This is a genomic window from Streptomyces sp. NPDC028289, from assembly GCF_055565975.1.
In genome coordinates this window covers 596,467-651,135 of the sequence record NZ_JBVHTI010000005.1, presented here as the reverse complement: position 1 = coordinate 651,135, position 54,669 = coordinate 596,467, and the positions used below count along the sequence as shown (strand labels likewise).

The 54,669-nt window shown below is 71.2% G+C and carries 58 protein-coding genes and 2 pseudogenes (2 of these 60 cut by a window edge); 24 read left to right on the top strand and 36 right to left on the bottom strand.

Features of this window, described 5'->3' with window-relative positions; all coding sequences use genetic code 11:
* The 3 genes from ACZ4UV_RS27775 to ACZ4UV_RS27765 all read right to left on the bottom strand — a co-directional run.
* Positions 1-101: the 5' end (the start) of a cupin domain-containing protein gene (locus ACZ4UV_RS27775; RefSeq protein WP_451020781.1), read on the bottom strand. Its footprint begins 241 nt before the window's first position; 101 of the gene's 342 nt are visible here — the first part of the coding sequence; it begins with the start codon at positions 99-101; its stop codon lies beyond the left edge, outside the window.
* Positions 102-213: 112 nt separating this feature from the next.
* Positions 214-2,880 (bottom strand): SpoIIE family protein phosphatase, encoded by a 2,667-nt coding sequence (locus ACZ4UV_RS27770; protein WP_467841481.1) that lies wholly within the window; start codon positions 2,878-2,880, stop codon positions 214-216.
* A 119-nt stretch (positions 2,881-2,999) separates the two neighbouring features.
* Positions 3,000-4,445 carry a helix-turn-helix domain-containing protein gene (locus ACZ4UV_RS27765; RefSeq protein ID WP_467841478.1) on the bottom strand — a complete coding sequence of 482 codons (1,446 nt, stop codon included), beginning with the start codon at positions 4,443-4,445 and terminating at the stop codon, positions 3,000-3,002.
* A 175-nt stretch (positions 4,446-4,620) separates the two neighbouring features.
* Between ACZ4UV_RS27765 and ACZ4UV_RS27760 the strand changes: the two genes are divergently transcribed.
* From ACZ4UV_RS27760 to ACZ4UV_RS27745, 4 genes are all read left to right on the top strand, one after another.
* Positions 4,621-5,340: a DUF4232 domain-containing protein gene (locus tag ACZ4UV_RS27760; RefSeq protein WP_467841475.1), complete on the top strand. Its 720-nt coding sequence runs from the start codon at positions 4,621-4,623 to the stop codon at positions 5,338-5,340.
* A gap of 62 nt (positions 5,341-5,402) precedes the next feature.
* Complete coding sequence (locus ACZ4UV_RS27755; RefSeq protein WP_351496371.1) at positions 5,403-5,525, top strand: hypothetical protein; 123 nt, start codon at positions 5,403-5,405, stop codon at positions 5,523-5,525.
* A 74-nt stretch (positions 5,526-5,599) separates the two neighbouring features.
* Positions 5,600-6,622 carry an FUSC family protein gene (locus ACZ4UV_RS27750; RefSeq protein WP_451020773.1) on the top strand — a complete coding sequence of 341 codons (1,023 nt, stop codon included), beginning with the start codon at positions 5,600-5,602 and terminating at the stop codon, positions 6,620-6,622.
* 106 nt (positions 6,623-6,728) lie between these two features.
* Positions 6,729-7,406, top strand: a complete 678-nt coding sequence (locus ACZ4UV_RS27745) for a GAP family protein (protein ID WP_390048716.1) — start codon at positions 6,729-6,731, stop codon at positions 7,404-7,406.
* Positions 7,407-7,433: 27 nt separating this feature from the next.
* On the opposite strand, the gene ACZ4UV_RS27740 is transcribed toward ACZ4UV_RS27745, so the two are convergent.
* From ACZ4UV_RS27740 to ACZ4UV_RS27720, 5 genes are read right to left on the bottom strand one after another with little or no spacing between them, the layout of a single operon-like run.
* Positions 7,434-7,589, bottom strand: a complete 156-nt coding sequence (locus tag ACZ4UV_RS27740; protein ID WP_451020772.1) for a DUF6131 family protein — start codon at positions 7,587-7,589, stop codon at positions 7,434-7,436.
* Between the two features lie 12 nt (positions 7,590-7,601).
* A complete protein-coding gene (vanX, locus tag ACZ4UV_RS27735) occupies positions 7,602-8,282 on the bottom strand; it encodes a D-Ala-D-Ala dipeptidase VanX (protein ID WP_451020771.1) in 681 nt (226 codons plus the stop codon).
* Positions 8,279-9,319, bottom strand: a complete 1,041-nt coding sequence (gene vanA-Sc, locus ACZ4UV_RS27730; protein WP_467841469.1) for a D-alanine--(R)-lactate ligase VanA-Sc — start codon at positions 9,317-9,319, stop codon at positions 8,279-8,281. Before vanA-Sc ends, vanX begins: the two co-directional genes overlap by 4 nt.
* Positions 9,312-10,295: a D-isomer specific 2-hydroxyacid dehydrogenase family protein gene (locus tag ACZ4UV_RS27725; RefSeq protein ID WP_451017646.1), complete on the bottom strand. Its 984-nt coding sequence runs from the start codon at positions 10,293-10,295 to the stop codon at positions 9,312-9,314. The genes vanA-Sc and ACZ4UV_RS27725 overlap by 8 nt, the downstream gene beginning before the upstream one ends.
* A complete protein-coding gene (locus ACZ4UV_RS27720; protein ID WP_451017627.1) occupies positions 10,292-11,491 on the bottom strand; it encodes a lipid II:glycine glycyltransferase FemX in 1,200 nt (399 codons plus the stop codon). The genes ACZ4UV_RS27725 and ACZ4UV_RS27720 overlap by 4 nt, the downstream gene beginning before the upstream one ends.
* 87 nt (positions 11,492-11,578) lie before the next feature.
* On the opposite strand from ACZ4UV_RS27720, the gene ACZ4UV_RS27715 reads away from it, so the two are divergent.
* Both ACZ4UV_RS27715 and ACZ4UV_RS27710 read left to right on the top strand, forming a co-directional pair.
* The gene (locus tag ACZ4UV_RS27715; RefSeq protein WP_451017628.1) at positions 11,579-12,265 is read left to right on the top strand and encodes a response regulator transcription factor; all 687 of its coding nucleotides are present in this window, start codon (positions 11,579-11,581) and stop codon (positions 12,263-12,265) included.
* Positions 12,266-12,331: 66 nt separating this feature from the next.
* Entirely contained in the window at positions 12,332-12,919 is a 588-nt protein-coding gene (locus tag ACZ4UV_RS27710; RefSeq protein ID WP_351496390.1) for a hypothetical protein, read from the top strand.
* Here ACZ4UV_RS27710 and ACZ4UV_RS27705 read toward each other — a convergent pair.
* From ACZ4UV_RS27705 to ACZ4UV_RS27690, 4 genes are all read right to left on the bottom strand, one after another.
* Positions 12,907-13,842 carry a TolB family protein gene (locus ACZ4UV_RS27705; protein WP_467841464.1) on the bottom strand — a complete coding sequence of 312 codons (936 nt, stop codon included), beginning with the start codon at positions 13,840-13,842 and terminating at the stop codon, positions 12,907-12,909. The genes ACZ4UV_RS27710 and ACZ4UV_RS27705 overlap by 13 nt on opposite strands.
* A gap of 103 nt (positions 13,843-13,945) precedes the next feature.
* Positions 13,946-15,166, bottom strand: a complete 1,221-nt coding sequence (locus tag ACZ4UV_RS27700; RefSeq protein WP_467841461.1) for a cytochrome P450 — start codon at positions 15,164-15,166, stop codon at positions 13,946-13,948.
* An 11-nt stretch (positions 15,167-15,177) separates the two neighbouring features.
* Positions 15,178-16,572 (bottom strand): NAD(P)/FAD-dependent oxidoreductase, encoded by a 1,395-nt coding sequence (locus tag ACZ4UV_RS27695; protein WP_467841458.1) that lies wholly within the window; start codon positions 16,570-16,572, stop codon positions 15,178-15,180.
* Positions 16,569-16,796, bottom strand: coding sequence for a ferredoxin (locus ACZ4UV_RS27690; RefSeq protein WP_390048736.1), 228 nt, complete (start codon positions 16,794-16,796; stop codon positions 16,569-16,571). The genes ACZ4UV_RS27695 and ACZ4UV_RS27690 overlap by 4 nt, the downstream gene beginning before the upstream one ends.
* Positions 16,797-17,158: 362 nt before the next feature.
* Between ACZ4UV_RS27690 and ACZ4UV_RS27685 the strand changes: the two genes are divergently transcribed.
* The 5 genes from ACZ4UV_RS27685 (at position 17,159) to ACZ4UV_RS27665 (ending at position 23,304) form a co-directional block, all read left to right on the top strand.
* Entirely contained in the window at positions 17,159-18,121 is a 963-nt protein-coding gene (locus ACZ4UV_RS27685) for a cyclase family protein (RefSeq protein ID WP_390048738.1), read from the top strand.
* Between the two features lie 102 nt (positions 18,122-18,223).
* Positions 18,224-19,813, top strand: coding sequence for a GMC oxidoreductase (locus ACZ4UV_RS27680; protein ID WP_451017632.1), 1,590 nt, complete (start codon positions 18,224-18,226; stop codon positions 19,811-19,813).
* Positions 19,814-19,978: 165 nt separating this feature from the next.
* Positions 19,979-20,818, top strand: coding sequence for an SDR family oxidoreductase (locus tag ACZ4UV_RS27675; RefSeq protein ID WP_390048741.1), 840 nt, complete (start codon positions 19,979-19,981; stop codon positions 20,816-20,818).
* Positions 20,819-20,890: 72 nt separating this feature from the next.
* Positions 20,891-22,276 carry a cytochrome ubiquinol oxidase subunit I gene (locus tag ACZ4UV_RS27670; protein ID WP_451017647.1) on the top strand — a complete coding sequence of 462 codons (1,386 nt, stop codon included), beginning with the start codon at positions 20,891-20,893 and terminating at the stop codon, positions 22,274-22,276.
* A complete protein-coding gene (locus ACZ4UV_RS27665; RefSeq protein WP_390048743.1) occupies positions 22,273-23,304 on the top strand; it encodes a cytochrome d ubiquinol oxidase subunit II in 1,032 nt (343 codons plus the stop codon). The genes ACZ4UV_RS27670 and ACZ4UV_RS27665 overlap by 4 nt, the downstream gene beginning before the upstream one ends.
* Before the next feature lie 188 nt (positions 23,305-23,492).
* Here the strand turns inward: ACZ4UV_RS27665 and ACZ4UV_RS27660 are convergent, their stop codons facing one another.
* Together ACZ4UV_RS27660 and ACZ4UV_RS27655 are read right to left on the bottom strand one after the other, a co-directional pair.
* Entirely contained in the window at positions 23,493-25,331 is a 1,839-nt protein-coding gene (locus ACZ4UV_RS27660; protein ID WP_451017633.1) for a glycoside hydrolase family 15 protein, read from the bottom strand.
* Positions 25,332-25,489: 158 nt separating this feature from the next.
* Positions 25,490-26,281 carry a bestrophin-like domain gene (locus ACZ4UV_RS27655; protein ID WP_390048747.1) on the bottom strand — a complete coding sequence of 264 codons (792 nt, stop codon included), beginning with the start codon at positions 26,279-26,281 and terminating at the stop codon, positions 25,490-25,492.
* Positions 26,282-26,845: 564 nt separating this feature from the next.
* Between ACZ4UV_RS27655 and ACZ4UV_RS27650 the strand changes: the two genes are divergently transcribed.
* Positions 26,846-27,682 carry an RNA polymerase sigma factor SigF gene (locus tag ACZ4UV_RS27650; RefSeq protein WP_451017634.1) on the top strand — a complete coding sequence of 279 codons (837 nt, stop codon included), beginning with the start codon at positions 26,846-26,848 and terminating at the stop codon, positions 27,680-27,682.
* Between the two features lie 11 nt (positions 27,683-27,693).
* Here ACZ4UV_RS27650 and ACZ4UV_RS27645 read toward each other — a convergent pair whose 3' ends face one another.
* Positions 27,694-28,152: an ATP-binding protein gene (locus ACZ4UV_RS27645; protein WP_451017635.1), complete on the bottom strand. Its 459-nt coding sequence runs from the start codon at positions 28,150-28,152 to the stop codon at positions 27,694-27,696.
* Between the two features lie 111 nt (positions 28,153-28,263).
* Positions 28,264-28,527, bottom strand: coding sequence for a hypothetical protein (locus ACZ4UV_RS27640; protein WP_451017636.1), 264 nt, complete (start codon positions 28,525-28,527; stop codon positions 28,264-28,266).
* 421 nt (positions 28,528-28,948) lie between these two features.
* On the opposite strand from ACZ4UV_RS27640, the gene ACZ4UV_RS27635 reads away from it, so the two are divergent.
* The 4 genes from ACZ4UV_RS27635 (at position 28,949) to ACZ4UV_RS27620 (ending at position 33,867) form a co-directional block, all read left to right on the top strand.
* Positions 28,949-29,497 carry a DUF4232 domain-containing protein gene (locus tag ACZ4UV_RS27635; protein WP_451017637.1) on the top strand — a complete coding sequence of 183 codons (549 nt, stop codon included), beginning with the start codon at positions 28,949-28,951 and terminating at the stop codon, positions 29,495-29,497.
* A gap of 124 nt (positions 29,498-29,621) precedes the next feature.
* Complete coding sequence (locus ACZ4UV_RS27630) at positions 29,622-30,458, top strand: alpha/beta fold hydrolase (protein ID WP_451017648.1); 837 nt, start codon at positions 29,622-29,624, stop codon at positions 30,456-30,458.
* Positions 30,451-31,014 carry a TetR/AcrR family transcriptional regulator gene (locus ACZ4UV_RS27625; protein ID WP_467841447.1) on the top strand — a complete coding sequence of 188 codons (564 nt, stop codon included), beginning with the start codon at positions 30,451-30,453 and terminating at the stop codon, positions 31,012-31,014. Before ACZ4UV_RS27630 ends, ACZ4UV_RS27625 begins: the two co-directional genes overlap by 8 nt.
* Positions 31,015-31,221: 207 nt before the next feature.
* Positions 31,222-33,867, top strand: coding sequence for a beta propeller repeat protein (locus tag ACZ4UV_RS27620; RefSeq protein WP_467841444.1), 2,646 nt, complete (start codon positions 31,222-31,224; stop codon positions 33,865-33,867).
* 61 nt (positions 33,868-33,928) lie between these two features.
* Here ACZ4UV_RS27620 and ACZ4UV_RS27615 read toward each other — a convergent pair whose 3' ends face one another.
* Positions 33,929-34,411: a hypothetical protein gene (locus tag ACZ4UV_RS27615; RefSeq protein WP_467841441.1), complete on the bottom strand. Its 483-nt coding sequence runs from the start codon at positions 34,409-34,411 to the stop codon at positions 33,929-33,931.
* 517 nt (positions 34,412-34,928) lie between these two features.
* Here ACZ4UV_RS27615 and snpA point away from each other — a divergent pair.
* Positions 34,929-35,558 (top strand): annotated as a pseudogene (gene snpA, locus ACZ4UV_RS27610) (snapalysin); the annotation flags it as partial.
* Positions 35,559-35,744: 186 nt separating this feature from the next.
* Here snpA and ACZ4UV_RS27605 read toward each other — a convergent pair.
* A complete protein-coding gene (locus ACZ4UV_RS27605; protein WP_451017641.1) occupies positions 35,745-36,344 on the bottom strand; it encodes a TetR/AcrR family transcriptional regulator in 600 nt (199 codons plus the stop codon).
* Positions 36,345-36,528: 184 nt separating this feature from the next.
* Here ACZ4UV_RS27605 and ACZ4UV_RS27600 point away from each other — a divergent pair, with 184 nt between their 5' ends.
* Positions 36,529-37,083, top strand: a complete 555-nt coding sequence (locus ACZ4UV_RS27600; protein WP_451017642.1) for an ATP-binding protein — start codon at positions 36,529-36,531, stop codon at positions 37,081-37,083.
* Between the two features lie 27 nt (positions 37,084-37,110).
* Here ACZ4UV_RS27600 and ACZ4UV_RS27595 read toward each other — a convergent pair whose 3' ends face one another.
* Both ACZ4UV_RS27595 and ACZ4UV_RS27590 read right to left on the bottom strand, forming a co-directional pair.
* Positions 37,111-37,686 (bottom strand): TIGR03086 family metal-binding protein, encoded by a 576-nt coding sequence (locus ACZ4UV_RS27595; protein ID WP_451017643.1) that lies wholly within the window; start codon positions 37,684-37,686, stop codon positions 37,111-37,113.
* Between the two features lie 163 nt (positions 37,687-37,849).
* Complete coding sequence (locus ACZ4UV_RS27590) at positions 37,850-37,990, bottom strand: hypothetical protein (protein ID WP_467841437.1); 141 nt, start codon at positions 37,988-37,990, stop codon at positions 37,850-37,852.
* 111 nt (positions 37,991-38,101) lie between these two features.
* On the opposite strand from ACZ4UV_RS27590, the gene ACZ4UV_RS27585 reads away from it, so the two are divergent.
* Entirely contained in the window at positions 38,102-38,428 is a 327-nt protein-coding gene (locus ACZ4UV_RS27585) for a hypothetical protein (protein ID WP_467841434.1), read from the top strand.
* Positions 38,429-38,531: 103 nt separating this feature from the next.
* Positions 38,532-38,765: a hypothetical protein gene (locus tag ACZ4UV_RS27580; RefSeq protein WP_451022874.1), complete on the top strand. Its 234-nt coding sequence runs from the start codon at positions 38,532-38,534 to the stop codon at positions 38,763-38,765.
* Positions 38,766-38,925: 160 nt separating this feature from the next.
* Here ACZ4UV_RS27580 and ACZ4UV_RS27575 read toward each other — a convergent pair whose 3' ends face one another.
* Positions 38,926-39,492: an EamA family transporter gene (locus ACZ4UV_RS27575; protein ID WP_451022873.1), complete on the bottom strand. Its 567-nt coding sequence runs from the start codon at positions 39,490-39,492 to the stop codon at positions 38,926-38,928.
* A 381-nt stretch (positions 39,493-39,873) separates the two neighbouring features.
* On the opposite strand from ACZ4UV_RS27575, the gene ACZ4UV_RS27570 reads away from it, so the two are divergent.
* Entirely contained in the window at positions 39,874-40,059 is a 186-nt protein-coding gene (locus tag ACZ4UV_RS27570) for a hypothetical protein (protein ID WP_451022872.1), read from the top strand.
* A gap of 188 nt (positions 40,060-40,247) precedes the next feature.
* On the opposite strand, the gene ACZ4UV_RS27565 is transcribed toward ACZ4UV_RS27570, so the two are convergent.
* From ACZ4UV_RS27565 to ACZ4UV_RS27540, 6 genes and pseudogenes are all read right to left on the bottom strand, one after another.
* A complete protein-coding gene (locus tag ACZ4UV_RS27565; protein ID WP_451022871.1) occupies positions 40,248-41,012 on the bottom strand; it encodes a calcium-binding protein in 765 nt (254 codons plus the stop codon).
* Positions 41,013-41,580: 568 nt separating this feature from the next.
* Positions 41,581-42,363: a thiamine pyrophosphate-dependent enzyme gene (locus ACZ4UV_RS27560; RefSeq protein WP_467841428.1), complete on the bottom strand. Its 783-nt coding sequence runs from the start codon at positions 42,361-42,363 to the stop codon at positions 41,581-41,583.
* A gap of 158 nt (positions 42,364-42,521) precedes the next feature.
* Entirely contained in the window at positions 42,522-43,043 is a 522-nt protein-coding gene (locus ACZ4UV_RS27555; protein ID WP_467841426.1) for a hypothetical protein, read from the bottom strand.
* Positions 43,031-43,618 (bottom strand): annotated as a pseudogene (locus ACZ4UV_RS27550) (RHS repeat-associated core domain-containing protein); the annotation flags it as partial. The pseudogene ACZ4UV_RS27550 and the gene ACZ4UV_RS27555, both read right to left, overlap by 13 nt.
* 244 nt (positions 43,619-43,862) lie before the next feature.
* The gene (locus ACZ4UV_RS27545; protein ID WP_467841423.1) at positions 43,863-44,159 is read right to left on the bottom strand and encodes a hypothetical protein; all 297 of its coding nucleotides are present in this window, start codon (positions 44,157-44,159) and stop codon (positions 43,863-43,865) included.
* A 239-nt stretch (positions 44,160-44,398) separates the two neighbouring features.
* The gene (locus ACZ4UV_RS27540) at positions 44,399-45,973 is read right to left on the bottom strand and encodes a hypothetical protein (RefSeq protein WP_467841420.1); all 1,575 of its coding nucleotides are present in this window, start codon (positions 45,971-45,973) and stop codon (positions 44,399-44,401) included.
* A gap of 109 nt (positions 45,974-46,082) precedes the next feature.
* Here ACZ4UV_RS27540 and ACZ4UV_RS27535 point away from each other — a divergent pair, with 109 nt between their 5' ends.
* Both ACZ4UV_RS27535 and ACZ4UV_RS27530 read left to right on the top strand, forming a co-directional pair.
* Positions 46,083-46,271: a hypothetical protein gene (locus ACZ4UV_RS27535; RefSeq protein ID WP_451023413.1), complete on the top strand. Its 189-nt coding sequence runs from the start codon at positions 46,083-46,085 to the stop codon at positions 46,269-46,271.
* On the top strand, positions 46,268-46,543 hold the full coding sequence (locus ACZ4UV_RS27530) for a hypothetical protein (protein WP_451023414.1): 276 nt from the start codon (positions 46,268-46,270) through the stop codon (positions 46,541-46,543). The genes ACZ4UV_RS27535 and ACZ4UV_RS27530 overlap by 4 nt, the downstream gene beginning before the upstream one ends.
* Before the next feature lie 268 nt (positions 46,544-46,811).
* On the opposite strand, the gene ACZ4UV_RS27525 is transcribed toward ACZ4UV_RS27530, so the two are convergent.
* Positions 46,812-47,834: a DNA-directed RNA polymerase subunit alpha gene (locus ACZ4UV_RS27525; protein ID WP_467841416.1), complete on the bottom strand. Its 1,023-nt coding sequence runs from the start codon at positions 47,832-47,834 to the stop codon at positions 46,812-46,814.
* A gap of 158 nt (positions 47,835-47,992) precedes the next feature.
* Here ACZ4UV_RS27525 and ACZ4UV_RS27520 point away from each other — a divergent pair, with 158 nt between their 5' ends.
* On the top strand, positions 47,993-48,214 hold the full coding sequence (locus ACZ4UV_RS27520; RefSeq protein WP_351496697.1) for a hypothetical protein: 222 nt from the start codon (positions 47,993-47,995) through the stop codon (positions 48,212-48,214).
* A gap of 1,510 nt (positions 48,215-49,724) precedes the next feature.
* Here the strand turns inward: ACZ4UV_RS27520 and ACZ4UV_RS27515 are convergent.
* The 8 genes from ACZ4UV_RS27515 to ACZ4UV_RS27480 form a co-directional block, all read right to left on the bottom strand.
* Positions 49,725-50,012: an SCO5918 family protein gene (locus ACZ4UV_RS27515; RefSeq protein WP_451022416.1), complete on the bottom strand. Its 288-nt coding sequence runs from the start codon at positions 50,010-50,012 to the stop codon at positions 49,725-49,727.
* A 65-nt stretch (positions 50,013-50,077) separates the two neighbouring features.
* A complete protein-coding gene (locus ACZ4UV_RS27510) occupies positions 50,078-50,506 on the bottom strand; it encodes a CBS domain-containing protein (RefSeq protein ID WP_390045924.1) in 429 nt (142 codons plus the stop codon).
* Between the two features lie 129 nt (positions 50,507-50,635).
* Positions 50,636-52,171, bottom strand: a complete 1,536-nt coding sequence (locus ACZ4UV_RS27505; protein ID WP_467841411.1) for a DEAD/DEAH box helicase — start codon at positions 52,169-52,171, stop codon at positions 50,636-50,638.
* A 298-nt stretch (positions 52,172-52,469) separates the two neighbouring features.
* The gene (locus tag ACZ4UV_RS27500; RefSeq protein ID WP_352356523.1) at positions 52,470-52,676 is read right to left on the bottom strand and encodes a cold-shock protein; all 207 of its coding nucleotides are present in this window, start codon (positions 52,674-52,676) and stop codon (positions 52,470-52,472) included.
* 229 nt (positions 52,677-52,905) lie between these two features.
* Positions 52,906-53,244 (bottom strand): helix-turn-helix domain-containing protein, encoded by a 339-nt coding sequence (locus ACZ4UV_RS27495; protein WP_451022414.1) that lies wholly within the window; start codon positions 53,242-53,244, stop codon positions 52,906-52,908.
* 205 nt (positions 53,245-53,449) lie between these two features.
* Positions 53,450-53,848, bottom strand: a complete 399-nt coding sequence (locus tag ACZ4UV_RS27490; protein WP_451022413.1) for an STAS domain-containing protein — start codon at positions 53,846-53,848, stop codon at positions 53,450-53,452.
* 64 nt (positions 53,849-53,912) lie between these two features.
* Entirely contained in the window at positions 53,913-54,407 is a 495-nt protein-coding gene (locus ACZ4UV_RS27485) for a DUF5994 family protein (RefSeq protein ID WP_467841406.1), read from the bottom strand.
* A gap of 180 nt (positions 54,408-54,587) precedes the next feature.
* Positions 54,588-54,669, bottom strand: the end of a protein-coding gene (locus tag ACZ4UV_RS27480; RefSeq protein WP_384559450.1) for a hypothetical protein. 206 nt of this gene lie beyond the right edge of the window; 82 of the gene's 288 nt are visible here — the last part of the coding sequence; its start codon lies off the right edge, out of view — the gene reads right to left on this strand; the stop codon is at positions 54,588-54,590.

The following is a 54,669-nucleotide window of genomic DNA, read 5'->3' as shown; positions in this document are numbered from 1 at the left end:
GGGTCCTCGGCCAGGACACGCTCCTCGACCCCCGGACCGGCGCCGGCCGGGGCCCGCCACGGTCCGTCGGGGACATGGAACTCCAGCTCGGGCTTGCTCACCGCGCCGCCTCCGGTCTCGATCACGGGACATCGACGCTGGGCATACTTCTTGCCTCCGGACCGCGTGCGCAACCTCCGTGCGGGACCGGTCCGCCGACGGCGCCGTGCCGGTTCACGGCCCGGTGCCGAGCCACTGCTCGGTCCAGATGACCTTTCCGTCGGGCGTGTAGCGCGTCCCCCAGCGGTCGGCGAACTGGGCCACCAGGAAGAGCCCGCGGCCGCCCTCGTCCAGGGTGGCGGCCCGACGCAGGTGCGGGGAGACGCTGCTGCCGTCGGAGACCTCGCAGATGAGGCAGCGGTCGTGGATCAGGCGTACCCCGACGGGGCCCGTCGCGTGCCGGATGGCGTTGGTGACCAGCTCGCTCAGGATCAGCTCCAGGGTGAACGCCTCCTCCTTCAGGCCCCAGTCCCGCAACAGCTCGGTGGCCGCGGCCCGGACCCCGGCGACCGCCGCGGGATCGGACGGCACGGTCCAGAACGCGGTGTGCTCGTCGTCCAGCGCCCGGGTGCGGGCGACGATCAGGGCCACGTCGTCCCGGGACGCCCCGGGCAGCATGGCGTCCATGGCCGCCTGGCACATCTGGTCCGGCGTGCGCCCCGCCACCGCCAGGGCCCGGCGCAGGCGCTCGATGCCCTCGTCGATGTCCTCGCGCCGGTCCTCGATCAGGCCGTCGGTGTAGAGCACGATGCCGCTGCCCTCGGGCAGCAGCACCTCGCCCGCCTCGTAGGGCAGGCCGCCCAGCCCCAGCGGCGGCCCCGCCGGTACGCCGGGCAGGCGGGCGTCGCCGTCCGGGAGCACGATGACGGGTTCCAGGTGGCCCGCCCTGGCCATGGTGCACACCCGGGAGACCGGGTCGTAGATCGCGTACAGGCAGGTGGCGCCCGTGAGGGTGCTGGTGCCGTGCTCGCCGTCCCGGTCCTGGTCGATGCGGGTGACCAACTCGTCGAGATGCCAGAGGAGTTCGTCGGGCGGCAGGTCGAGCGTCGAGAAGTTGAGCACGGCGGTGCGCAGTTGGCCCATGGTGGCGGCCGCGTGCAGTCCGTGCCCCACGACGTCGCCCACCACGACGGCGACGCGCGCCCCGGGCAGCGGTATCACGTCGAACCAGTCGCCTCCCACGCCGCCGAGCCCCGCCCCTGCCGGCAGGTAGCGGTACGCCACGTCGACCGCGTTCTGCTCCGGCAGGGCGTGCGGCAGGAGGCTGCGCTGCAGCGTGACCGCCATCGTGCGCTCCCGGGTGAAGCGGCGCGCGTTGTCGATGCTGGTGGCCGCGCGGGCCACCAGCTCCTCGGCGAGCGAGAGGTCCTCCCTGGTGAAGGGGGTCGGCTCCTTGGAACGCCAGAAGGTCGCCACGCCGAGGATCACGCCGCGGGCCCGCAGCGGAGCGGAAATCATGGAGTGGATGCCGTAGGCCACCAGTTGGCGTGCCCGGTCGGGGTCCTGGGCCTGCCAGCCGGAGAAGGCCGCCATGTCGGACTCCAGCACCATCCGCCCGGAACCGAAGCCCTCGCCCTGCGGAGAGAAGGGGGCGAAGTGGATGAGCGCGCCGGGCGGGCAGAGCGGCACCCCCTGCCGGATGCCGTGCAGGGCGACCCGGCGCAGCTCGGCCAGGCCCGCCTCGTCGGGTTCCTCGCCGCCCAGCACGGTGTCGGCCAGGTCGACGGTGACGTAGTCGGCGAACCCCGGCACGGCGAACTCCGCCAGCTCCTCGGCGGTGCGTGTCACGTCGAGGGTGGTGCCGATGCGCAGTCCGGCGTCGTACAGCAGCGTGAGCCGTTCCTGGACCAGCTCGATCCGGCCGGTCAGCGCGATGAGTTCGGTGGTGTCCCGCAGGGTGGCGACCGTGCCGCCCGGTCCGGACGCCACGTCCATGGGGCGCTGGCTGACGGCCAGCAGCCGGTCACCGACCTCGATCACCTCGTCCGTGGCAGCCCTGCCGGACGCGAGGAGCTCTTCGGCCCTGGGAGCGATCCCCAGCTCGGTGACGGGCCGGCCGTCCCCGTCGGCCGCGAGGCCCAGCAGGCGCCGCGCCTCGTCGTTGGCCAGCAGCAGCCGGCCCCGCGGGTCGATGATCAGGACGCCTTCGCGCACCGAGTGCAGGACGGCGTCGTGGTGCTCGTACATGCGCGTGATCTGTACCGGCCCCAGACCGCGCGTCTGGCGGCGCAGGCGCCTGCCGACGAGTGCCGTGCCGCCGGTGGCGGCCGCGAGCGCCAGCCCCGTGCCCCCCACGACGAGCGGCACCTGGCGGGCGGCCGCCAGGCTCACCCGGTGGACGGTGATGCCCGCGGAGACCAGTCCGACGACCTTGCCCGCGGTGGTGGTCACGGGCACGACGGTCCGGACAGAGGGGCCGAGCGTCCCCGTCGTCGTCTCGGTGACGGTGCCGCCGCGCTGTGCCGCCCCGATGCTGCCGATGTAGCGGTGGCCGATCTCGGCGGGGTTCGGATGGGTGTACCGGATGCCCTCGGGGCTCATCACGACGACGAAGTCCACATGTGCCCGCCGGCGGGTCTCCTCGGCCAACTGCTGGAGCACGGCGGCCGGATGGGCGCCGGTCAGTGCCTGCCGCACGGTGGGGTCCGCGGCGACGGAGGCGGCCACGGCCTGGGTGCGGTTGCGGGCCTCCCGCTCGGCGTCGGTCCGCGACTGCAGCAGGAGGGCGGTGACGGCCGTCGCCACGAGAACCAGGACGACCGCGACCTGCAGGAGGAACATCTGACCGGCAACGCTGCGTATCCCGTACCGGGACCGCACCTGCCGGAGCATATGGTGCATACGGCTCATATAACACCAAACTCATGCGGCTCCATCACCCCTGAGCCGCATCCGCCCCCGACGCCGACGCGCTCCGCGCCCGGGCGCGCACGACACGTGAGCGCCCGGCGCCGCGGCCGTCAGCCGCCCTCCCGCGGGATCCACTCGCTGCCGCCCAGCGGGTAGTCGTAGCCCGGGCGCCCGGCGTCGGCGCTGGTACGGAAGGAGGTACCGGCGTTGTCGACGTGGACGGTGCCGTGGCGGCTGCCGCTGGACCAGTCCAGGGTGAGGTCCCAGCGGACGTCGTGGGCCTTGGTCCGGGCGAAGACGTAGAAGACCTCCGGGTCGGACTCGCTGACCTTGTACGGGAAGTCGCGCTGACCGTTCTTGGCGGTGACCGTGGGGCTGCCGTTGTCGAGGTCGATGTCGAACGACTTGGTCCCGACGCCACCGCCGCAGCCGACGCCCATCGAGTAGTCGTTCCAGGCGAGCGGTGCACCCTTGCTGAGCACGCGCACGTGCAGCGCCTCCAGGACGACGGTCTCCGAGCCGGTGCCCTGGACGGTGAGGGCGACCTCCTGTTCGCCCGAGGACACCGCCCCGTACGCCGCGGCCCAGCGCGGGGCGTCCTGCTCGCTCGCCGGCGGGCCGACCTGCGCGGGTTCGCTGTCGACGAGGAAGTGCTGGCTGCACGGGTCGTCGTAGACATAGGGACGCGTGTTGACGGTGAGCGGGACCGCGGTGCCGGTGGTGCCGCCGTCGGTGCCCTGGGCCCCGCTGCCCTGCTTGCCGTTGTCGGCCGAACCACGGGACCCGGTCCCCGCGGACCCGGTGGGGGTGGCGGAGGGCGATACGGAGGGCTTGCGTCCGCTCGCGCTCGGGGACGGGGAGCGGGACGGCGTCCTCCCGGCGTCCGGCGCGCCGGTGACCGCGGCGGCGTCACCGGCCGCCTGCCCGTCGTCCGCGCCGCCCTTTCCGCCGCCCGGCGACGGACTCAGGGCGAACACGACGGCCCCCAGCACGGCGGCCACCGCGACGGAGGCGATCAGGGCGGTACGACGCCGGCGCGGCGCCACGGGCTCCCGCGACAGGTCGACCACGACCGGCTCACCGTCGTCGGCGCCGTTCGACGCGCCGGAGTCAGCTCCGTGCGAAGCGGCGGTGTCGGCGCCGTGCGATGCGCCGGAGTCAGCTCCGTGCGACGCGCCGGGGCCGGCGACGACCGGCTGCTCACCGCCGTCGTCGGCGCCGTGCGGCGCGCCGGTGCCTGCCTGCTGCGGCGCGGCCGTCGCCGTGGCCTGGTCCGCCCTGCTCCCCCGTGCCGCGTCCGCCAGGATCCAGCGCCGGTGCAGTTCCACCAGCTCCTGGGGGGTCGCCCGGCAGACCCGTGCGAGGCGCTCCACCGGCGCGTACTCGACGGGCACCGCCGTGCCGTTGCAGTACCGGTGCAGCGTCGACGTGCTCATGTGCAGCCGCTTGGCCAGCACGCCGTAGCTGAGTCCCGAGCGGTCCTTGAGCTCCCGCAGCAGCAGCGCGAACGCCTCCGTCGCGTCGGCCCCTGTTGCCCCTGACACCCGTTCCCCCATCCCCTCGCGTTCCAGTCCCGCGTTCCAGGGCGACGGTGTTCGCCCTGGTCGGAGCCCGTTTCCGCGTTCCAGTGTCCCCAACTGCCCGCCGTGCCTGGCGGTTGGGACAGATCGCCTCGCAGGCTTCGGTCATCCAATCACCACCGCCACCCGAAAACCGAAGGGGCACGTCCACATGTCCAGCCTCCGCACCTCCCGCACCCGTCTCGTCGGCGCCGCCACCACCGTCGTACTCGCCGCGCTGTCCCTGACGGCGTGCAGCGACGGCACGGGCGTGCACGCCGAGAGCGTCGCGGCCACCACCCCGACCGCGCACGCCTCCTCCCCCGCGCCGGCCTCCTCCCCCGCGCCGGCCTCCGGCCCCGCTTCCGCGACCGCCGCCTCCGCCCCGACGGCCAGGGCCGCCACCGGCACGCCGAAGTCCGCCGCGGACGCCGCCGCCTCGAAGGCCCCCGCCGCGGCCGGCAAGCCGGTCACCTGCGAGGGGTCCAACACCAGGACGGTCGCGGCCCCGCTGAACCGCCCGGTGAACCACATGCTGCTCACGGTGACCAACACCGGCAGCAGGACCTGCTACCTCTACTCCTACCCGGCCGTCCGCTTCGGCGAGGCCCAGTCCGTCCCCCCGGTGATCGAGGAGTCGCAGCCGCAGGCGGTCGTCACGCTCCAGCCCGGCGAGTCCGGCTACGCCTCGGTGAACCTGTCCGCCACCGACGGCAGCGGCACCGACGGCCACACCGTGAACTCCCTGGACGTCTACTTCCACGGCCGCTCCGGCAACGAGAGCGTCGGCACGGGCGCCCACCCGCCGCTGCCCGCGAAGGGCGTCTACGTCGACGACTCGCTCAAGGTCACGTACTGGCAGCAGTCGATGGACGACGCCGTCAACTGGTGACGCCCAGCCCCCGTTCGCAGCACCGGCCCTCGGACCACCCACGGCGGAAAGGTCACCCCACCATGCGCAGCACCCGCAGAATCGCCCGCTTCGTGACGGCCTACCTCGGCGCCGCCTTCCAGGTCCTCGTCCTGGGCGGCACCGGCCACCTGCCGGAGGCCGCGGCAGTCCGCCGACGCGGGTAGGCCGGAGACGCGGCCCCTCCCGACGGAGGGTCACCGCAGCGCGTCAGGGCGTGATGTGTGCCTAAGGTGGGCGGGTGACGGGCGTTTCCCCGGCCGCGCGGGCGGGCCGCAGGCTCCGGGCGCAGGGGCCGGCGGCGGCCCGGATCCTGGTGATCGCGGTGCTCTGCTGGCAGACCGCGCTGTGGGCCGGTGCCGACCAGCCACCGGTGTTCGCCGCCATCGTTCCGCTGCTGTGCCTGCGCGGTGATTCCGCCTCCTCCCTGGCGGCGCTGCTGCTGAGGATCCTGGGCGTGCTGGCGGGCGTGGCCCTGGGCGTCACCGTGGTCAGCCTCTTCCGGCCGAGCACGCTCGTCCTCGCCGTCGTGATCGGGCTGGCCCTGCTGTGCGGGACCGTCATCAGTTCCGGGACGACCCTGAACGTGCAGGTCGCGGTGACCTCGCTGCTGGTCTTCGCCAACCCCTCGCCGGAGTCGTACGGCTTCGCCCGGCTGTGGGAGAACGCGCTGGGAGGTGCCGTCACCGCCGTTCTCGCTCCGGTGCTCTGGCCGCGGAACCCCCGCAGCGAGATGGCGGCGCTGGCCCGGGAGTGCGCGGACGGTCTCAGGGAGGGCCTGGTGCGCACCACGCGCGCGATCGGGTCCCCGGACGCGGCGCGCGCGAACCGGATGTCCGCGCAGGCGACGGCGGACCGGCTGCGCGGCTACGGGGCACAGGCCCGGGAGGCGGAGAAGGCCCTGCGGTTCAATCCGCTGCGGCGCCGCCACCGCGACGAGGTGGCCGAACTGGGCGACCGGATCGACCTCGCCGTCCGTGCGGTGCCCCAGCTCCTCTCCCTGGCCGCCGAGGCCGAGTTCTTCAGCGTGCGCGACGGCCCCGCCCCGGCGCTCTCCCGGGCCCGGACCTTCCTCCTCCCGGTTGCCGAGGCCACCGGACGCGCCCTGGAGGCGGTCCTCGCGGGGCGGGATCCGCGCGCCGACACGGACGCCGCCCGCGCCGGACTGGCCCGGTACGCCGAGAACGACAGGGAGCCGCCGGCCGTGGTGCTCCGCAGGCCGTTCACCAGGATCCTCGGCCTCTGCGACGGCTCCCGGAGCTGACCTTCACGACGTACGGCCCGGGCGCGCGGCAGGCTCCCGAGGACAGATCGGGCCGGGGGCGTGAGGATGGAGAGGATGGGGAGCGCCGAGTACGTCGGAGGCAACCATGGGCGCAGTTCTCGGTGACGTACTGGGTTTCGCCGCCGCCGTCGCGGTCAGCCCCCTCCCGATCATCGCCGTCATCCTGATCCTCGCCACGCCCCGGGGGCGTCTCAACGGCGTCCTCTTCACCGTCGGCTGGATCCTGGGACTCGCGGTACTGGGCGCCGTGATGCTGGCCATCGCCTCCCCCGCGCACGCCTCCGCCCACAAACACCCGGCCACCTGGGTCGGAGCCCTCAAACTCGCCCTCGGCCTGTTCCTCGTCCTCTTCGGCGCCCGGATGTGGCACCGACGGCCGCGGGACCCCTCACAGGCCCGGCTCCCCAAATGGATGAGCGCGATCGACAGCCTCACCCCCCTCAAGATCTTCGCCCTGGGAGTGGGCCTGGCCGCGCTCAACGCCAAGAACGCCCCGCTGACCATCGCCGCGGGGGCCGCGATCGGCTCCGCCGGCCTGCCGGTGGGGCAGCAGATCGGGGCCCTGGCGATCTTCGTCGTGATCGCCACCCTCGGTCTGCTGGCCCCGCTGTGCGTCTTCCTGGTCGGCGGAGAGCGAGCCAGGACCACCCTCGGCAACTGGAAGGAGTGGGCGGCTCAGCACAACGTCGCCGTGATGGCCGTCCTGTTCTTCGTCCTTGGACTGAAACTCCTCGGCGACGGCATCTCCGTCCTCACCTCCTGACAGCGAGGTGGCGGAACGCTGTCACGTTCACCAATAGTGACGTCGACCGGCGACCGCGTGACCCATCGATCCCATGATCCAGAAGACGGCGCCGACGACGACCAGAATGATGCCCAGCGTCCACAGGATCGATATGCCCGTGAGGAATCCGACGATGAGCAGGATGATGCCCAGAGCGATCATGACCCGTACCTCCTAGCGCGTTCCACGGCCTCTGTCGGTTTGCCGGGTTCCCCGAAGCGGGGAGGTCATACCGGAGCCGTTCGACCAGGTGACGGGGAAATCGAAATAGGTGTCCGGATACGGCTCGCCCTTCAGCGTGTAGTGCCACCACTCGCACTCGTACGAGCCGAAACCGGAGGCCGCCATGACGTCGCGCAGATACTGCCGGTTCGCCGCCTCCGCCGGCGTGATCCCCTGCGCTCCGTGATGTGAGACGGCGTCCATCAGATCGTGGTCGCCGCCCATGGGAGCGAGTTCACCGGTGGCCAGGTGGTACAGCGTCAGGTCGACGGTGCTTCCCCGGCTGTGACCCGACCTGGCCGCGACGTATCCCATGTCGAACATCTGGGCCCGGTCGATGTTCGGATAGTGCCGCGGCTTGGTCCGGCCGTCCTCGGGCTGCTGTGCCCAGCGCAGGAAGCAGTCCACGGCGCGCTGCGGGCGGTAACCGTCCCAGAGCAGGAGCCCGAATCCGAGGGACGCGGCCTTCCCGCGCGCCTTTTCCAGGGCCGCGCACAGAGCCGTCGTACCGACGATGCGATTGGCCAGGTAGCCGTCCACCGGTCTGCCGGTGAAGTTGTCCCAGGTGGCGTACTTGGCATCCCAGCGTATTCCGGGGACCAGCTCGTCCACGAAGACGAAACCGTCCTTCACCGGCCGTTCCCCGTCAGCGCCAGCGCCACCGTCCGGTCGATCACGTCGGCGAGCGGCAGCCCCGCGGCCGCCATCATCCTCGGATAACGGCTGTACGAGGTCAGGCCGGGCAGCGTGTTGACCTCGTTGAGGACCACTTCCCCGTCCTGAGTGAGGAACATGTCCACCCGCGCGAGCCCCCTGCACCCCAGGGCGCGGTACACGGCCTTCGCCGTCTCCTGGACGCGGGCCCGGGCCGCCGCCGGGATGTCGGCGGGGACGACCGCCGTCGAGTTCTCGGAGCCGCTCTCCGGCTCGGTCTCCTGGTGGATCCTGAAGAAACCGTGCGAGAGGGCGATACGGTCCACCTCGCCCGTGACCAGGTCCCGGCCGTTCCCCAGGACGGCGCAGCCGATCTCGCTGCCGGCGACGGCGTCTTCGACCAGCACCTTGGAGTCGTACCGGCGTGCGGTCGCCACCGCATCCGGCAGGTCCTCCGCCCGGGACACCTTGCTGACACCGAAGGACGACCCGGAGCGGGCCGGCTTCACGAAGACGGGATAGGTGGGCCGGCCGGGATCGACGTCGTCGTCCGCCGTCACGGTCCGGAACTCCGGCGTGGCGATTCCCGCGCTCCGGGCGACGAGGTAGGCGAGGGACTTGTCCATGCACAGCGCGGAGCTCTGGACGTCGCAGCCCACGTAGGGGATGCCGGAGAGCTCCAGCAGGCCCTGGATCGCACCGTCCTCACCGAGTCTGCCGTGCAGCACGGGCAGCACGACGTCCAGGCGGACCGTCCCGTACCGCCCCTGCTCGAGAACGAGCAGTCCGCGGACGTCGCGGTCGGGAGAGAGCACCACCGGGCGGCCGCCGCCGTTCTCCCAGTCCGGTCCGGGGCCGTCGCAGAGCTTCCATGCCCCGTCCTTCGTGATCCCGACGTAGAACGGTTCGTACTTCCCGGTGTCGAGGTTCCGCGCGATCTCCCGCGCGGACTTGACGGAGACGGGGTGTTCCTCGGAGCGGCCCCCGAATATGACGCCGACCTTCAGCTTAGTCATGCTCATTCCGTTCGTTCCTGCTCTCGAATTCCAGACACTTGGCGAGGGAGTTCTCGACCGTGTCGATCAGGGCGTGGTCCGTGTAATAGGCGGTGTGCGGAGTGATGAGCACGTTCGGCATTTCCTGCAGCCGCACCAGCGGTTTGCTCTCGACGGGCCTGTTTCTGCGGTCGGCGTAGAAGATGCCTTCCTCCCCTTCGACCACATCCAGTGCCGCACCCCCCAGCCGGCCGCTTTCCAGTGCCGCGACCAGGGCCTCGGTGTCCACCAGCGGACCGCGTCCGGTGTTGACGACGAACGCGCCGGGTTTCATCCGCTCGATACGCCGACGGTCGAGGAGTCGGTGGGTGTCCGCGGTGAGCGGTGCGTGGAGCGTCACGACGTCGCTCAGCCGCAGCAGCTCGTCGAGCGGAACGTAGTCGGCAGCGGTCTTGGGGCGTCTGTCGTGGGCCAGCACCCGACAGCCGAAACCCCGCAGTCTGGCCACGACGGCGGTGCCGATGCGTCCCGTTCCGACCACCCCGACGGTCAGGTCACGCAGTTCCCTTCCGCGCACGTCGTGCAGCCGGTAGTCGTGCAGGTCCGCGCGGCGGAGCGTGGATTTCGCGTTCCGCAGCACCATCAGCATCAACATCAACGTGTAGTCGGCCACGCTGTCGGGCGAATAGGAGACGTTCTCGACGGTGATGCCAAGACCCGTCGCACAGTCCACGTCGATGTGGTTGCAGCCGATGCTCCGCGTGGAGATGTACGTGACGCCGGCCCGGCCGAGTGCGCGGAGGGTGGAGCCGGTGATCCGGGTCTTGTGACCCACGCTGATGCACCGGTTCCCGGCAGCCAGCCGGACATTGGCCTCGGACACCGCCGCCTCCGTGACGGTCGCCACCACGCCGAAGCGGGGAGCCAGCTCCCGGAAGAGGACGGCCTCGTCCTGCCCGCATCCGTAGACGGTGATCCCCGTGCCACGCCCCGTCATCGCCCGCGCCGCTTCATGTAGAGGTCGAAGGCCCGGTAGACCATCGGCCGCAGCGGCAGGTCCCATTCGCCGACGTACCGCACCGCCCGGCCGCCGGTACCGGCCTTGAACCGGACCAGCCCGGCGTGCGGGTCGCCGGCGTCCAGGGTGGGGGTGATGCCGCGCAGGTCGTAGACGTCGCAGCCGGCCGCCAGCGAGTCGCGGATCATCGCCCACTGGCAGGCGTTGGAGCCGCGCACCTCGCGCTTCTCGGTGGCGGAGGCGCCGTAGGAGTAGCAGGCGTGGGCGCCGACGCGGACCAGGACGGCGGCGGCGACCAGGTCGCCCCGGTGACGGGCCAGGTAGAGCCGGATCCGCCCGGGATCCTCGGCGGCCAGCGCCGCGAACATGGTCTCGAAGTAGTGCAGCGGCCGGGGCGTGAAACGGTCGCGCCCGGCGGTGTGGACGTAGAGGTCGTGGAACGCCTTCAGGTCCGTGCCGACCGTGACCTCCACGCCCTCCCTGGCCGCCTTCCCGATGTTGCGGCGCCAGAGCTGGTTCATGCCCTTGAACAGGTCGTCCTCGGTCCGGCCGGTCAGCGGGAGCTCGTACTTGAACTGCGGATGCCCGACCCCGAAGCCGTCCTCGGGGCTCCGCGGCAGCCAGCCGGCGGCCCGGAGCCCGCCGGTCACCTGGGCGCCGACCGGGTCGGCGGGCCCGCCGGACAGGTCGGTGAGCCGCCCGGTGCCCGGGTCGGCGATGCCCTCCTTGACCTGTTCGGCGCTCCAGGTGTGCGTGCGCACCGGCGGCCCGAGCCGAATCGCGAACGCGCCGTGGGCCCTGAGCCGGGCCGCCAGCGGGTCGAGCCACGCGCCGAGCTCGCCGGTCCAGTCGATGACCGGGCCCTCGGGCAGGTAGGCCAGCGTGTAGCGCTCCAGCCGCGGCACCGGGCGGTGCAGGACGAGCCCGGCACCGACCAGCCGCCGGCCGTCGTACCAGCCGAGGGACTCGCTGCGCCACTCGGTCTTGACCCGGCCCCACGCCGGGGTCTGCAGGAAGCTGACCGACCGCTGTGCCCGCACGAACGCCAGGTGCTCGGCGGCGCTGATCGGCCGGACGCTCAGCGGCCGGTCCGCGGCCCCTCGGTGGTGCGCGGTCCGGCCCACCGGTCCGACGGCCGCGCCGCCCGCTGTTCGTGCTGGTTCGCTGTAGGACATGCCTCCAGCCAAGGCGGTGCGGTGTTGCCCGCGCGTATGCGGATTTCGATACGCCGGCCATAGGTGCCGGCTCGTAGCCTCGATGACATGCGTGTGCTGATCGTCGAGGACGAGCCCTATCTGGCGGAGGCCATCCGCGACGGCCTGCGCCTGGAGGCGATCGCCGCCGACATCGCGGGGGACGGCGGTACGGCCCTGGAGCTGCTGGGCGTCAACAGCTACGACATCGCCGTCCTCGACCGCGACATCCCCGGACCGTCGGGGGACGAGATCGCCCGGCGCATCGTCGCCTCCGGCAGCGGTATGCCGATCCTCATGCTCACCGCGGCCGACCGCCTCGACGACAAGGCGTCCGGCTTCGAGCTCGGCGCCGACGACTACCTCACGAAACCCTTCGAGCTCCAGGAACTCGCCCTCCGGCTCCGGGCACTCGACCGCAGACGCGCCCACAGCAGGCCTCCCGTACGGGAGATCGCGGGGCTGCGGCTGGACCCGTTCCGCAGGGAGGTCTACCGGGACGGGCAGTATGTCGCGCTGACCAGGAAGCAGTTCGCCGTGCTGGAGGTACTCGTCGGCGCCGAAGGCGGTGTCGTCAGCGCCGAGGAACTCCTGGAACGCGCGTGGGACGCGAACGCCGACCCGTTCACCAACGCCGTGCGCATCACCGTCTCGGCGCTGCGCAAGCGGCTCGGCGAGCCCTGGATCATCGCCACGGTCCCCGGCGCCGGGTACCGCATCGACACGCAACCGGGCACCGGGCCCGGGGGAAAGTGAGGGAAGCCGGTCGCAGCGGCGGGACCGTCTGGTTCACCATGGGGTGTGCGATTCGATTCCGTTCCCATGCCGGCGACCGTCGAGGCCAGGCCTCGGGACAGCCGTGGCTATCCGGTGCCCGCCATCACGCCGTGGGAGGGCGACGAGCCGCAGTTCGCGCTCACCGACTACGGGCGCAGCGCCGAGTGCGCGCGACAGCGGCTGTGTTCGGTCTGCAACACGCTGATGCCCAGGGGCCCGGTGTGGCGGGTGGTCGGGGCCGCGGAGAGCGCCGCCATCCGCGAGGCGCTCGCCGCCGGGCGTCCGTACCGCAACATGGCGGCGACCCTGGAGGGTCCGGGGCACCGCGCGTGCATGCTCTACGCCTCGATGGTCTGCCCGTACCTGGCGCGCCCCAACGCGCGGCGGGGGCTGACGGCACAGAGCCCGGACGACATGACCGCGCATGTCGTCCGGGGCGCCGTCCGTGGGGAGATGGGTGCCGTGGTGGGGTACGGCGACTACGAGTTCGCCGTCACCAGCACCAAGGTCCTGTTCCGCTTCCTCGACGTGGTCGAGTACCTGCCGCACGACACGGCCGACCAGCACCTGCCGGAGCTGGAGGCCGAACTCGCCCGTTCCGGCGGCAGGTTGGGCGGCGGTCAGCCGCGGTAGGCGGGCAGGCCGGTGTGCGTGGAGACCTTGACGGGCTTGCCGAAGCCGTGGGCGGTCTTCGTGAGGGTGTACGTCCCGGTCGGGGCGCGGAAGGCGATCGTCTTGCCGTTCGGCGACCAGGTGGGCTCGGTGTAGTCGGTGGTGGCGTTGGGGGTGACGTCCTTGACGACGTTGGTGGAGCCGCCGAAGTCCTCGACGAAGAGGTGGTCGTGCCCGTGGACGGAGCGGACGAAGACGACTTCCTCGTCGTCGGGGGAGAGGGCGGGCTCGGAACCCTTGGTCAGCGCGCCGCCCTGCTGCCGCAGGTAGTCGTCGCGGATGTAGACCTCGCCGGTGCGGGTGTTCTCGTAGACGGCCGAGCCGTAGTCCCCGCCGACGTTGGGCCAGGTGTTGTCGGTCTGGGGGACGGCGCCGTCGCCCGGGTCGCCGTTGAGGCTGATCTTCGCCGGCTTGCCGTGGTTGCTGGTGGCCTTGACGCCCTCCAGGACGGTGTGGCCGTGGATCTTGGCCGAGAAGATGAGGTTGTTCTTCGCGGGGATGTGGTTCGCCCGGTCGGCGGCGGTCACCTGCCAGGTGGGGTGGGACCAGGTCTGCCCGCCCGGGTTGACGGCGACGGTGACGCGGTGGCTGCCGTCGGGGTCGGAGACGACGAGGTTTCCGTGCCCGTCGACGAAGGCGGCCTTGCTGCCGCTGGGGTTCCAGGCCAGGTCGCGGACGATGGTGCCGAAGTCGATCGACTTGCCGCCGACCACGACGTACCGGGTGCCGTTGCTGATGCTGAGCCCCCGGGGCACGGTGACCGAGGCGGCACTGCCGGAGGACGGAACGGCCGTCGCGGTGGCGGCCGCGGCGCACAGGGTGAGCAGTGCGGCGGCACTGGCGGTGGTGACGGCGGCGGTGCTCCGACGGTGACGAGCGGACATCGAGGTTCCCCCAGGCATGTGAACGACGCTGCGATGAGAGAAGTCTTCCGCCGGGGGGTGACGGAGCTGTGCGCCCGCCGTCACAGCTGTGCAATAGCCCGCGCTAACCGCCGTTCTGTTCGACCTGCAGATGGATCGGCCCGCGCAGCACGGGGCTGCGCCGGTACGGGGGCGGGTCGGCGACCAGGGTGGGGCCGTCGAGGCGGCGTACCAGCTCGGTGAGCGCGATCTGGGCCTCGCGGCGGGCCAGCGGGCCGCCGAAGCAGAGGTGGATGCCGCTGCCGAAGCCGAGGTGCTGGTTGTCGCTCCGGTCCGGGTCGAAGCGGTCGGGATCGTGGAAGCGGTCCGGATCGCGGCTGCCCGAGGCCAGCATCAGCATGATCTGCGAGCCCTGCGGGATGACGGTGTCTCCGACGGTGATCTCGCTGTACGCCGCCCGCCAGGGAATGATGTGCACGGGCGGCTCGTAGCGCAGCAGTTCCTCGACCAGGGGTACGGCCAGATCCGGTTCGTCGCGCAGCCGTTGCAGCACCTGCGGGTGGCGCAGCAGCGTCAGCATGCCGTTGGTGATGAGGTTGACGGTGGTCTCGTGGCCGGCGATCAGCAGCAGGTTGGCGGTACTGATGATCTCCTCGTCGGTCATCTGCCCGTCCGGCCCGTCGTCGTTGGCCAGCCGTGACAACAGGTCCTCGCCGGGGTGGCCGTGGCGCTGTTCCACCAGCCCGCCGAGGTACCCGCGCAGGTCCTTGCGGGCCTGCACACCGTTGTCGAGTTTCTCCTTCGGGTCGGTCCTGGGGTCGTAGTCGATCGAGTTGATGATGTCGTTCACCCACAGGCGGAACCTCGGCTCGTCCTCGCGCGGCACGCCGAGCAGGTGACAGATCACCGTGACGGGGAACGGGTAGGCGAGGTCGTCGACGATGTCGATCCGCTCCTTGCCCGCGAAGTCGTCGATCAGGCCGCTGACGGTGGCGGACAGGTCGGGTTCCAGGCCGGTCACCAGCCCCGGGGTGTGCGGGGGCCCGAAGTGGCGCATCGCCATGCGTCGCAGGCGGTCGTGTTCGGGCGGGTCCATGTTGATGAACGCCGGCGTGTCCCCTCCCGGGGCCGCGGGCATCGGATGCGACAGATTGCGCACGTCGGAGCTCAGGTGCGGATTGTGCAGGATGTCGGCGAGCTCGCGATACGTGCTGATGACGTAGCTGCCGTCCTCCTGCCGGGCCACCGGTGTCCTGCGCAACTCCGCGTAGAGCGGGTACGGGTCGGCCCGGGAGGCGTAGTCGAGGATCCGGTGCAGCGTGTCGGGCATCTCGGTCGCGGTCATGGCGCTCCCTCCTACCGGTGGTGCTGGTACGCAGCCGTGACGCGTCGCTCACTCGGGTTGTGTCCGGTGACGACCACGGTGGCGCCCTGCGCGAGCAGGACCGGGCCGGGGAAGTCGACGGGCACCGGTTTCGAGTCGACGGGCTGGTCGGGGGTGGGGCAGGACGGCGGGAAGGTCGCGGCCGTCTCGATGAGACGCCGATAGTGGTCCAGCCACTTCGCGTTGTTGAAGCTCACCGCGGCGGTGACCCGGCCCTGGTAGCCGTAGGCGGCGACGAAGCGGTGGTCGGACACCGATCCCTGGCTGACGACGACCTCGTCGGCGAAGGTCGGCACACCGACGGTCTTGATGTTGACGCCGAACTGGATCGACCAGAACGTCGGGATGGACAGGTGGGGCCAGCGGTCCGCCTGGCCGTTGACCATGTTGTGCGCCGCCACCTCGGCCTGCTCCACGGCGTTGGCCCAGTGCTCCAGGGAGATGAGCCGGTACTCGTAGACCGGGTTGGGGCAGCGCGCCACGTCACCGGCGACGAAGACGTCGTCGGTGACCAGGCCGTTGAGGTCGAGGGCGCGGCAGCCCGTGTCGCAGGCGATGCCCCAGACACCCGCCGCCAGTCCGGAGCCCTGCAGCCACTCGGTGTTGCGGATGCCCCCGAGCGCGACCACCGCCACGTCGGCGTCGACGGAGCTGCCGTCGTCGAAGTGGGCACGGCGAAGCCGCCCCTGCGCGTCGCCCTCCAGCCGGGTGACCTTGACACCGCACCGCAGGTCGACACCGTGCGCGCGCTGCATGTCCGAGGCCACCTCGCCGATCATGGCACCGAGCGCCCCGACCAGCGGAGCCGGCGCAAGTTCGGCCACCGTCACCGGGATGTCCCGCTCACGGCAGATGGAGGCGATCTCCGAGCCGGTGAACCCCGCACCGATGACCAGCACGCGCGAGGGCCCGGCGGCGAGAGCCTGCTGCAGGCTCTCGGCATGCTCGCGGGTCCGGACGACGAACACCCCGTCCAGCGCGGCCTCGGACTCGACGAACCACGGCCGGGCCCGTACCCCGGTGGCGATCAGCACCCGGTCGAAGGGGATCTCGCGCCCGTCGGCCAGACGCACGTTGTTGGTGGCCAGATCCAGCCCGCCGGCAGGCACACCCAGCAGCCACTCCGCATCGATCTCACGACGGCGCGGCAGCCTGGTGCCGTACGCGGGCACCCATCCCGTCAGTACCTGCTTGGACAGGGGAGGCCGGTCGTAGGGCTCGCCCACCTCGTCACCGATCATCGTCAACGACCCGGTGAAACCCTCGTCCCGCAGGAACTCCGCGGCCCGCAGCCCCGCCAGTGACGCCCCGACGATCACGATGCGGCCGTCGCGCTTGAACGCACGCAGGTTGTCGGCACTGGTCATGACCTCGCCGCCTCCACCGGTGCCGGCCGGCCCTCCAGCCGGTCGACGAGAATCGCCTGGACCGGGCAGGCCGCCGCCGCCCGCAGCACCCGCTCGCGCTGGGCGTCGTCGGGCTCCGGGTCGTACATCAGCGCTTCCTCCCCGTGCATCCGGAACGCGTCCGGAGCCAGGAACGCGCACTGCGCATAGCCTTGACATCGGGAGAGATCAACGACGACTCGCATCCCGGCCTCCACAGGGGCTGAGGCTGCGGATCCGTACCGGGAGGCGGCGCTCCGCGCTCGTCGGGTCTCCGCAGAAGGATTGTGTGATCGCGAGAAAGCACGCGGGCGGGGATCAGTGGTCGCGCAGACCGTCGGACGGCGGTGAGACCGCCTGGAGATCCTGCGACTTCACCCGATCAGCGTATGCCGCGCCCACATCGCCCGCACGCGGGGAAGCGGTTGTCCGGGGCCCGGAGGCGGCCGCACCGGGAGCGTCCGCCGCCCGCGTCCGGCGGGTGCTCCGGCCGCCCGGGTGGTTCGGTGTCAGCAGGAGTGCCGACCGGAACAAGAGCCGGAGCAGGACCGGAGCAGGAGGTGTCCCGATGGCCTCGGACCAGCCCGCGCCCTCCGCGCCCGTGCCCCCGCGGGCCCTCTCCGAAGCGGCCTTCCGCGATCTGTACCGCAGGCTGCGGGACCGGGCCCGGGACGGCGGGCCGCAACGGCGTGGCGCGCTGGACCGGCTGACGCCGGAGCGGGTCGCGGCGGCCGCCGCCGAGGTCCGGTGCGGGCGCACCGTGTCGTTGGCCGCGGCCGTCGAGACGCGGCGCGGGCCGGACAGCCCGGAGCCCGCGACCCACCGGATGACGGCTCCCGCACCCGGCGAGACCGGCGCACCCGGGCTCGTCTTCGCCCGCGACCGGTTCGCCATGAACGTGCACAACGACGTCGACAGCCACCTCGACGCGCTCTGCCACGTGATCTTCGACGGCGAGCTGTACGGCGGTGTCCCGGCGAGCACCGTGACACCGGACGGTGCCCAGGCGCTCTCCCTCGACCTGGCCCGGGACGGAATCGCGGGCCGGGGTGTCCTCCTCGACATCCCGCGCCTGCGCGGGGTGCGCTGGCTGGAGCCCGGCGACCAGGTGACCGCCGAGGACCTCGTCGCCGCCGAGGCCTCCCAGGGGACCACGGTCGGACCGGGCGACCTGCTGTTCGTACGGGTGGGGCACCGGCTGCGGCGCCGGACCCTCGGCCCCTGGGACGTGACGCGGTCCCGCGCGGGTCTGCACCCGACGGCCATGGACTTCCCCGCCGAGCGGGGCGTGTCGGTCCTCGGCTCGGACGGCAACAGCGACGCCGCGCCCGGCGCGGTCCCCGGAGTCGGGTTTCCCGTGCATGTGCTGGCCGTCAACGCCCTGGGCCTGCACCTGCTGGACTGGCTGGACTTCGAGGAGCTGGTACCGGTGTGCGAGCAGTGGGGACGCTGGCACTTCCTGTGCGTGATCGCCCCGTTACGGCTCCCGGCGGCGACCGGCTCACCGGTGAACCCGATCGCCCTGCTGTGACCGTTCCGCGGCGGGCTCCGCCCGGATGCCGCACCCCCGTACGGCGCGTACGTTCGAATGAGGGATACCCGCACCGGGCCGCGGGCCAGGCGCACAAGGACGGTGGTTGCCGTGGACACCCTGCCCCCGTACGACGTCATCGTGATCGGTACCGGTGCCGGCGGCGGCACCCTCGCCCACCGCCTCGCCCCGTCCGGCAAACGCGTGCTCATCCTCGAACGCGGCGGATACCTGCCGCGCGAACGCGACAACTGGGACTCCACGGCCGTGTTCGTGAAGGCCAAGTACCGGGCCCCGGAGTTCTGGCTGGACCGGCACGGCAAGGAGTTCCCGCCCGAGGTGAACTACTACGTCGGCGGCAACACCAAGTTCTACGGCGCGGCCCTGTTCCGGCTGCGCCCCGAGGACTTCGGCGAACTCCGCCACCACGACGGCATCTCCCCGGCCTGGCCCATCGGTTACGACGACTTCGAGCCGTACTACACGCAGGCCGAGCACCTCTACCTGGTGCACGGCCGGCACGGCGAGGACCCCTGGGAAGGGCCGTGCAGCGCCCAGTACGCGTACCCGCCGGTCGAACACGAGCCGCGCATCGAGCGGTTGAGCATGGACCTGGAGAAGCAGGGGCTGCACCCCTTCCACCTGCCGATCGGGGTCAACCTCACCCAGGACGAGGACGGCCGGGCCACCCACTCCAGCGTCTGCATCCGCTGCGACCGCGTGGACGGATTCCCCTGCCTGGTCCGCGCCAAGTCGGACGCCCAGGTGATCTGCGTGGAGCCGGCGCTGGAACACCCGAACGTGGAGATGATCACCGACGCCCGGGTGACCCGCCTGGAGACCGACCCCACCGGACGCAGCGTCACCTCCGTCGTCGCAGAGCTGCCCGGCGAACGCGAGGCCCGGTTCTCGGCCGACGTCGTGGTGGTGGCCTGCGGGGCCGTCAACTCGGCCGCGCTGCTGCTGGCCTCGGCGAACGACCGGCATCCGCGCGGCCTCGCGAACAGCTCCGACGTGGTCGGCCGGTTCTACATGCGCCACAACAACGCGGCGCTGATGGCCGTCTCGGAGGAACCCAACGACACCCGGTTCCAGAAGACCCTCGCCCTGCACGACTGGTACCTGGGCGCGGACGACTGGGAGTACCCGCTCGGCGGCATCCAGATGCTCGGCAAGTCGGACGCCGACCAGATCCACGGCGAGGCCCCGCGCTGGGCCGGAGCGGTCACGCCGGACATGCCGTTCGAGGTCCTGGCCCACCACGCCGTCGACTTCTGGCTGTGCGGCGAGGACCTGCCGCAGCCGGACAACCGGGTGACCCTGGAGGAGGACGGCCAGATCCGGCTCACCCTCGACGAGGGCAACAACATCGAGGGTCTGAAGCGCCTGCGGCACAAACTCCAGCACCTGCTCGGCCATCTGGGCATGCACGAGCACCACCTGCTGTCCCACAGCATCTACCTGCACAAGGGCATGCCGATCGGTGCCACCGCCCACCAGGCCGGCACGGTGCGCTTCGGCACCGACCCGGCGTCCTCGGCCCTGGACGTCAACTGCAAGGCGCACGACCTCGACAACCTCTACGTCGTGGACACCAGCTTCTTCCCGAGCATCGGCGCGGTGAACCCGTCCCTGACGGCCATCGCGAACGCCCTCCGGGTGGGCGACCACCTGCTGGAGCGACTGGGCTGAGTCCGCGCGGGCACCCGGCCCCCGACCGGGCGAACATCCTCCGCCGGGCAGCGCAACGCGGTCCGCCGCCGCGTGCCGTCGTGCCCGGCCGGTGCTTGTCTGATGCCCGGACCTCCGGGCGACGGGCCCGGCGGGCGCGGGCACGCAGTGGAGGAGCAGGACATCGTGAGTTCCACCGAGGGCGCACCCCTGAACGTGATCCCCGCGCACCTGCTGAAGGGCCAGAAGGCGCTGGTCACCGGCGCCAACTCCGGTATCGGCAAGGCAACGGCCATCGCCCTGGGCCGGGCCGGGGCCGACGTCGTGGTCAACTACGTCGCCGGCGGCGACGAGGCCGAGAAGGTGGTCGAGGAGATCACCGGCTCCGGGGTGAAGGCGGCCGCCTACGAGGCGGACGTCTCCGACGAGCAGCAGGTCGTCGCCATGATGGACCGGATGGTCCAGGAGTTCGGCACGATCGACATCCTGGTCGCCAACGCGGGACTCCAGCGGGACGCCCCGTTCACCGAGATGACCCTCGCCCAGTGGCAGAAGGTCCTCGACGTCAACCTCACCGGGCAGTTCCTCTGCGCCCGCGAGGCGACCAAGGAGTTCCTGCGCCGAGGTGTGGTGCCCGAGGTGTCGCGGGCGGCCGGGAAGATCATCTGCATGAGTTCGGTGCACCAGATCATCCCGTGGGCCGGGCACGTCAACTACGCCTCCTCCAAGGGCGGCGTGCAGATGATGATGGAGACCCTGGCCCAGGAGCTCGCCCCGAAGAAGATCCGCGTCAACGCGATCGCCCCCGGCGCCATCAGGACCCCCATCAACCGCAGTGCCTGGGACACCCCCCAGGCCGAGCAGGACCTGCTGAAGCTGATCCCCTACGACCGGGTCGGCGACCCCGAGGACATCGGCTACGCGGCCGTCGGCCTCGCCTCCGACCTCATGGACTACGTCGTCGGCGCCACCCTCTACGTCGACGGCGGGATGACCCTCTTCCCGGGCTTCGCCACCGGCGGCTGACGCGTGCACACGGCCCTGCTCCTCGCCGGATCCCTCGCCGACGCGCCGGCGCAGACGCTGCCGGCCCGGTCGATGATGGCCTTCACCCTGGCCTCCCACATCATCCTGGTCCCCCTGGGCGTCGCGCTGCCGCTGATCACGCTCGTCATGCACGGCTACGGCCTGCGCCGCGGCGACGCCACCGCCCTGCTGCTGGCCCGGCGGTGGTCGGCCGTGATGGCGGTGCAGTTCGCGATCGGCGTGGTCACCGGCACGGTGCTGTCCTTCGAGTTCGGGCTGCTGTGGCCGGGCATGATGGGCCGCTGGGGCGACGTCTTCGGCATCGGCTTCGGCGTCGAGGCGTGGGCGTTCTTCCTGGAGGCCGTGCTCATCGCCATCTACCTCTACGGCTGGCGGAGGCTGCCCGCCCGGACCCACTTCCTGCTCGGACTGCCGCTGCCGCTGGTGGCCCTGCTCGGCGCCTTCGGCATCCTGGCCGCCAACTCGTGGATGAACACCCCCCGCGGCTTCACCCTCGACGCCGCGGGCAACCCGGTCGACGTGAAGATCTGGAAGGCCGTCTTCACCCCCATGTTCGGCCCGGAGTACTGGCACTTCGTCTTCGCGATGTTCGTGACCGCGGGCTATGTCGTGGCCGGCGTCTACGCCGTGGGGTGGCTGCGCGGCCGCCGGGACCGCTACCACCGGCTCGGTTTCACCGTCCCCTTCACCCTCGCCGCGGTGAGCACGCCGGTGCAGTTCGTCCTCGGCGACTCCATCGCCCGGCAGGTCTTCCACAAGCAGCCGGTGAAGTTCGGGGCCATGGAGATCGTCTGGAAGACCGCCACCCACCAGCCGGAGTACCTGTACGGCCGGCTGCACCCGGACGGCACCATCTCCGGCGGCATCCGGATCCCGCAACTCGACTCGATCCTGGCCGGCTTCCGCCCGGACACCCGGGTCACCGGGCTCACCTCGGTCCCCGCCGAAGACCGGCCGACGGCCACCCAGGCCACCATCGCCCACTTTGCCTTCGACACCATGGTCGGGATCGGCTCGCTGCTGCTCCTGCTCGCGCTCTGGTACGGCGCCCTGTGGCTGTGGCGCCGCCGGCTGCCCGTCTCGCCCTGGTTCTTCCGCGCCGCCGCGTGCGCGGGCGTGGCCTCCGTGGCGGCCGTCGAGTGCGGCTGGATCACCACCGAAGTGGGCCGCCAGCCCTGGATCGTCTACCAGAACATGCGGGTCGCCGAGGCGGTGACGGCGACCCGCTCCGCCGGCCTGTGGGCCATGTTCGCGGTGATCGTGGTCGTGTACGTCTTCGTGTTCGGATCGTTCCTCGCGGTGCTGCTGAAGATGCGCTCACGCTGGCGGACCGCCGACGAGCGGGGCGGACCCCGGCCGCCGGAGGAGACACCGGAGCCGGACACCCCGGAGACGGACACGCCGTACGGGCCCCGCTCGGCCGGGAGCCGACCGTGATCGCGGGCGTCATCGCCGTCGTCCTGCTCCTCGCGATCGCCGCCTACGCCTGCGGCGGCGGCACCGACTACGGCGCCGGCTTCTGGGACCTGACCGCGGGCGGCGCCGAGCGCGGCAGGCGGCCACGATGGCTGATCGACCACGCGATGGAGCCGGTCTGGGAGGTCAACAACGTCTGGCTGATCTTCGTCCTGGTCATCATGTGGACCGGTTTCCCGGTCCTCTTCCAGCGCGTCTTCACCACGATGTGGCTGCCCCTGGCGCTCGCCGCCGTGGGCATCGTGCTGCGCGGCGCCGGGTTCGCGCTGCGCAAGCCCGTCCGGCGGCTGGCCGGCCGGCGCCTGTACGGGGCGGTCTTCGCCGTCTCCTCGCTGCTGACGCCGTTCTTCCTCGGTGCCGCGGCCGGCGGTGTGGCCTCGGGCCGGGTGACCGCCACGACGACGGCGTCCACGGACGCCTGGGCCAACCCCACGTCCCTGCTGTTCGGGCTGCTGGCCGTCGCGGCGACGGCGACGCTCGGCGCGGTCTTCCTCGCCGCGGACGCCCGCCGCTTCGACGCGCCGGACCTGGACCGCTACTTCCGCCGGCGGGCCCTCGCCGCCCTCGCCGCCGTCGCCGTGCTCGCCGTCGTCACCCTGGTCGTCACCCACGGCGACGCGCCCCACGTCTGGCACGGCCTCACCCACGGAGTCGGGCTCGTCTTCGTGATCGTGGCGGTGCTGGCCACGCTCGCCACCGCATGGCTGCTGATCCGGCCCTCGGGGGGCTGGTCCCGGGTCACGGCGGTCGGCGTGGTCGCCTCGGCCGTCATCGCCTGGGGCATGGCGCAGCGTCCCTACCTCGTCCCGACCTCGCTGACCGTCGCCGAGGGCGCGGGCGCGCACACCACCCTGCGCTGGCTGGGGCTCGTCACCCTGGTCGCCGTCGTCCTCGTCGTCCCCGCGGTCGTCTTCCTCTACTGGCTCGACACCCAGGGCGAACTGGAGTCCCTCACGGACACCGACCTGCGGTCCGGCAGCGCCCCGTAGGGGCGCGGGGAACTGCGCGACCAGCCCCCACCGGCCCGCGGACGACCGACGGCCGGACTCGGCGCAATGTGTCAGCTGCGGCGCCATCGTGGCTGGTCGCGCAGTTCCTCCACCAGCCTCCGGCCGGGGGTACCCCCAGCGCCCCCGACGGCGCGCCGCTGCACCGGAGACGAATTCGTTCGGCATGCTCAGCGCGCGTCCAACGCCTCGTTCAAGGTGATCGCCGAGTCGATGAGCGCGAGATGCGTGAACGCCTGCGGGAAGTTGCCGAGTTGGCGACCCGTCGGGTCGATCTCCTCGGAGTACAGGCCCAGATGGTTGGCGTACCCCATCATCTTCTCGAACACCAGCCGAGCCCGGTCGGTCCGGCCCGCCCGAGCCAACGCGTCGACGTACATGAACGTGCACAGCGAGAAGGTGCCCTCCGAGCCGCGCAGACCGTCCGGCGAGGCACTGGGGTTGTACCGGTAGACCAGGCTGTCGCTGACCAGCTCCTCCTCCATGGCGTCCAGGGTGGCCGTCCACATCGGATCCCCGGGGGTGATGAACCCGACCGTCGCCATGCGCAACAGCGAGGAGTCCAGGACCTCGCTGCCGTAGTGCTGGACGAAGGCCTGCCGCTTCTCGCTCCAGCCCTTGGCCATGACCTGCTCGTAGACGGCGTCCCGCTCGACCCTCCAGCGGTCGGCCGCGGACGGCCACCCCGTCGCCTCGGCGAGGCGCAGCGCCCGGTCGAACGCCAGCCACGACATCACCCGGCCGTACGTGAAGTCCTGGCGGCCGCCGCGGGTCTCCCAGATCCCCTCCTCCGCCCGGTCCCAGTGGTCGGCCAGCCACTCCAGGTCCGTCCGCAGCGAGGTCCAGCCCCCGTGCCCGACCGTGAAGCCGTGCCGGTGGGCGAAGTAGATGCTGTCCAGCGCCTCGCCGTAGATGTCCAGCTGGAGCTGGGTGGCGGCGCCGTTGCCGATCCGGACCGGGGCGGAGCCCGCGTAGCCCTCCCAGTGGTCGAGGATCTGCTCGTTCAGGTCGGAGGAGCCGTCCACCTTGTACATGATGTTCAGCGGGCCGGTGTCCCCGTGCCTGCCCGCCCGCTCCTTGACCCGGTTGCCCAGCCAGACGATGAACGCCCTGGCCTCCTCCGTGAAGCCCAGTCCCAGCAGGGCGTAGACGGAGAAGGAGGCGTCCCGGATCCAGGTGAAGCGGTAGTCCCAGTTGCGCTCACCGCCCAGTTGCTCCGGGAGCGCCGCCGTGGGAGCGGCCACCAGGGCGCCGCTCGGCGCGAAGGTCATGAGCTTCAGCGTGATCGCGGACCGCTCCACCACCTCCCGCCAGCGCCCGGTGTAGCGGGACTGGGCCAGCCAGTTGCGCCAGAAGACCGCCGTCTCGTCGAAGATCCGCTCGTGTTCCTCGCGGCGGACCTCCCTGGGCGGTCCCTCGGCGCCCATCTCCAGGATCAGCCCGCGCTGCTCGCCCGCCGCCAGGGTCAGCGAGACCTGCACGTCGGCGTCCCGGTGCGTCATGATCTCCGTGAGCCGCTCGTCCTCCGGCTCCCGGACGGGGTGCACGGTGAGCTCCGTGCCGTCCTCCGCGACGAAGACCGCTCCGTGCTGGGTGATGTGCACCTCGTGTTTCATGAGCCCGTAGTCGAACCGCGGGGCGACCTCCACGTCGAAGGTCATGGTGCCGCGCACACAGCGGACCAGGCGGACCAGCCGGTGCCGGTCGGTGGCCGTCGTACCGGTCACGGGCATGAAGTCGATGACCTCGCCGGCGCCCGCCTCGGTCATGAACCGGGTCACCAGGATCGCGGTGTCGGGCAGGTACAACTGCTTGGTCGCATGGGCCCGGTGGGCCGGCCGGACCGTGCAGTGGCCGCCGTTCTCCTTGTCCAGGAGCGCCCCGAACACGCTGGGCGAGTCGAACCGCGGGGAGCAGAACCAGTCGATCGCCCCCTCGGTGGTCACCAGCGCCGCGGTCTGCAGATCGCCGATCAGCCCGTGGTTCTCGATCAGCGGGTAGTCGTCCATCGGGGCGCCCCTTCCGGCGTGCGGTTCACCCGAATGCACCCCCCTGGATCAGCGTATGCCGGGGCCCCTGCTCCGGCTCGTCGGGCGGGGCCCGGGCCCGGCTCGCCCGCGCTCCGGCACGCACCGTGGCGGCCGGAACGCGGGTTGCTCACCCCCGCTCACCGGGTCCAGTACTGGGCGAGGGCTCCTTCCCGGTACGGCGCCGGGCTGACGCTGAGGTCACCGGAGAAGGGGCGGTCCAGGACGAAGACCAGGAGCAGGCTGAAGCCGACGAGCCCGGCGACCGAGGCGACGAAGAGGATCTGGACTCTCAGCTTGCGCATGCCGAACAGGAACGTGAGGGGGACCAGGACCAGGGCGCCTCCGACGGCCAGAACCTGCAGCAGCGGGGGCAGCTCCTGGCGGGCCATGGTGATGCGGGCACGCCGCTGGGAGGCGACGTCGTCGAGATGGCTGACGGTCTGCTCGTAGAAGACCTGCTCCTGCTCGGACTTCGGGTCGTACGTCTGCAACACCTGGAAGGCGGACCGGAGATGGGTCTCCGTGGCCCCGTAGCTGGGGTGCCCCGCGCGCATCCGCGGCCACTGGTCCTCGACGACCGCGTGGACGTAGCCGCTCATGGCGGAGTCGAGCCGGGACCGCACCGCCGCCGGGAACGCGGCGGCGTCACGGGTGATGAGCGCCGCGTCGGTGGCCTCGGCGGCGACGATGGTCTGGGTGTCCTCCAGCTGCGTCCACAGCGTGACGATCACGAACGCGAGGATGATCCCGTAGATGGCGCCGAACATCCCCAGCGTCACACCGACCATGTCGTTGTGCTCCCCGCCGGCCACCGACGGATACCTGCGCCGCAGCAGCACACTGCCGGCGACCGCCAGGGCAACGGTGCCGCCGACGGTGACGACGGCCAGTGTGAGGGTACTGAAGTGGTTGAGCAGCCAGAGCGACATGGGCCCGGAGTCTAGGCCGGACACACCACCACAAAACCGCAGCTCCAGCAGCAACTAAGGGCGCACGGGGGCAAGTTCACACCACCGAGTGAGCGGGCCGCGCGCGGGTGTCCGGGGGCCGACGGTCAGTCCTCGCCCCGTACGACGTTCCAGCCGCCCTCCTGCCGCGCCGTCCCGGGTGGTTGTCGAGCGTCGCGCGCATACAGGTGCGGATGCCCCGCCCCCGCAGGCGGCGCGCCCTCGCCCAGCCCGTCTCGGGCCGGTGACGGCGAACGGCGATCGGGTTGAAACCCGGCGCGGACCCGACGACGGGACCGAGGGCGCCCCGTCCTGGCCCCGTCCTGGGCCCGTCCTGGGCCCGCCCGACGCCCGCCATGGTGTGATCGGTGCCACAGGGACGACAGGTGCCGGGCGGACAGGGCGGGCCGGACACCAGGCGCCTGAGCGGCGGGCCGGGCGGGGACTGCCGGCGGCTGCAGGAATGCCGGTCGGCAGCCGGGGTAGGCGCGTGCATGCCGGCCACGGACCGGCGCGGACGAGAGCGATCGACTGGGAGGGCGCATCATGCGGACGACGACCGTGCGGACCGTCGGGCAGACGGTGGACGTTCCGGAGATCGAGGACCCTTCCAAGGTCGCACCGCAGGACGCGCGGGAGCTGTCGAAGCTGTTCTTCGCGCAGCTGGCGGTCCTGGAGGAGGGCACGCCCGAGCACCAGTACGCGCGCAACACGCTGATCGAGATGAACATGTCGCTGGTCCGGTTCGCGGCCGGCCGGTTCCGCAGCCGCGAACCGGAGGAGATGGAGGACATCGTCCAGGTCGGCATGATCGGCCTGATCAAGGCGATCGACCGCTTCGAGCTCTCCCGCGAGGTCGAGTTCACCTCCTTCGCCGTGCCGTACATCGTGGGCGAGATCAAGCGGTTCTTCCGCGACACCACCTGGGCCGTGCACGTCCCGCGCCGGCTCCAGGAGGCCCGCGTCCAGCTCGCCCGCGCCACCGAGGAGCTCCGCAGCCGGCTCGGCCGTACCCCCACGGTCAGGGAACTCTCCGACCTGATGAGCCTGCCCGAGGACGAGGTGCGCGAGGCGCGCCTGGCCGCCAACGGCTACAACTCCTCCTCCCTGGACGCCGCGATCAACGGCAGCGAGGACGGCGAGAGCGCCCTGCAGGACTTCATCGGCGCCGAGGACGGCGCGCTGGAACTGGTGGAGGACTTCCACACCCTGGCCCCGCTGGTCGCCGGGCTCGCCGAGCGCGACCGGCAGATCATCCACCTGCGGTTCGTGGAGGAACTCACCCAGGCCCAGATCGGCGAACGCCTGGGCGTCTCCCAGATGCACGTCTCCCGGCTCCTGTCCCGCGCCCTCGCCCGCCTGCGCGAAGGCATGCTGACCTGAGCTCCCGGGCTCTACGGCTCGGGAACGGCCGGCCTGCGCAGGGGGAGGTGGGCGACGACGTGCTTGCCGGTCTCCTGCGCGACGGTGTGCAGCCTGCCGCACAGCCGGGTGACCAGATACAGGCCGTGTCCCCCGACGCGGCGGGCGTCGTGGGCGCGCGGTTCGGGCGTACGGGGGGAGGTGTCGCTCACGGTGATGCGCAGCAGGCCCGCGTCGGGTGACACCTCCAGGGCCAGGCCGACCGGGCCGGGTGCGTGGCGGACCGCGTTGGTGACCAGTTCGCTGACGACGAGCTGGGCGTCCTGGCTCGGCCGGTGGTCCGGGTGGTGGCCGGCCCGGGCCAGCAGCGCGCGGACGGCGACCCGGGCGTCGGAGACCGGCGTGTCCGCGGCGTCCCAGGCGGCGCTGTACCGCAGGGGCGCCCCGGGTTCCGGTCCGTCCGAAGCCCGGTTCTTCAGCGGGGTGACCATGGAACTCCTTCCGTAGGCGTCCTCTTCGTCTCGTCACAGGCTCTCGCCGCCGTACGACTTCGCTTACCCGCCGTCTCCTGCTTCATGAGGCGATCGGGCAGCGCGGATCGCTCACGGCCTGCCCGGGCTCCGGGAGAAGGCCGTGTCGCCGGCCGTCGCCACGATCGCGTCCTCGACGAGCAGCACTCGCGGCGGGTAGCTCTGCGCCCTGTCCCCGGGGTCGTCCAGTGCGGAGGTGCGCCAGACCTCCGCGCCGGTGCGGCTGTCCAGTGCCGGCAGACGGCCGAATCGGTTGGCGAAGCAGACCCGCTTGTACGCCGCTGACACCGCGGTGACCGTCCCGTCCGACCGCACGAAGCAGACGACGCCGTCCACCAGGGCGGCCGCACCGGTCAGCGGACGGGCCAGCGGTATCCGTCTGACCTGCCCGGTTTCCGGGCCTCATCAGCCCGACCGGGGCCTGCCCCGCCTCGGCGCCCGCCGAGCACAGGGCGCAGGGGGCGCCGCCCAGCGCCGTCGGCGTGCAGTGCTCGTCCAGCGAGGGCGCCCGCCACAGTTCCCGTCGCGTCGACCGGCCCGCACCGTCCGTCGTTCCATCCGGCATCCCAAGCAGGCCGCGTCCTCGCAGTTCAGAGCCGGTACGGGCGTTCCAGCATCCCGAAACCCCCGGCGGGAATGGCGGATGGGACGCGGCCCGGCACAGCCTTGGGTCGTCGGAGCACGGCGCCCGACCGATTCGGTGGCCGTCCTCGCTCGACCCAAGTCCCTCCGTATGTCCAGAGAAAGCAGCCCACTCATGCGTATCGTCACCCGCTCCGTCTCCCGCGCGGCCGCCTCCTCCATGGTCGTCGCCGCCGCCCTCGCGCTCCTCGGTCTGCAGGCCACCGCGCAGACCGCCTCGGCCGCCACCGCCAAGGCTCCCTCGGTCGTCACCTGCACCACCGCGAACACCAAGCTGACCGTCACCGAGGTGTCCCGTCCCGTCAACCACCTGCTGCTCAAGGCCACCAACACCGGCAGCAAGCCCTGCTACGCCTACATCGCCCCCTTCCTGAGGGCCGGCGCCGACGCCCAGGCCCCGGTGGCGTGGGCCGAGGAGACCACGCCGCAGTCCGTGGTGACGCTGAAGCCCGGCCGGTCCGCGTACGCGGGCATCACGACGTCCACCCCCGAGGGCGAAGGGGGCGCCAAGGAGAAGACGCTGGGCGTGTTCTTCGCGGACCGGAAGGGCAACGCGGCCGGCAAGGAGAAGACCCTGAAGCTGCCGAAGGGCGGTGTCTTCTTCAACAGCGCCGCCACCGTCACGTACTGGCAGGACAACGCGCGGGACGCCCTCTCCTGGTAGCCGCCCCGGCGACGGTCAGTCCTCGGCGGCCGAGGTCCGCGGCGAGCGGGCGCCGTCCTCCGTTGACACCGTTGGCTAACGGGATTAGCTTATGGCTAACACCGTTAGCCCCCTGGAGGACGCGATGACCGAGCACCTTGCCGTCGACGGCGGCACGATCGCCTACGAGGTGACGGGGTCCGGCCCGCTGGTCGTCCTCGCGCACGGCATGGGCGACAGCCGGGCCGCCTACCGTGCCGTGGTCCCTCACCTGGTGGCGGCCGGCTACCGGGTCGCCTCGGTCGATCTGCGCGGCTGCGGCGAGTCCAGCGCCGACTGGCCGGCCTGGAGCCGCACCGCCATCGCCGGTGACCTGCTCGCCGTCATCCGCCACCTGGGCGGTCCTGCCGTGCTCGTGGGCCACTCGATCTCGGGCGGCGCCGCCACCGTCGCCGCGGCGCAGGAACCCTCGCTGATCACCGCCGTCGTCGAGCTGGCGCCGTTCACCCGCAAGCAGTCGATCCGCCTCGGCGACCTGCGGGTCGGGCGTTTCCGGCGGGGCATGCTGCGGCTGCTCGGCGCGGGCGTGTTGGGCAGCATGCCGCTCTGGCGTTCGTACCTCGACGTCGCCTACCCCGGTGTGAAGCCGGCCGACTGGGCCGGCCGCCTCGGCCGCATCGACGCCCTGCTGCGCGAGCCCGGCCGGATGAAGGCCCTGCAGGGCATGGGCCGCACGGCCCCCACCGACGCCGGCGCGCAGCTCGGCAACGTCCGCTGCCCGGTGCTGGTCGTGATGGGCACGCTCGACCCCGACTGGGCCGACCCGCACGCCGAAGGGACGGCGATCGTCGACGCCCTGCCCTCCGGTCTCGGCAGCCTTGAGATGGTCGACGGCGCCGGGCACTACCCGCACGACCAGTTCCCCGACCAGGTGGTTTCGCTCATGCTCCCGTTCCTCCGCTCGGCCGCCGCCCGTGCCTAGGGCCGGCCTGGACCCGGCGGCCGTCGTCGCGGCCGGTGCCGCCCTCGCCGACGAAGTGGGCTTCACCAACCTGACGATGGGCCTGCTGGCCGAACGGGTGGGCGTCCGCACCCCGTCCCTGTACAAGCACGTCGGCGGCCAGGACGACCTCAACCGGCGTATCGCGGCCCAGGCGTTGGGCGAGGCCGCCGACGCCGTCGGCGGAGCGGTCCGGGGGCACGCGGGCCGCGACGCCCTGGCGGCCGCGGCCCGCGCCTTCCGCGCCTTCGTCCTGGCGCACCCCGGCCGGTACGCGGCGACGATCGGCATGGAACCGTCCGGCCCCGACGATCCCCTCGCCGTCGCGGGACAGCGGCTGCTCGACGCCTTCATGGCCGTCCTGCGCGACTACCGGATCCGGGAGTCCGACGCGGACCACGCCCTGCGCACGCTCCGCAGCCTCTGCCACGGCTTCGCGACGCTGCAGGCGGACAACGGCTTCCAGTGGAGCTCCGACATCGACGAGAGCTTCGAGTGGCTGATCACCTTCACCGACCGGGGCCTGCGCGCCATGTGAGGATCGCGCCGCGTGCCGGTCGGGAACGGCACCGCGGTGGGCGCCGGGCTCCCGGACCGTACGTACCGGAAAGGCCTGCGGGGTCCGGGCACAGGAGCCAAGAATGACAGGTTCTGGTCAATAGTTGTCCAAATACCGGATGCCCCCCGCCGCCGGTGGTCGGGTGCTGTGTGTCGGCTGTAACAACCGCCCGCTGGGGAGTATCTGGTGTCAGCATCAACCCGCAAGAGACGGTGGCTCACGATCTGGGCCATCACCGCATCCGCCGCACTCGTCGCGATACCCGCGGGCGCCACGCCCGGCGGGAACGGCAGCCCGTTCGGAGCCCGCGCGCTCGCCCAACTCGCCGCCGCCCGGCAGCAGTCGGTGGGCGCGATCAGCCCCAAGGCCACGGCCGCGGACGACGACGACGGCAACGAGGCCGACGAGATCGCCGAGGGCGCGGACCAGTACGCCGAGGCCCGCACCTCGCCCGGCATCGTCGCCCCCGGCGCGTACGGCGCCGCCTGGACCGGCCTCACGAACCTGTTGAGCACCAAGGGCCGTTGGCGCAACATCACCGACCTTCCGTACAACTCCGACGACTCCCGCTACCGCGACATCGACTCCAACTCCAGCGGCGGCTCCGGCGACGTCACCGGCCGCATGGCCGCGATCGCCGCGGACGACGACGGGTACGTGTACGCGGGCAGCGCGGGCGGCGGCGTGTGGCGCTCGCGCACCGGCGGCGGGCGCTGGCAGCCCATCAGCGACAAGCTGTCCTCCCAGTCCACCGGCGCGCTCACCGTCGACGGCTCCGGCCGGCTGTGGCTGGGCACCGGCGAGGCCACCACCAACGCGGACGCCTACCTGGGCAGCGGCGTCTACGTCCTCTCCGACCCGCACCACGGGACCTTCTCCGCCCGCAGCCGGGTCGGCGGCGACGAACTGGAGTCCACCACCATCCACGAACTGCGCTTCGGCGGCGGCAAGGTGTGGGCGGCCACCAGCGAGGGCGTGTGGAGCCACTCCGCCAAGAAGCTCACCGGCGCCTGGAAGCTCGAGTTCGCGCCCAACCCCGACTATCTGCCGGGCGGTTCACTGGCGAGCGACCCCTCGGCCGCGTACAAGAACATCGCCAACGACATCGCGATCGACCCCAAGGACCCCGGCAAGGTGGTCCTGGCCGTCGGCTGGCGCAGCGGTGACGACTACAACGGCTTCTACACCAGGGGCGCCGACGGCACCTGGACCCGGATCACCAGCGGACTGGGCGACCTGCCGGCCGACGCGGACGACGTCGGCAACGTCACCTTCGCCCGCTCCGCCGACGGCTCCCGCTACTACGCCATCGACCAGTCGCCGGAGCAGCTGAACACCAACCCGGACAGCGGCCTGGAGGGCATCTACGTCTCCAAGTCCGGTGCCCCGACCGGCCCCTGGACGAAGATCGCCGACTACCAGGGCCTGGCCGCCGACGGCTCGGCGCTGACGACCAGCGGCTACATGCCGGGCGTGCAGGCCTGGTACAACCAGTTCCTCACCGTCGACCCGGCGAACGCGGAGCACGTCTACGCCGGTCTGGAGGAGGTGTACGAGACCAAGGACGGCGGCTCCACCTGGTCCACCGTCGGCCCGTACTGGAACTTCTCCTTCCCCTGCTGGTCCATCGACCCGGCGAAGCAGACCGGCGACTGCAGCCAGACCACCCACTCCGACCAGCACGGCGTCGCGATCGGCCGCTACCACGGCAAGAGCTTCGTGTACGTCGGCAACGACGGCGGCGTCTACAAGCGCCCCGTCGACGGCTCCCAGGACGCCTCCGGCCACGCCACCGACTGGACCTCCCTCAACGACGGCACCATCGACACCCTGCAGTACTACTCGGTGGGCATCGGCAAGGACCGGGACCACGGCGGCGTCTCCGTCACCGGCGGCCTCCAGGACAACGGCCAGTCGATCCTCCGCAGCGACGACACGGTCATGGGCTCGAACTTCGGCGGCGACGGCGGCGACACCCTCACCGACCCCGCCGACGGCTGCGACATCGCGCAGGAGTACGTCTACCTCGCGATCCAGGTGACCCAGAACTGCGCGGTGAACGACGGCAGCTGGACCACCGACGCCACCAAGACCACGTCGTACAACGTGGCGCCGGCCGACAACGCCACCGGCGAGGCGCGCTTCATCGCCCCGCTCGCGGCCGACGGCAGCAACAGCTCGACGTGGATCGCAGGCGGCCGCCACGTGTGGGTGCAGACCCACGGCTACGCCATCCGCAGCGGTGCGGAGTGGACCAGCGTGTACGACCTCGGCGCCGGCCGCACCGCGACCGCCGTGGCCGCCTCGGGCGGCAAGGTCTACGCGGCCTGGTGCGGCCCCTGCAACAACCAGGGCTTCGCCCGCGGCATCTCCGTCGGCAATGAGGACGGCACCGGCTGGCACGACATCGCCCTGCCGGCGGACGGCACCGTGCCCAACCGCTACCTCAGCGGCTTCGCCATCGACCCGAAGAACGCCGACCACGTCTTCCTCGCCGTCAACGGCTTCTCCCGGCACTGGACCGAGGGCCCCGGCGCGGGCGTCGGCCATGTCTTCGAGTCCACCGACGGCGGCACCACCTGGAAGGACATTTCGAAGAACCTCCCCGACGTACCCACCGACTCGGCGGTCGTCACCCCGAACGGCGGCCTCGCCGTCGCCACCGACCTCGGCGTCGTCTACCGGGCGCCGGGCCGCACGCGGTGGCAGCGCGTCGGCTCGCTCCCGGCCGTCGCCGTGCTCCAGCTGAAGCTGAGCCCCGACGGCGGATCCCTGTACGCGGCCACCCACGGCCGCGGCATCTACACGATCAAGGTCCGCGATCTCCGCTGACGCCCACCGCGTGTGAACAGTGAGGGGTGGTCCCGTACACCGGTACGCCGGTGCACCGGGGTCACCCCTCCCGCGGATACGGCACCACGGTCACGTCCAGCGTGAACGCGCCACCGGCCGCGCCCGCCACGTCCGGCGCCTTCGCCAGGGCCGTGACCGTGGCGGTACCGCCCCGGGTGCCCGCGCACCGCAGCGAGGCGCGCGCCGTGCCGTCCCCGTCCACCCGCCATGCGGACACCAGGACCGAGGCCGGTGCGGAACTCCGCACCCCCGTCCACCTCCGGTCGTCCGTCCGGGGCTCCAGAACGAGCGACACCACCGTCCCGGGCCGTACGCACAGCCGCCCTCCGACCGCCTCACCGGGGGCGACGGTGACCTCCGCATGTCCGGCGGCACAGGTCCGCGCCGAGGCGGAAGGCCCGGCCGACGGCGCCGCCGGGTCACCGCCGGACGGCTCTCCCGCCGTTCCACCGCCCGCGGGCGCACCGCACGCCACCAGGGCAGCCGTTCCGACGACCACCCAGGTCCCGGCCCACCACCGCATCCCAGCACCTCCCGGTCGGCCCGTACTGAAGCCAGCATGCCCCGCCGGGGAGGCGAATCAGGCCCGGTAAAGCAGGAAATAAACGGAAGCCCGTGTTTTATGACCTCGGTCACAGCGTTCCATCAATTAACCGGCGCACTTAGTAGACGCACAATGGAAGACATTTAGCCATTTGTCCGTCTTGGCCTGGATGTGAACCCCGACGCACCTGCCGGAATCCCGCCCGGCCGACCGGCACGCCCACTGCCCTGTACAGCAAGGCTTCTGACGGCACGACAGCTTCGCCTCCCGTCGCGACAGGCGGACCCCGGACCCGCGCGCCGCCCTGACAAGGTCCCGGGACCTACGAGGCGACGTAGTTGCGAGGGCCCTTTGCGCTCCCTGTGGAGCCGTTCTAAGAATGTCGACCCACAGGACGTCGCCGCAGTTCGGAACCGGTGTTTTCACGCAGATTCGACCGCGCACCGCCCCCGGCGTCACCGAGTGAGTAGGAGCCCCCCACATGAACTCGTCCCGAATGTCCGCGAGACCCCTCTCTCTCGCACTCGCCGTCGGCCTGGGTCTGGCCTCCGGCGTGCTGGGCACGGCGCCGGCGAGCGCCCGGACCGCCGCCACCCCGTCCGCTTCCCCCGGTACCACCGTGGCGGGGTACGACGGGTCGGGCGAGGAGGCCGCGAACACCAAGGCGTTCTTCGAGGCCGTACTCAAGTCGGTCGCCCAGAAGCGCGCCGCCCAGCCCGCCGGGCAGGCGGTGACCATCACCTACGACGACTCCCGGGCACCGAGCTTCCGTTCGCAGATATCGAGCGCGGCCGCGATCTGGAACGGCTCCGAGACCAACGTCAAGCTCAAGGAGGCGACGAGCGGCGCCGACTTCTCCTACTACGAGGGCAACGACTCACGCGGGTCCTACGCCTCCACCAACGGCCACGGCGGCGGCTACATCTTCATCGACTACACGCAGAGCCGGCAGTACGACTCGGTCCGCGTCGTCACCCACGAGACCGGGCACGTCCTGGGTCTGGCCGACGACTACAGCGGGCCGTGCAGTGAGCTGATGTCGGGCGGCGGCCCCGGCCCGTCCTGCACCAACCGCTACCCGAACGCCGCCGAGCGCTCGCGTGTCGACCAGCTGTGGGCCACCGGAGCCGCACAGGCCCCGGGCAGCACGGCGAACCAGCCCTCCACCCAGCCGGGCACCAGCCGGCCGGGCATCACCCAGCCGGGCACCACCCAGCCCAGCACCACACCGCCGGTCCTGATCGTGGTGCCGGGCCAGGTTGCGGGGAGTCCGCTCCTCGGCACGCCCTGGCGTTGATCTCCTCCCCGAGCGTCACGCCGTGGCCTGCCATCCGGGTTCCAGACTGTCGAGCAGTGCGCGGAACGCTTCGTGCGCCCGGTCCCAGTGGCCGTCCGCCAGCGGGGCGACCAGCAGGCCGAGGGAGGCGTCGGCCAGGAGGGCGGCCTGGGTGCGCGCCCGGTCCTGGGACATGCCGAGGTCACGGAAGACCGAGGTGAACAGGAGGGTCCACTCGGTGACGATGTCGCGCATGACGGGCCCGTAGCGGTCGGGGTGCAGCACGCTGGCGCTCATGATCTCGAAGTAGAGAGGGAGCGCGGCACGTACGCCGGGGTCGCTGAACTGCCGCCACACCTCCTCCACGAAGCGGCGCAGTTCGGCGGGGCTCGCGGGCGGGCCGATGGCCTGCAGCACTTCGCGGGTGCGCAGGAGGGGCCGACGCTCGTAGATGTCGAGGGCCTCGGCGACCATCCGTTCCTTGGTGCCGAAGTAGTACAGGAGCATGCGGTCGCTGGTGCCCAGGGCCTTGGCGAGAGGCCGCAGGGACAGGTCCGCGAGGCCGTTGCGCATGACGTACTCGCGGACCCTCTCGAGAAGGTCGCGCCGCTTGGCCGGATCCGGCGGGCGAGGCATCGGGGCTCCTGGGTGCGCGGGCAAGACTGCCGACTGTCCGTTATTCACTCTTTGGGCATGTCTTTACTGTAGCGCGTATTACGTCTATATTTGAGACGTAGCGACTGCTACATGCAAGGGCCCGGCGCATGCCAGGCATGTTCACCGGCGGACCGTCCGGTCGCCAGCGAAGGGACTGATCCCCATGGCCACCTGGGCCATCGGCTTCCGCATCGCCTTTTACCGGGGAGGGCGGTCCTCCCGCGCCACCGCATCGACGCGGCTCGCCCGGCAGTGGGCTCTGTGGTCCCGCCTGCTCGCGCCGCTGCGGCCGTTCGACGCACCGCGTGGCTGCGCCACCGCCTGGGACGCCTCCTGGCCCCTGCCGCGGGAACTGACCTCCGTGCGCCGAGCCCGGCGTCTGGTGACCGCGCAGCTCAGCGACTGGGCGGTGGGTGACCTGGCCGACACCTCCGAGCTGCTGGTCAGCGAACTGGTCACCAACGCTCTGCGGCACACGCGCGGTCCGCTCAGGCTCAACCTGCAGCTGCGCCGCTCCCGCCTGCTGTGCGAGGTCGAGGACACCGAGTCCGCCGGCCCCGCACGCGGCGTCGCCGACCCGGACGCGGAGAGCGGCCGGGGCATCGAACTCCTCGACCTGCTCGCGGACGCCTGGGGCAGCCTCCGGACGGCCACCGGCAAGACCATGTGGTTCGAGCTGCGGACCGAGGGCCGTCCCCAGGAGACGCAGGCACCGTGACGGCCGCGCCCACACCCCCGCGAGCCGCTACGGCTCACGGTGCGGTGGGACCGGTCGGCCGAGAAACGCGGCGAGACGATCAAGGGCCGGAGCGGTGTCCTCGAGGGGTCGCGGCTCGGCGAATCGTCCCGCCCGGGGCTGGGTGGAGAGCTGGGCCCGCGCGAACGCCAGAGCCTGCTCGGCAAGGTCTTCGGGCAGCCGGGCGGGGATCTGGACGGCCTGGGCGAGGTCCCATCCATGAGCGAGCAGGTCGTACAGGCGGATCTGCAAGCGCTCGGCGCCCGTGGCGCTCCCCAAGGGTCCGCGATAACTCCGCCCGAGCACCCCAGGGGCGGAGAAGGCCGCCAGCAGCGCAGCACTGGAGGACCGGTAGGCGCCGACCGGGTCGTCACCGAGGCGGTCCACTCCGCGTTCGGGCATCGGGCCGCCCTCGATCATGGCTGCGAACACCAGGTCCATGTCGACCAGGTGGGCCACCACCTCACGCACGTTCCATTCCGTGCACGGCGTCGGCTCCTTCCACTGCTCGGGGCGGACCTCGGCGAGCAGGTCGCCGACAGAGGTGCAGGCGCGTGCGAGATCTTCGACGGAAACGGTAGTCATCCGGGGAGAGTACGGCGCCGACTTCGCTGCCGCCCAAGGGATTTGCCTCGGCGTAAAGCGGCTGCCGAATCGGCCGGCCACGCGAGCGCCGAGCGGCGGTGAGCGGCAGCTGTCGCAGGTGCCTGCCCCGCTCACCGGACTCAGCTTCGAAAGTGAGCCGTCCTCACGCGGTGGCGACGGCCGTTGCCGTGTGGACGACCGTCAGGAGCGAGGCGCCCGCGATCATCGTCCATTTCCGCGTGGCGACCCCGATGGCGGCGTCGCCCGCCTGGGCCGCGGCGGCCGCGGCGGCCGCGGACAGCACGAGCGAACCGGCCGGCCCCGGCCACGCAACCGGTGCGAGGAGGGCCGCCCCCCCAGCGGCCCTGCTTTGGCCGCCGACGGGGCGTTCACGAGGCGTAGCCAGGGCCGGGCGGTGCTGCGCAGGCAGGGCGCCGTCCGGGTGGTCGTCGCCTCGACGATCGCGAAACCCTCGACGGCCAGGGACCGCCCCGCCCACCGCTTCGGACTCATCGAGCACGCTCTCGCCCCGTGGATCGACAGGTGCGGCCCCACGGGACGCGCGGACGCGGAACAACTGGTACGAGGCCTCGCCCTCGTGATCAGCGCCGAGTCGCTGTTCGCTCTGATGGACCTCTGTGACCTGACTCCCGACGACGCGGTCGCCGGCCTGGTGACCACGGCACGGCAGATGACCGCAGCGGCAGTCGCGGCCGCCCCCACGGGTCCCGCCGCCGACTGAACCACATGGTGCGTCGTCTCCCTCCGGGGTACTCGAGCGGTCCGACGACAATGCCGGCGGGCCGAGCGCCCGCTTCGACACAACGGAACGGAGTGATGCGACGATGGCCAGCGCCACGGAGACCGGAGGCATCACCGGAACCCAGGACAAGGACTACAACCTGCTCTGGTACGTCGAGAGCTGCCTGGAGAACGCCCTCCGGCTGGACACCTACATCAAGGACGCCGAGCGGGCGAAGGACGAGCAACTGGTCGAGTTGTTCAGCAAGGCGAAGGCTGACAGCCGTAAGGGCGCAGACCTGGGCAAGGAACTGCTGCGCAGCCGCCTGACCGGCTGATCCCAGGCGGGCGGGACTCTCGCCGGGTGCACCCGGCTCAATCCCCGGCGCACCCCAGGGGTCCCGTTCGCGCTTCCTTCCCGTACCCCGGTGTCCCCCGCGGTCTCACCCTCCCCCACGGTCAGCAGAACGATCGTGGCGGCCGCACCCGCCAAGCCGGTCACCTGCGCCCGGGTGAGCTTCCCCCGCAGGACCGCGACGCCGAGAACGACGGGGACCGCCGGGTACAGGGACGCCAGCACCGACGGCCACGGCCAGTATCTGCAGCTGGGCGGCCCGCAGGTAGAGGATGAGCGCGAAGGCCGCGCCTGCTCCGATCGCCACCGCCTCGGCCAGGGGTCCCGGCGGCCACGGTGACACAGATGCCCAGCCAGGCCGCCAGGACTGGCCGGTCGCCCAGGAAGAACACCCCGCACAGTACGGACAGCGCGACTCCCGTGACGGCGCTGACCGGCACCACCACACTCATCGCCCCCCGGGCCAGGCCCCGGTTGAGGCAGAACATGGCGGTCCCGCTGCCCGCCCCCGACAACGCTCCCCACCAGGCGTCCGGCGAGCGGACCGCCGCTGCGGGCACCAGGACCGCGGCCGCCAGCGCCAGCAGCAGCCCGCCGATCTGCCCGAGGAAGGTGACCACCGCGAAGTGCGCCCGGCGGGACAGCAGCCCGCCGGCGGAGTCGACGACGCCGTGACAGACCGCCGAGGCCAGCGAGAGCAGAGCACCCATCGGGCCCCAGTGCCCGGCACGAGCACTTCGACGCCGGCCGGACCGGCTCGGGCTCAGGCGGGAACGGCGAGGATCGTGTCCGGGGGCAGGGTGCGCGACGGCACCCCGGCAGGGATGGGGCTGCTCCTAAGGGCTGGGGGGCTGCGTGCCCGGAAATCGCCGCCTGAAAGGGACGCCCGTCGTGGCGGGCGCTGCCGCGGACCATGTCGCGGACGTCGTCGGCGCCGGCCGGTCTCCGCGCCGTTCGGTGGCGGGTGCTGGGGCACCTCGCGTCCCGCCTGGCGGAACCGGACGATGCCGGAGGAACGGGCGCCATAGACTCGGCCCCCGCCTGCGGCCCGGAGGCCAAGCGGGTGTCGTCACCAGGAAGGGACCAGTACGGTGAGTGCAACGGCGCAGAGCGACGCCCCGATCTACGAACGGCTCATACGCGAACGTGGCGATGTGGCCGCCGATGCGCGCAGGACGGCAGAGGCGACCTGGCGAGAGGTCGGCCGGGCCATGGACTTCCGTCTCCCCCGCACGATCGGCGCGCGCGACGTCGGCCTCCCGTTGACCGCCCTGTGATCCCGGCCCGTCCCTCCTGACGGACGACGTCGACCGTAACGGCGCACCGGCACCCCCGGAGGCTGCCGCTGCCTGCTTCCAGCGGGAAGCCGAACCCGGCCGCCCTCGCCCCTGAGCGGCATCGACGGAGTGCGCAGCTGGTCCCTGGACGCAGCCTCACCAACGGGTCGGGGCCGCCGACACACCGACTACCCGAGGGCGACGCTGTCGCCGTATGCCGTGGCGCCGGTCGTGGTGCTCGCGCCCGCGAACTTCCACCGCCAGGTGCCGGAGGCGTTCGCGGTGACCGTGGTCCTCAGCTTGCCGCTGCTGTCGGTGGTCACGGTCTTGACGGTCGTGTACGACGAGGAGCCGGACTTCTTGAACTGCAGGGCGACGGACTTGCTGCCGTAGCCGGCGTAGACGTTGGTGTCCCAGTTGGCCCGGGTGAGCGCACCGGTCACGGTGAGCCTGCCGCCCTTGGCGACCGGCTCGGGCCCGGCCTGGGTGTTCGCGAGCCTGGCGACCCGCTTCACCTTGAAGGGCGCGCTCTTCTGGATCTCGTAGTAGTCGCCGTCCTTGGCCGCGGCTTCGGCCTGGAAGTACCAGGTACCGGCCGAGCTGTTCCTGAGGTCGTAGTAGCTGTCGACGAGGTCGGGGTCGAGGGTGTACGTGCCCGTGCACTTCATGGTGGTCGACGACGGACGGCTGCAGGACATGGAGTTCGCGTAGAGGTACCGGCCGTCGGAGCTGACCAGCTTGAAGCCGGCTATCACCTTGATCCCGGAGTCGTCCTTGGCGGTCGCCGTGACGCTCAGTGTCTGCGCCGCGCTGACGCCGACGTCGACGGTCGTCTTGCTGAAGGTCAGCGAGCTGAAGACGGTGTCGCCGGCGCTCGTGTCCGCATGGGCGGCGGGCGTGACGAACCCGATCAGCGCCAGGGTGCCGGCGGTGGCGGCAGCAGCGGTACGCATACGCATGTTTCTCCAGGGCGGTGAGCCGGATCTTGGTCCGGGCGTGCAGGAGACGACCGGAGGGGGCGGTTGGTTGTACGGCGCCCCACCCCGTGGTGCGGCGCCGCCACCGCTGCCCACCACGACGGCCGTCGTTCGGCACGCAACCGGCCTGACCGGGCACAACGTCCACGACACCGTCCGGGACGCCCTTCTCCACAGGTTGTGGACGGAAGGTCTCTCAGCCCGGCCCCCGGGATCCGGGGCATCACTTGACGCGTATGACACGTCTGCGGATGCGCCGGCCGTACCGGTCCGGACAGTGGGCCGGACCGGGTGGGTGAAGGCTTCGGCCGGCCTGGACGGTGTGGCCGGCGACGGCCCCGTGGCGGGTTCGCCGGTGTGGGGTCCTTCCCGACGCCGGCCGGGAGGCTCTGAGGCTGTCGGATCAGAACGGACCGTGGAGACTGCCCAGCCTGTCGGTCAGGCGCAGGTTCTCGGAGTAGTCGACGGGGCAGGCGATCACGGAGACCGAGTTGTCGTCGAGGGCGCGGCGCAGTGCGGGCAGCAGTGTGGTCGGCGGCCTCGATCACGTAGCCGCGTGCGCCGAAGCTTTCGGCGTAGGCGACCAGGTCCGGGGTGGCGAACCGGGTGTGGCTGTGCGGCCGAGTCCCAGTTCCATCTTCCAGGTGATCAGGCCGTTTCCCTCGTCCACCAGGACCAGGACGACCAGCGGGACGCGTTCACGGACGGCCGTCTCCAGCTCCTGGGAGTTCGTCAGGAACGAGCCGTCCCCCATCATCGCCAGGACGCGCCGGTCCGGCCGGGCCAGCTTGGCGGCGACGGCACCCGGCAGTGCGAACCCCATCGTGGACAGGCCGTTGGAGACCAGGCAGGTGTCCGGTGCGTAGGTGGGGTAGAGACGGGACATCCACATCTTTCCGGCGCCGGTGTCGGCGGGCACGATGTCGTGGCGGTCCAGCGCGGTGCGCACATCGGTCACGACGCGCTGAGGCACCAGGGGAAACGCGTCGTTGTCACGTCCGTACTGCAGCTCATCGTCGAGCAGGGTGCGGATCTTCTCGGTGCTTCCCGAATCGTAGGTGAGTCCCTCGGGCACTGCTGCCGCGAGCGCGTCCAGCGTCTGTGAGGGGTCACCTTCGACACCCACGGTGACCGGGTAGTGGGTGTCCACCTCGGCGGGGAAGCCGTGGACGTGAACGATTCGCTTGTCACCGGTCGGGTTGATCTTGACCGGGTCGAACTCCTGGATCAGGGACCGACCATGGCGGCCGGCGTGGCCACGGAGATGATCGCGGCCGGCACTCGCGGTCCCCTCACCACAGGCCTTCCAGCGCCATCTGTCCGACAAGCGCGGCAGTCACCGGTCCCGGACTGCCACAAGATCAGGCCATCTGAAATGGCGCCTTATTGTGAATCTTTTCATCGAACCTCGCCGTGGCCGGACAAAGTGACATCCCCCAATCAGAAGATCCGAATGGGGGATATCAACCACTGCCCTTCAGCGAACTAGGTTGCGAATACGGTCATCCATGCGCCCCACGTGCAGGCGGTCAGAGCCAGGACCACAGCATCACTCTGCCAGCGTACGAGCCAGCGGATGCTTGCGGGCCGCGCGGTCCCTGCCTGCAAGGCGCGACGAGCCACGAGATGACTCATCTGCCGTGAAACGAAGAGCGCACTTGGGACAGCGGGTACACATGCCTGGAGAATCCAGACGAAGCTGTGGTGCGTCAGACTTCGCGGGACCGCCAGCAGGCACGCGACCGCTACGACCGCTGCGACGACCAGCCACAACCACGAACACAGACCCAGGGCTTCCACTGCTGGAATCCATACGGTATTGCCGGTGTTCCGCTGGATCTTTCCCGGCTTTTCCCGGAGGATTTCGCCCACTGCTCGGTCGGCGTCAGAGGCCGCGCTTGCCGCTTCCTTCCGGTCCCCCTTGGACAGGATGAGAAAGGCAAGGTACGTCAGCCGGGTGTCGGCGGCGCGCGCGATGCCGTGGCGCCCGCTGTTCACCGCAGCCATCGACGCCATCCCTGCTGGCGGTACGAGCGGTACTCTCCATACCCTCCGTAGGCCAATGAAGCTCCTCCGTACCAGCGATCCACCGCTTCAGCGCGGCGAGTGTAGCGGTGGTGGTACCTACGGCTTGCCGCTGCCGCCCTGCTCCGGGCACGTCTTCCGGCTCTGCCGGCGCCGCGGATTCCCTTGGCGTACTTCGCCATCTTCCGGGATTTCCAGGCTCTGCCCGCCCATCCGAAGCCCTTTCCGGCACCGAAGGTCGCGCTGCCTGCGATGTCGAGCCATCCGCTCCTGTCACCGTGCCTGACCTTGTAGATACCCCGTCCGAGCGAGATACCGGCGGAGACGGCGCTGCATACGGCGCATCCGAACATCCCTGCCACGGCGAGGCCGGTACTCGCTCTGTCGAGCCACTTGCCCCAGCCGAAGCGACCGTCGAGGTCAAAGCCATTGACGGGGTCCGCGGAGCAGTAGTCGTAGGCGTTGGCGTTACCGCCCGGCACCGGGTCGACGGACAGGAAGCGTCCGGTCGTCGGGTCGTAGAGACGGATACCCATGAGGGTGGCGCCGGTGACCGTTTCGCTGGAGCGCTGCTTGCCGCCGAGCCAGCCTTAGCGGGCGGCTGCGGAGGTGTCTCCTTCCGGGTTGCCGTACTCCGAGGTGCGGACGGGAGCGGCACCACAGCGCGCGGAGAGTGAGAGCACCGGGGGCCGTGGCGGCGTCGGCGCCCGGCGCCGCGCGTTCCTGCGCGTACGCGGCGATGACGGCCTGGCTGGTGAGCAGCCAGGCGAACAGGACCACGGCGACGAGGAGCAGCAGCGGTTACACGCCGAACGCGACCTTGACGAGGCTGCTCCACTGGTCGGCGTAGGCGAGATAGGAGTCCTCGTTCTCGATGGAGAACTCGGCGTCTCTCCTGGCCGCCAGGAAGAGGCCCCACGACGCGGCGAACCCGGCTGCCACGATCCCCCCTCCGACAAGCAGCGCCGCCGCGCAGGCCATGACTGCGGAGCCGAACACGGGGCGCCGCTCACGGCCGGTGGTCCGCGGGGCCTCGGCCACAACGGGAGCGCCGGCCCGGCGCTCGTCCGAGCCGATCGCAGAACTGCTGCCCGCCATGTCCGCACCCTTTCTCTTCATGGGCCGGTGGACGGCGAGTCACCGCAATGCCACCACCGGGCCGCGAGGTCGACCACCCTGGTGCGATGGGCGCCACACCCATCGCCTTCCGGTGACGGCGGACCAGCCACCCGCGGCGAACAACCCTTCCGACGCGGCGACAAACAGCTCAAGAGGGCGTTCTTCCTCTGCGCGTTCGGGCCGTCGGACCGACCGTCAAATAAGCAGCGCCCTCAGCCTCAGCCTATGGCGTACGCCCGGTACACCGTCTCCACCGAGCTGTCTCCGGCGGAGTCCGTCACCTCGGAGCGCAGGGCGACGGCGCCGGACGCCGGGTTGTGGACGGACGCCTGCCAGGCCGATCCGGACCGCTTGACGGTCGCCGCCTTCCAGGTCTTGCCGCCGTCGGAGGACGACCAGACCCGGACGGACTTGGCGGTCACCTTGGTGAGCTTGATGTCGGGGCCCTGGGAGGCGCGCCCGGCGCTCACGTCGACCGTCGTGGTGCTGTTCGGCGCGGCCTGGTTGTGGCTGTTCAGCCCGGTAGGCAGAAAGCGGGTGAGGAAGACGGGCGCGACCATCGCCTTGGCCGGGTCGGACACCTTGAAGTGCCAGTCGAGGGTCGCCCGCGGCGACAGCATGCCGGCCGGGAAGGTGATGCCCGGGCGGTAACGGTGGGCGTCGACGGTCAGGCGATACCAGCCGGCCGAGCGGATGCCGGCGGAGAACTCCGCGTCCCCGGAGCCCCAGTTGGTCAGCGTCTTCTTCTTGACGGTGGTGCTTCCCTTGGTCAGGACCACCGTCTCCTTCGTCGGGTCGGCCCAGACGCCGCCTACGTCGGGGTCGCCGATCAGGGCGTCCGGAAGGAAGGTGACGGACTTCTGCCCGAGCAGCGGCAGGTAGTGCAGTGGACTCCACGCGGCCCGCCCGAAGGACTGGGTGAGGCTCTGCCCCGCCTTCAGAGTCCTCACCTTGGGGAAACCGCCGCCGACGTCGTCGCCGTTGCTCGCGATGACGTCGTCGCGCGGCTGCCAGGTCCCGGGAGTTACATGGACGGTGGCGCTGTACGGCGCGCTGTCGTCGCGTACCCCCGCCATCAGGTCGGTCGTGCAGTCGTCGACCTTCGGTACCGCCTGGAGCGCGGTGTCGTTCTGCTGGGCCATCTGCGTGCCGCTGCGTACCGAGAAGCGCATCGTCGCCAGCTTCGACCGCTTGAACGACCCGCCGGGCGCGGTGGGGATGCCCGTGGTGTTCTTCACGGCGACATAGCTGTCGTTGCCCGACCACTGCGCGAGGTACCCGAACTGCAGCAGCTTGGAGGAGTTCGGGATGGCGTAAAGGGCTCCCTCGTCGTTCCAGCCCCCCGCGCTGAAGGCGGAGGGCATGTCACCGACAGTGGCGGCGCACACCTGCGCGCTGATCCGCGGCGGGTCGGTCACGTCGGCGGGCGTGTCGAGCGCCACCTTGACGAGCTTGCCCTTACGCGCGTCGAGCGTCACCGACTTGCTGCCCGACACCTGTACGACCTGAGCGCCGATGGTGTCGGTGCCCAGACCCTCCGTGCCGTGCTCCCAGATGTCGGTCATCGCGAGGTAGCGCCCCGACGGCAGGCTGATCCGCTTGCCGGACTTGACGCTGTACGTCTGCCCGGACGGCACGGCGACGACGGTGACCGTCGTCGAGACCTTGCCGCCGTGCCGCCCCAGCGTGGTGACCGTCAGCGAGCCCGACGCCGCCTGCGCGGCGGCGGCCGAAGCGAGCAGCGGTACCAGCGCGGCCACCCCGACGAAAGCAAGCGATCTTCGCAGCGCCATCGACAACTCCCCCTCGAACTCCCCAAGTTCGTCAATCATAGGTACGCCCCGCACATGGCGGTTCAAGCCTGGAGGCACACCTGATCAAGGTGTGACAAAGAATGATCACGTGGCCGGGAACGGTGACGGTCAGTGCTGGGTGCCCGCCGACCAGAGGGTGGTGCCCACGGAGGACGCCGCCCGGGCGACGTTCACCGGAGAGACGGCCGCGAAGTACGGTTTCACCAAGGTGACCTTCGAGGAGACCGTCGGCTCGCCGGGCGAGTACACAGCGGCGAAGGTGGTGTTCAGGAAGTGACCGACCCAACGGCGATCGTGGCCCGCCTGCGCCGGCTCGGCGAGGAGGGCCGCCCGGCCTCCGAGGCCGCGCGCTGGGTGACGCGGGAGATGGGGGACGACTTCAAGGTCTTCCAGCTCATGGTTCATTTCTTCAGCGCCTACCACGTCCCGGTGGAACGCCTCCGAGAAATGGAACGCTGGGAGGGCCTGGGCACCGGCGGCCCTCTCACGGACGCGGACCTGGACGCGATCATCGGCCCGCTCACGGTCCGGGAGGCACCGCCGTCCTGACGGGGCGGCGGTACGGGGTCTCAGTACGGGGTCTCAGTGCGGGGCGGTCACCGGATGTGGCCGCCCCTTCCGTTTCCGGTCCGGCCCGGTGCCATGCGGGTCCGGGGCCGGCGGGTTCAAGGGACTTCGACGCCGAGGAGTTCAAGGAGGTGGAACCAGACGCCCCCGGTGATCTGCACAAGCGGTGGGCCGTCGGGGAGCCGAGCGCAGTCGGCCGGTCTCATCGCCGGGTCCTGCTTTCCCGGCTCCACAGGACCCGGCGCTGCGTTCAGTACTGCTCGGTCTCCAGGAAACCCGCGCTCCCGTTGTCGTCCGCGCCGAACGCGTCCGCCGCGGCGGTGGGGTCGAATCCGGGCGGGCTGTCCTTGAGGGCCAGGCCCATGCCGGCCAGCTTCGCCTTGACCTCGTCGATGGACTTCGCACCGAAGTTGCGGATGTCCAGCAGGTCGGCCTCGGAGCGCGCCAGGAGTTCGCCCACCGAGTGGACGCCCTCACGCTTGAGGCAGTTGTAGGAACGGACCGTGAGCTCCAGCTCCTCGATCGGCAGCGCCAGATCGGCGGCCAGGGCGGCGTCCGTCGGGGACGGGCCCATGTCGATGCCCTCGGCGTCGATGTTCAGCTCACGCGCCAGACCGAACAGCTCGACCAGGGTCTTGCCGGCCGACGCCATGGCGTCACGGGGACGCATGGCCTGCTTGGTCTCGACGTCGACGATCAGCTTGTCGAAGTCGGTGCGCTGCTCGACACGGGTCGCCTCGACCTTGTACGTGACCTTGAGCACCGGCGAGTAGATGGAGTCGACCGGGATACGGCCGATCTCCTGACCCACCTGCTTGTTCTGCACGGCGGAGACGTAACCGCGGCCACGCTCGACCGTCAGCTCCATCTCCAGCTTGCCCTTGCCGTTCAGCGTGGCCAGGACCAGATCGGGGTTGTGCACCTCGACACCGGCCGGAGGCGCGATGTCGGCGGCGGTGACCAGACCCGGACCCTGCTTGCGCAGGTACATCACGACCGGCTCGTCGTGCTCCGAGGAGACGACCAGCTGCTTGATGTTGAGGATCAGGTCGGTGACGTCCTCCTTGACGCCCGGCACGGTGGTGAACTCGTGCAGCACGCCGTCGATCCGGACCGACGTGACAGCCGCGCCGGGGATCGAGGACAGGAGGGTACGGCGCAGGGAGTTGCCGAGGGTGTAGCCGAAGCCCGGCTCCAGCGGCTCGATCACGAACCGGGAACGGAACTCGTCGACGACCTCTTCGGTCAACGAGGGACGCTGAGCGATCAGCACGAGGTATTGCCTCCAAGGATTTGCATCCGCTGTCTGGCGCCGCGGGCATGACGGTACGGGCGCCTGCGGACGGTCGGCAGGCCCGGCTCTTACCGGGGAAACTCAAAGATCAGCGAGTCAGCCACCACCGCGGTTCCTAGGCGCATACTAGGGGCAACATGACAAAGCCTGTGGCACCGAAGCGTCATTTGCCCACCAGCCCCTTCAAAGCCCCGACCACGCCGGTCCCCAAACAGTTCGTCGTGGGTGACCGGGTCACCCACGACCTGCACGGTCTCGGCCTGGTGATCGGCATCGAGAACGATGTCGCGGTACTCGTGGATTTCGGCTCGGAGCAAGTACGGATCTTGAGCCCGTACGCCAAGATGACCAAGCTGTAGACCACGGTGTCCGGTCCGGGCACACCAGGCCCCTTCACGGAGCCTCGACGAAAGCGAGACCTCATCATCGATCCGACATCGCTGTTCTCCGCCCTGGAAGGGCAGAACCGCTGGGCTGTGCCGGCATCATCGGCTCCGACGACGAACCCCTTCCGAGCCCCGGACTTCGGGGAGGACGAAACCTTCTTCGAGGAGGAGCAGCCGGCCGCCGCGGGCATGCGTGCGGCGTAGCCCAGGGCGGCAACGCCCCTGAAGTGAGGGTCGGGGCCGTTACGGATACCCGCACCCACGGGTCAGCAGCAAGGGCCGGAACTCCCACTTGACTCGCCGACGTGCAGCTCCTCGGCGGTGTCCCGATCGCGCCGTCTGCGGGCCGGATCACTTGCCGGCCCTGTCGACGACCACGGGGGGGGGTCCGCGCTTTCCTCCGCGCCTGGTCTGCCGAGGCCCGGCTGTTCACCGCGGGCACGCAGGCTCCGGCGCAACGAGCGGCTGGCCGGAGCCGCTCGAACCTGTCGCTCACCAGGGCCTGGCCGAGCCGCGCCCGGCGGGCGGTGCGGTCAGCGTGGTGCAGGGTCTGGCCTGCGGAGATGCACTTCTCCCTGAGGGGCGAAGCGGGCGGGGTGCGGTCTGCTCAGTTCGCACCGGCCGTCGCGGTCCGCGCTGCGCGCCGGACGTGTCAGCCACGGCTTTCCCATGGCGGACGGCCAGATGGCCTTCGGCGGCCGACCACCGGACCCCGCACCAAGGCCCATGTCTCCGGCCTTGGCCCACACGCGCTGCCGTAGGTGTACGAGGTGGTGGTCGCGCCGGTGGCGGTGCATGCCGCGCCTGCGTCGGCAGTCTCCGTGGCGAGGGCGGTGCGAGTGACGAGGGTCGGACAGGAGCGTCTCGGTCATGGCCGGCAGCTGGTCGGCGCACTCGGTCACGGTGCCAGGCCACCGCCGGGTGTCCCGCATCCAGTCAGCGGCGCCTTCGGGCACGCGAAGGGCACGCAGCCCCCAAATTGGTCTAGACAGCAAACAACCCCCACGTCTATGACCTGGGGTTTTGCATTGGATCGGGTGACGAGAATCGAACTCGCGCTCTCAGCTTGGGAGCGACGGCGCCTGACCGGCCGTATGGCCTCCGACTTGCTGTCGACCGTAGGCGTCCGCCCTTAAGGGCACGCCGTGGGCACGGAGTCGTCGGCGGGAGTGGTGCGAGGCGTGCGCGGACCCGGCCGGGGTGCGGCCGGCGGTTCGGCGATGCCCGCCCCACGAACCGGTTGCGTTCGCGAACGCAGAGTGTCCGGGAGTACGGACGGACCGCACCGGTCGCCGCCGGGCATCCTCACGGCGGCAACCGGGCGGAGCGGACCATGCCGTTCTCGTGCGGCTCGCGGCTTCTTGCCGAACCGTCGGACCTCACGGGAGCGGGTTCACTGTCCGGCCCGCTCACAGACCGAGTGCCAGGTCCTCGGCTTTTCAACCGGCAAACAGCACATGAATTGCCGTGGCTCCGGAAATCGTCACCAGCCGAGCGCGTTCTCGTCGGCCCGCGCGTCCCGGGGCGGCTCGACCTGGGGCGCGTCGTGGCAGGTGAAGCCGAGCCGGGTCAGGGCGCGGCGCATCTCGAACGACGTGAAGTCCCGGCGGTTCTGCCTGGTGATCACTTCCCCGACCTGCATCACGGGGTAGATCCGGCCCTCGATGGTCACGGACACGCCGGTGACGGGCTCGGGCGTGATGCCGTCCATCGACTGCTCGACCTCGCTCTTGGCCAGGTCGAAGGGGAAACGGGCGATGACACAGCGCATGAATTTCCTCCGCGGAGATGGGTGAGAACGCCGGGGAACGACTCGGGGGCGGCCGGACGAGGCGGTCAGGGGGTGAGCGCGAGGACGCCCAGGGCGTAGCCGTGGTCATCGACCACGGGGGAAACGTTCAGTATCCGTATCCGCATGGCGGCTTCCGCGTCGCCGAGTGCGGCCGTCGACGCGGTGAACGGTCCGCGGTCGAGCTGGATGTCCCGCAGCCGGGTCCGGTCGCTGAACCAGGAGCCGCCGCGGTGCGCGGCGAGCTGGGCCCGGGTGACCAGTCCCGCGCACCGCCCGTCCTCGTCCTGGAGGAGCAGGTGCGGAACGCGAGCCCCGATGAGCACGGACAGGGCCACATCGACCGCCATGTGGTCGTCGACCTGCGGTCCGGGGGCGTACAGCATGGCGTCGCGGGCGGTCAGTCCGGTGCCGTCGGTCCTGCCGTGCCGGTGTGTTCGGGGCGAAGCCGGCGTCATCGGCTGAATCGGCGTCATCGGTTTACTCGACGTACTCGGCGTACTCGGCGTACTCGGCGTCAAGGACTTCTCCTCTTCGTCGGGGCGGGCAGGAGGGTGGCGTCTCGGCCTGGCTGCCGGGAGCAGGGCGCGTTTCCCGTGGCCGGGCTATGGGGTCGGCCCGGGGGCGGAGCGCCGGGCTCGGCCCGCGGTCCGGCCGTTCCCGCCCCGTCCGGCCGACCGGTCCTGGCGGTCACGGCCCGCGGCTCCCCTGGCCTCGCGTTGTCCGGCGACCGGCGCGGGGACGGTGACCGGCACGCCGGACGGGGTCCGGGCGCCGGTGATGGTGTGCAGTGCGGCCGCGCCGGGGCGGATCCTGGCCGCGCGCGGGGTGATGCCGGCGTCGGCCATCAGGCGGTCCACCGCTCGGCGCTGGTGCGGCAGGACGAGGGTGACGACGGTGCCGGACTCACCGGCGCGGGCGGTACGGCCGCCGCGGTGCAGGTAGTCCTTGGGGTCGCCGGGAGGGTCGACGTTCACGACCAGGTCGAGGTGGTCGATGTGGATGCCGCGGGCCGCGACGTTGGTGGCCACCAGGGCCGTGACGTGGCCGTCCTTGAACCGGGCGAGCGTCCGGTTGCGCTGCGGCTGGGACTTGCCGCCGTGCAGGGCCGAGGCGCGCACTCCGACGGACAGCAGGTGCTCGGTCAGCCGGTCCACCGCGTGCTTGGTGTCCAGGAACATGATCACGCGACCGTCGCGGGCGGCGATCTCGGTCGCGGTGGTGTCCTTGTCGGCGTCGCGCACGTGCAGCAGGTGGTGCGCCATGGTGGTGACGCTGCCCGCCGGCGGGTCGACCGAGTGCACCACGGGGTCGTGGAGGTAGCGGCGCACCAGGAGGTCGATGTCACCGTCCAGAGTGGCCGAGAACAGCAACCGCTGCCCACCTGAGGGGACTTGGTCGAGGAGCGTGGTCACCTGCGGCATGAAGCCCATGTCGGCCATCTGGTCGGCCTCGTCGAGAACGGTGACGGCGACCCGGCCCAGCCTGCAGTCTCCCCGCTCGATGAGATCCTTGAGGCGGCCGGGCGTCGCGACGACGACCTCGGCTCCGCCGCGCAGGACACTCGCCTGCCTGCCGATCGACATGCCGCCCACCACGGTGGCGAGCCGCAGTCCCAGGGCGCGGGCGTAGGGCGCGAGCGCGTCGGTGACCTGCTGGGCCAGTTCCCGGGTGGGGACGAGGACGAGGGCGAGCGGCTGCCGGGGCAGGGCGCGCCGCCCGTCGAGGCGGGCCAGCATCGGCAGGCCGAAGGCGAGCGTCTTCCCCGAACCCGTACGACCCCGGCCCAGCACGTCCCGGCCCGCGAGAGCATTGGGCAGGGTGGCCGCCTGGATCGGGAAGGGCACGGCCACGCCCTCGGCACGGAGCGCGGCCAGCAGGCGTACGGGCATGTCCAGTTCGGCGAACGCCTCGACCGCGGGCAGCGGCTCGGTCAGGGTGACGGGCGGAGCGAACTCCTGTCGGCGGGCGGTGGAGTGCGCTCCTTGGCGGCTCTTGCGCCCGGCGCCCGGACGAGGACCCTGGTGGCCCGTCTCCTGCTTGCGGAAACGGCTTCCGCTCGTGGAGCCCGTCGAGTGCGGGACTCTCCCGTTCGAGCGGGAGAGCCCGGAGGTGCCGCCGGTGCGGCGGGTGCGATTCAAGCTGGAACCTTCCTCGATACGGCGTATCGAGGAATTCCGTCCGACGGCGGGCGGCCGTACGAGGAATCACAAGAATGAGCCGAAGAAAAAACGGTACGCCGAGCCTCTCGGTACCGAAGCCAGGGATGTCATCAATCCGGAGATCCCGGAGAATAGGAGAGCCGAATATTTTGGAAACACCGAGATATCCGGGTGTCGGGGTGTACGGGTGACGCAATGGCTGGGGCCCGCACCCCAGGAGTGCGGGCCCCAGCCACATGATGCGCGAGCCACCAGCTCGCGACGCTACGCGTCAGTCTCAGGCAGCGACGATGTTCTCGGCCTGCGGACCCTTCTGGCCCTGCGTGACGTCGAAGCTGACCTTCTGGCCTTCCTGAAGCTCGCGGAAACCACCGTTGCTGATGATGTTCGAGTAGTGGGCGAACACGTCGGCGCCACCGCCATCCTGCGCGATGAAGCCGAAGCCCTTTTCCGCGTTGAACCACTTCACGGTGCCAGATGCCATATTGAATCTCCCTTGGGGGGCAGTGCCGGACCCGCACTTTGCGGGGCCGAGTCGCCGCTATGATCACCCCTCCGGAAAGATCCGGAAAGCTATGCAAAGAAAAAACCTCTGGTAACCAAAACCGCAACGCCTATCACGCTAACACAGCTCGACAGGAACCGGCCATGCACTTTCGTGTCCGTCCGGCGATTCTCATCCCGCCGGAACCGGTATTTCTGCACCGGCGGAACTAGATATTCGCGTCGCCCTCGTCCAGCTTCCGGCGTATTTCACGGTTCTGGCGGAGGGCGTCGTCCAGCCGGTCCTCGAGGAAGACGATGCGGCAGGCGGCCTCGACGGGGGTGCCCTGGCCGACCAGCTCGCGCGCGCGGGCGGCCACGAGCAACTGGCGGCGGGAGTACCGGCGGTGACCGCCTTCCGAACGCACGGGGGTGATCAGCCCGGCCTCGCCGACGGCCCTCAGGAAGGCGGGGGTGGTACCGAGCACGTCAGCGGCCCGGCCCATGGTGTAGGCGGGATAGTCGTCATCGTCGAGGTTGCCGACGACGGGGTCGTTCTCGGCGGGCATGACACCTTCGTTCCGGGAGCGGTACGGAGGACCCAGGTGTGCGTGGCACCCGTGCTCGAAGGAATCAGCACCATCTGCGTCGTGCCACAACCCTATCTCCGGCGGGCACCAACATGTGGTCTCGCCGTGACAGATTTCCGTCCGGGCGTACTCGATGTCCGTCCGCCCGGCCTCCCGCGCAGAGCCCGGCGAGTCGCCGCACTCGTCACCGGCCGTCGATGCCGGCCCCGGTTCGCGTACGGTACGCCGTCGCCGCGGACGTTCGCTCCTCCCAGGCGTCCTGTGCGTTCGCGTGGGCGGGGAAGCATGCCGGTGCAGCGGAAGACCAGGCCGACCGTGTGGTCGTCGTGGACGACGCGGATCCATCTGCCCCGGGCGTGGCATCGGACCACGCCTCGCACAGCGGCGGCAGAATGCTGCAGTCGGCGAAGGTGACCGCGCTCAGGTCCACGATGACCAGCAGCCGTCCGGGCCGGGCCGCCCGGACCTCGGCCAGGGCGCTGACCAGTGGTGCGACGGTCTGCGCGTCCAGTTCACCGTACGCGCGGACGATGCGGCACTCCTCGAAGAGCGTGCGCTTCGCCCTGAGCGGCCGGCGGATCACGCAGTGCGGGGGGGGCGGGGCACAGCGGCCTGTCCCGCCGCGGCTTCCACGGGGGACGCGGCCCTCATCCGGTCTTCCCTGCCGTGCCTCCGAGGCGGCCGGTGCGGGCGAGCGCCAGCATCCGCACCGCGGTCAGCGGGTTCTCGGGGTCGTCGACCGCGGCCAGCAGCCGGGCGGCCGTTCCTGCGGACTCCTCGGGCGGGACCACCAGGAGCACCCAGCGTCCCACGGTGCCGCAGTCCAGGGTGATGACGTGTGCCTCGGCTCCGGGACCGGCCGGCTCCACGGTGATCGCCCGGCCGGGCGCCATGACCGCGTGCGGGGCTCCGGGCCATTCGGCGGGGTCGACGGTGACCCGTACCTCGGCGTTCAGGTCCGGTTCCAACGCGGCGACGAGCGGGGGCAGTTCGAGTTCCAGGGCGTCGCAGCGCGGCCACCAGGCCCCGTCCAGCGGGCCGTGGCTGATGTCCCGGGTGACGGTCAGGCGAGGCATGGGCATGCGATACGTGTACTCGCTGGGCGCGGACACGGCCGCGCCGGGCGTTCTGCTGGTTCCCATCGTGCGGTCCCGTCCCGGGCGCCGTGGGAATGGCCGCCCGTCGCGTCACTCGCCGGGAACGGCACCGCCTGCCGCGCTGCGCGAAAAGCTCTCGGTGCCGTCAGGCTACTCCTGCTCGCGGAGAAGCGGACGGGGCCTGCCCTCCTGCTGCCGTGCCTCTCGCTACTCCTGTATCTCCCGCTACTCCTGCACCTCCCGCTCCTCCCGTTCCTCCTCCCGCTCCTCCATCAGGCGAATGCCCTCGTGTGTCAGCGACACGGCG

Bases quoted from the DNA above. Each gene is read 5' to 3' on its own strand.
- ACZ4UV_RS27770 (WP_467841481.1), bottom strand. From the start codon at position 2,880: ATGCACCATATGCTCCGGCAGGTGCGGTCCCGGTACGGGATACGCAGC.
- ACZ4UV_RS27765 (WP_467841478.1), bottom strand. From the start codon at position 4,445: ATGGGGGAACGGGTGTCAGGGGCAACAGGGGCCGACGCGACGGAGGCG.
- ACZ4UV_RS27760 (WP_467841475.1), top strand. From the start codon at position 4,621: ATGTCCAGCCTCCGCACCTCCCGCACCCGTCTCGTCGGCGCCGCCACC.
- ACZ4UV_RS27755 (WP_351496371.1), top strand. From the start codon at position 5,403: ATGCGCAGCACCCGCAGAATCGCCCGCTTCGTGACGGCCTACCTCGGC.
- ACZ4UV_RS27745 (WP_390048716.1), top strand. From the start codon at position 6,729: ATGGGCGCAGTTCTCGGTGACGTACTGGGTTTCGCCGCCGCCGTCGCG.
- ACZ4UV_RS27740 (WP_451020772.1), bottom strand. From the start codon at position 7,589: ATGATCGCTCTGGGCATCATCCTGCTCATCGTCGGATTCCTCACGGGC.
- vanA-Sc (WP_467841469.1), bottom strand. From the start codon at position 9,319: ATGACTAAGCTGAAGGTCGGCGTCATATTCGGGGGCCGCTCCGAGGAA.
- ACZ4UV_RS27725 (WP_451017646.1), bottom strand. From the start codon at position 10,295: ATGACGGGGCGTGGCACGGGGATCACCGTCTACGGATGCGGGCAGGAC.
- ACZ4UV_RS27720 (WP_451017627.1), bottom strand. From the start codon at position 11,491: ATGTCCTACAGCGAACCAGCACGAACAGCGGGCGGCGCGGCCGTCGGA.
- ACZ4UV_RS27715 (WP_451017628.1), top strand. From the start codon at position 11,579: ATGCGTGTGCTGATCGTCGAGGACGAGCCCTATCTGGCGGAGGCCATC.
- ACZ4UV_RS27710 (WP_351496390.1), top strand. From the start codon at position 12,332: ATGCCGGCGACCGTCGAGGCCAGGCCTCGGGACAGCCGTGGCTATCCG.
- ACZ4UV_RS27705 (WP_467841464.1), bottom strand. From the start codon at position 13,842: ATGTCCGCTCGTCACCGTCGGAGCACCGCCGCCGTCACCACCGCCAGT.
- ACZ4UV_RS27700 (WP_467841461.1), bottom strand. From the start codon at position 15,166: ATGACCGCGACCGAGATGCCCGACACGCTGCACCGGATCCTCGACTAC.
- ACZ4UV_RS27695 (WP_467841458.1), bottom strand. From the start codon at position 16,572: ATGACCAGTGCCGACAACCTGCGTGCGTTCAAGCGCGACGGCCGCATC.
- ACZ4UV_RS27690 (WP_390048736.1), bottom strand. From the start codon at position 16,796: ATGCGAGTCGTCGTTGATCTCTCCCGATGTCAAGGCTATGCGCAGTGC.
- ACZ4UV_RS27685 (WP_390048738.1), top strand. From the start codon at position 17,159: ATGGCCTCGGACCAGCCCGCGCCCTCCGCGCCCGTGCCCCCGCGGGCC.
- ACZ4UV_RS27670 (WP_451017647.1), top strand. From the start codon at position 20,891: ATGATGGCCTTCACCCTGGCCTCCCACATCATCCTGGTCCCCCTGGGC.
- ACZ4UV_RS27660 (WP_451017633.1), bottom strand. From the start codon at position 25,331: ATGGACGACTACCCGCTGATCGAGAACCACGGGCTGATCGGCGATCTG.
- ACZ4UV_RS27655 (WP_390048747.1), bottom strand. From the start codon at position 26,281: ATGTCGCTCTGGCTGCTCAACCACTTCAGTACCCTCACACTGGCCGTC.
- ACZ4UV_RS27650 (WP_451017634.1), top strand. From the start codon at position 26,846: ATGCGGACGACGACCGTGCGGACCGTCGGGCAGACGGTGGACGTTCCG.
- ACZ4UV_RS27645 (WP_451017635.1), bottom strand. From the start codon at position 28,152: ATGGTCACCCCGCTGAAGAACCGGGCTTCGGACGGACCGGAACCCGGG.
- ACZ4UV_RS27635 (WP_451017637.1), top strand. From the start codon at position 28,949: ATGCGTATCGTCACCCGCTCCGTCTCCCGCGCGGCCGCCTCCTCCATG.
- ACZ4UV_RS27630 (WP_451017648.1), top strand. From the start codon at position 29,622: ATGACCGAGCACCTTGCCGTCGACGGCGGCACGATCGCCTACGAGGTG.
- ACZ4UV_RS27615 (WP_467841441.1), bottom strand. From the start codon at position 34,411: ATGCGGTGGTGGGCCGGGACCTGGGTGGTCGTCGGAACGGCTGCCCTG.
- ACZ4UV_RS27605 (WP_451017641.1), bottom strand. From the start codon at position 36,344: ATGCCTCGCCCGCCGGATCCGGCCAAGCGGCGCGACCTTCTCGAGAGG.
- ACZ4UV_RS27600 (WP_451017642.1), top strand. From the start codon at position 36,529: ATGGCCACCTGGGCCATCGGCTTCCGCATCGCCTTTTACCGGGGAGGG.
- ACZ4UV_RS27595 (WP_451017643.1), bottom strand. From the start codon at position 37,686: ATGACTACCGTTTCCGTCGAAGATCTCGCACGCGCCTGCACCTCTGTC.
- ACZ4UV_RS27580 (WP_451022874.1), top strand. From the start codon at position 38,532: ATGGCCAGCGCCACGGAGACCGGAGGCATCACCGGAACCCAGGACAAG.
- ACZ4UV_RS27575 (WP_451022873.1), bottom strand. From the start codon at position 39,492: ATGGGTGCTCTGCTCTCGCTGGCCTCGGCGGTCTGTCACGGCGTCGTC.
- ACZ4UV_RS27565 (WP_451022871.1), bottom strand. From the start codon at position 41,012: ATGCGTACCGCTGCTGCCGCCACCGCCGGCACCCTGGCGCTGATCGGG.
- ACZ4UV_RS27555 (WP_467841426.1), bottom strand. From the start codon at position 43,043: ATGGCTGCGGTGAACAGCGGGCGCCACGGCATCGCGCGCGCCGCCGAC.
- ACZ4UV_RS27545 (WP_467841423.1), bottom strand. From the start codon at position 44,159: ATGGCGGGCAGCAGTTCTGCGATCGGCTCGGACGAGCGCCGGGCCGGC.
- ACZ4UV_RS27540 (WP_467841420.1), bottom strand. From the start codon at position 45,973: ATGGCGCTGCGAAGATCGCTTGCTTTCGTCGGGGTGGCCGCGCTGGTA.
- ACZ4UV_RS27520 (WP_351496697.1), top strand. From the start codon at position 47,993: ATGACAAAGCCTGTGGCACCGAAGCGTCATTTGCCCACCAGCCCCTTC.
- ACZ4UV_RS27515 (WP_451022416.1), bottom strand. From the start codon at position 50,012: ATGCGCTGTGTCATCGCCCGTTTCCCCTTCGACCTGGCCAAGAGCGAG.
- ACZ4UV_RS27510 (WP_390045924.1), bottom strand. From the start codon at position 50,506: ATGACGCCGATTCAGCCGATGACGCCGGCTTCGCCCCGAACACACCGG.
- ACZ4UV_RS27500 (WP_352356523.1), bottom strand. From the start codon at position 52,676: ATGGCATCTGGCACCGTGAAGTGGTTCAACGCGGAAAAGGGCTTCGGC.
- ACZ4UV_RS27495 (WP_451022414.1), bottom strand. From the start codon at position 53,244: ATGCCCGCCGAGAACGACCCCGTCGTCGGCAACCTCGACGATGACGAC.
- ACZ4UV_RS27485 (WP_467841406.1), bottom strand. From the start codon at position 54,407: ATGGGAACCAGCAGAACGCCCGGCGCGGCCGTGTCCGCGCCCAGCGAG.